41 protein-coding genes (1 of these 41 only partly in view) are annotated in these 57,671 nt (G+C 44.0%); 11 read left to right on the top strand and 30 right to left on the bottom strand.

The window, feature by feature from the left end:
• The first annotated feature begins 134 nt into the window (after positions 1-134).
• Both ACFPIB_RS15105 and ACFPIB_RS15110 read left to right on the top strand, forming a co-directional pair.
• Positions 135-542, top strand: a complete 408-nt coding sequence (locus ACFPIB_RS15105) for a hypothetical protein (protein ID WP_378018301.1) — start codon at positions 135-137, stop codon at positions 540-542.
• Between the two features lie 162 nt (positions 543-704).
• A complete protein-coding gene (locus ACFPIB_RS15110) occupies positions 705-1,031 on the top strand; it encodes a HesB/IscA family protein (protein WP_378018302.1) in 327 nt (108 codons plus the stop codon).
• 487 nt (positions 1,032-1,518) lie between these two features.
• Here ACFPIB_RS15110 and ACFPIB_RS15115 read toward each other — a convergent pair whose 3' ends face one another.
• The 13 genes from ACFPIB_RS15115 to murI all read right to left on the bottom strand — a co-directional run bounded on the left by ACFPIB_RS15115 (position 1,519) and on the right by murI (position 27,249).
• Entirely contained in the window at positions 1,519-4,422 is a 2,904-nt protein-coding gene (locus tag ACFPIB_RS15115) for a T9SS type A sorting domain-containing protein (RefSeq protein ID WP_378018303.1), read from the bottom strand.
• Between the two features lie 150 nt (positions 4,423-4,572).
• On the bottom strand, positions 4,573-10,077 hold the full coding sequence (locus tag ACFPIB_RS15120) for a T9SS type A sorting domain-containing protein (protein WP_378018304.1): 5,505 nt from the start codon (positions 10,075-10,077) through the stop codon (positions 4,573-4,575).
• A 270-nt stretch (positions 10,078-10,347) separates the two neighbouring features.
• Complete coding sequence (locus ACFPIB_RS15125) at positions 10,348-12,726, bottom strand: T9SS type A sorting domain-containing protein (RefSeq protein ID WP_378018305.1); 2,379 nt, start codon at positions 12,724-12,726, stop codon at positions 10,348-10,350.
• Between the two features lie 386 nt (positions 12,727-13,112).
• Entirely contained in the window at positions 13,113-15,008 is a 1,896-nt protein-coding gene (locus ACFPIB_RS15130; RefSeq protein WP_378018306.1) for an amidophosphoribosyltransferase, read from the bottom strand.
• 187 nt (positions 15,009-15,195) lie between these two features.
• A complete protein-coding gene (locus ACFPIB_RS15135) occupies positions 15,196-16,713 on the bottom strand; it encodes an NADH-quinone oxidoreductase subunit N (RefSeq protein ID WP_378018307.1) in 1,518 nt (505 codons plus the stop codon).
• On the bottom strand, positions 16,714-18,420 hold the full coding sequence (locus ACFPIB_RS15140) for a complex I subunit 4 family protein (RefSeq protein ID WP_378018308.1): 1,707 nt from the start codon (positions 18,418-18,420) through the stop codon (positions 16,714-16,716).
• 31 nt (positions 18,421-18,451) lie between these two features.
• Positions 18,452-20,491, bottom strand: a complete 2,040-nt coding sequence (gene nuoL / locus ACFPIB_RS15145; RefSeq protein ID WP_378018309.1) for an NADH-quinone oxidoreductase subunit L — start codon at positions 20,489-20,491, stop codon at positions 18,452-18,454.
• A gap of 226 nt (positions 20,492-20,717) precedes the next feature.
• Positions 20,718-21,029 carry an NADH-quinone oxidoreductase subunit NuoK gene (nuoK, locus tag ACFPIB_RS15150; protein ID WP_378018310.1) on the bottom strand — a complete coding sequence of 104 codons (312 nt, stop codon included), beginning with the start codon at positions 21,027-21,029 and terminating at the stop codon, positions 20,718-20,720.
• The gene (locus tag ACFPIB_RS15155; RefSeq protein ID WP_378018311.1) at positions 21,026-21,550 is read right to left on the bottom strand and encodes an NADH-quinone oxidoreductase subunit J family protein; all 525 of its coding nucleotides are present in this window, start codon (positions 21,548-21,550) and stop codon (positions 21,026-21,028) included. Before ACFPIB_RS15155 ends, nuoK begins: the two co-directional genes overlap by 4 nt.
• Positions 21,547-22,155, bottom strand: coding sequence for a NuoI/complex I 23 kDa subunit family protein (locus ACFPIB_RS15160; protein ID WP_378018312.1), 609 nt, complete (start codon positions 22,153-22,155; stop codon positions 21,547-21,549). The genes ACFPIB_RS15155 and ACFPIB_RS15160 overlap by 4 nt, the downstream gene beginning before the upstream one ends.
• Before the next feature lie 260 nt (positions 22,156-22,415).
• Positions 22,416-23,510: a complex I subunit 1/NuoH family protein gene (locus ACFPIB_RS15165; RefSeq protein ID WP_378018313.1), complete on the bottom strand. Its 1,095-nt coding sequence runs from the start codon at positions 23,508-23,510 to the stop codon at positions 22,416-22,418.
• Positions 23,511-23,656: 146 nt separating this feature from the next.
• Positions 23,657-25,759 carry a M43 family zinc metalloprotease gene (locus ACFPIB_RS15170; RefSeq protein WP_378018314.1) on the bottom strand — a complete coding sequence of 701 codons (2,103 nt, stop codon included), beginning with the start codon at positions 25,757-25,759 and terminating at the stop codon, positions 23,657-23,659.
• A gap of 671 nt (positions 25,760-26,430) precedes the next feature.
• On the bottom strand, positions 26,431-27,249 hold the full coding sequence (murI, locus tag ACFPIB_RS15175; protein WP_378018315.1) for a glutamate racemase: 819 nt from the start codon (positions 27,247-27,249) through the stop codon (positions 26,431-26,433).
• A 506-nt stretch (positions 27,250-27,755) separates the two neighbouring features.
• Between murI and ACFPIB_RS15180 the strand changes: the two genes are divergently transcribed.
• The 3 genes from ACFPIB_RS15180 (at position 27,756) to ACFPIB_RS15190 (ending at position 31,073) form a co-directional block, all read left to right on the top strand.
• The gene (locus tag ACFPIB_RS15180; RefSeq protein WP_378018316.1) at positions 27,756-28,271 is read left to right on the top strand and encodes an RDD family protein; all 516 of its coding nucleotides are present in this window, start codon (positions 27,756-27,758) and stop codon (positions 28,269-28,271) included.
• Between the two features lie 66 nt (positions 28,272-28,337).
• Positions 28,338-30,227 carry an ABC-F family ATP-binding cassette domain-containing protein gene (locus tag ACFPIB_RS15185; protein ID WP_378018317.1) on the top strand — a complete coding sequence of 630 codons (1,890 nt, stop codon included), beginning with the start codon at positions 28,338-28,340 and terminating at the stop codon, positions 30,225-30,227.
• A gap of 18 nt (positions 30,228-30,245) precedes the next feature.
• Positions 30,246-31,073 carry a TonB family protein gene (locus ACFPIB_RS15190; RefSeq protein ID WP_378018318.1) on the top strand — a complete coding sequence of 276 codons (828 nt, stop codon included), beginning with the start codon at positions 30,246-30,248 and terminating at the stop codon, positions 31,071-31,073.
• Between the two features lie 30 nt (positions 31,074-31,103).
• Here ACFPIB_RS15190 and ACFPIB_RS15195 read toward each other — a convergent pair whose 3' ends face one another.
• From ACFPIB_RS15195 to ACFPIB_RS15225, 7 genes are all read right to left on the bottom strand, one after another.
• The gene (locus ACFPIB_RS15195) at positions 31,104-33,353 is read right to left on the bottom strand and encodes a heavy metal translocating P-type ATPase (RefSeq protein WP_378018319.1); all 2,250 of its coding nucleotides are present in this window, start codon (positions 33,351-33,353) and stop codon (positions 31,104-31,106) included.
• A 356-nt stretch (positions 33,354-33,709) separates the two neighbouring features.
• Positions 33,710-34,279: an AraC family transcriptional regulator gene (locus tag ACFPIB_RS15200; RefSeq protein WP_378018320.1), complete on the bottom strand. Its 570-nt coding sequence runs from the start codon at positions 34,277-34,279 to the stop codon at positions 33,710-33,712.
• A 31-nt stretch (positions 34,280-34,310) separates the two neighbouring features.
• Positions 34,311-34,991, bottom strand: a complete 681-nt coding sequence (locus ACFPIB_RS15205) for a hypothetical protein (protein ID WP_378018321.1) — start codon at positions 34,989-34,991, stop codon at positions 34,311-34,313.
• A 101-nt stretch (positions 34,992-35,092) separates the two neighbouring features.
• On the bottom strand, positions 35,093-36,295 hold the full coding sequence (locus ACFPIB_RS15210) for a CaiB/BaiF CoA transferase family protein (protein WP_378018322.1): 1,203 nt from the start codon (positions 36,293-36,295) through the stop codon (positions 35,093-35,095).
• 97 nt (positions 36,296-36,392) lie between these two features.
• A complete protein-coding gene (locus tag ACFPIB_RS15215; RefSeq protein WP_378018323.1) occupies positions 36,393-37,484 on the bottom strand; it encodes a M48 family metallopeptidase in 1,092 nt (363 codons plus the stop codon).
• A gap of 9 nt (positions 37,485-37,493) precedes the next feature.
• On the bottom strand, positions 37,494-38,471 hold the full coding sequence (locus tag ACFPIB_RS15220) for a YjgN family protein (RefSeq protein ID WP_378018324.1): 978 nt from the start codon (positions 38,469-38,471) through the stop codon (positions 37,494-37,496).
• Positions 38,472-38,752: 281 nt separating this feature from the next.
• On the bottom strand, positions 38,753-40,321 hold the full coding sequence (locus ACFPIB_RS15225) for a T9SS type A sorting domain-containing protein (RefSeq protein ID WP_378018325.1): 1,569 nt from the start codon (positions 40,319-40,321) through the stop codon (positions 38,753-38,755).
• Positions 40,322-40,777: 456 nt separating this feature from the next.
• On the opposite strand from ACFPIB_RS15225, the gene ACFPIB_RS15230 reads away from it, so the two are divergent.
• The gene (locus tag ACFPIB_RS15230; RefSeq protein ID WP_378018326.1) at positions 40,778-42,286 is read left to right on the top strand and encodes a DEAD/DEAH box helicase; all 1,509 of its coding nucleotides are present in this window, start codon (positions 40,778-40,780) and stop codon (positions 42,284-42,286) included.
• Between the two features lie 185 nt (positions 42,287-42,471).
• Here ACFPIB_RS15230 and ACFPIB_RS15235 read toward each other — a convergent pair whose 3' ends face one another.
• The 6 genes from ACFPIB_RS15235 to ACFPIB_RS15260 all read right to left on the bottom strand — a co-directional run bounded on the left by ACFPIB_RS15235 (position 42,472) and on the right by ACFPIB_RS15260 (position 47,774).
• On the bottom strand, positions 42,472-43,410 hold the full coding sequence (locus ACFPIB_RS15235; RefSeq protein ID WP_378018327.1) for a 1,4-dihydroxy-2-naphthoate polyprenyltransferase: 939 nt from the start codon (positions 43,408-43,410) through the stop codon (positions 42,472-42,474).
• A 34-nt stretch (positions 43,411-43,444) separates the two neighbouring features.
• Positions 43,445-43,963, bottom strand: a complete 519-nt coding sequence (locus ACFPIB_RS15240; protein WP_378018328.1) for a glutathione peroxidase — start codon at positions 43,961-43,963, stop codon at positions 43,445-43,447.
• Positions 43,964-44,075: 112 nt separating this feature from the next.
• Positions 44,076-44,336, bottom strand: a complete 261-nt coding sequence (locus tag ACFPIB_RS15245) for a hypothetical protein (RefSeq protein WP_378018329.1) — start codon at positions 44,334-44,336, stop codon at positions 44,076-44,078.
• A 90-nt stretch (positions 44,337-44,426) separates the two neighbouring features.
• The gene (locus tag ACFPIB_RS15250; protein ID WP_378018330.1) at positions 44,427-44,621 is read right to left on the bottom strand and encodes a hypothetical protein; all 195 of its coding nucleotides are present in this window, start codon (positions 44,619-44,621) and stop codon (positions 44,427-44,429) included.
• Between the two features lie 110 nt (positions 44,622-44,731).
• Complete coding sequence (argS, locus tag ACFPIB_RS15255; RefSeq protein WP_378018331.1) at positions 44,732-46,522, bottom strand: arginine--tRNA ligase; 1,791 nt, start codon at positions 46,520-46,522, stop codon at positions 44,732-44,734.
• Positions 46,523-46,799: 277 nt separating this feature from the next.
• Positions 46,800-47,774: an arginase gene (locus ACFPIB_RS15260; protein ID WP_378018332.1), complete on the bottom strand. Its 975-nt coding sequence runs from the start codon at positions 47,772-47,774 to the stop codon at positions 46,800-46,802.
• A 639-nt stretch (positions 47,775-48,413) separates the two neighbouring features.
• On the opposite strand from ACFPIB_RS15260, the gene ACFPIB_RS15265 reads away from it, so the two are divergent.
• The 5 genes from ACFPIB_RS15265 to ACFPIB_RS15285 all read left to right on the top strand — a co-directional run bounded on the left by ACFPIB_RS15265 (position 48,414) and on the right by ACFPIB_RS15285 (position 52,074).
• On the top strand, positions 48,414-49,814 hold the full coding sequence (locus ACFPIB_RS15265; protein WP_378018333.1) for a type III PLP-dependent enzyme domain-containing protein: 1,401 nt from the start codon (positions 48,414-48,416) through the stop codon (positions 49,812-49,814).
• Between the two features lie 197 nt (positions 49,815-50,011).
• Positions 50,012-50,947, top strand: a complete 936-nt coding sequence (locus tag ACFPIB_RS15270; RefSeq protein WP_378018334.1) for a toxin-antitoxin system YwqK family antitoxin — start codon at positions 50,012-50,014, stop codon at positions 50,945-50,947.
• A 61-nt stretch (positions 50,948-51,008) separates the two neighbouring features.
• Positions 51,009-51,233 carry a hypothetical protein gene (locus ACFPIB_RS15275; RefSeq protein WP_378018335.1) on the top strand — a complete coding sequence of 75 codons (225 nt, stop codon included), beginning with the start codon at positions 51,009-51,011 and terminating at the stop codon, positions 51,231-51,233.
• The gene (locus ACFPIB_RS15280; RefSeq protein WP_378018336.1) at positions 51,230-51,532 is read left to right on the top strand and encodes a type II toxin-antitoxin system RelE/ParE family toxin; all 303 of its coding nucleotides are present in this window, start codon (positions 51,230-51,232) and stop codon (positions 51,530-51,532) included. Before ACFPIB_RS15275 ends, ACFPIB_RS15280 begins: the two co-directional genes overlap by 4 nt.
• A gap of 104 nt (positions 51,533-51,636) precedes the next feature.
• Positions 51,637-52,074: an SRPBCC domain-containing protein gene (locus ACFPIB_RS15285; RefSeq protein ID WP_378018337.1), complete on the top strand. Its 438-nt coding sequence runs from the start codon at positions 51,637-51,639 to the stop codon at positions 52,072-52,074.
• A gap of 64 nt (positions 52,075-52,138) precedes the next feature.
• Here the strand turns inward: ACFPIB_RS15285 and ACFPIB_RS15290 are convergent, their stop codons facing one another.
• The 4 genes from ACFPIB_RS15290 to ACFPIB_RS15305 form a co-directional block, all read right to left on the bottom strand.
• A complete protein-coding gene (locus ACFPIB_RS15290) occupies positions 52,139-53,542 on the bottom strand; it encodes a hypothetical protein (RefSeq protein WP_378018338.1) in 1,404 nt (467 codons plus the stop codon).
• Between the two features lie 238 nt (positions 53,543-53,780).
• Entirely contained in the window at positions 53,781-54,653 is an 873-nt protein-coding gene (locus ACFPIB_RS15295) for a ribose-phosphate pyrophosphokinase (protein ID WP_378018339.1), read from the bottom strand.
• Positions 54,654-54,791: 138 nt separating this feature from the next.
• Positions 54,792-56,318, bottom strand: a complete 1,527-nt coding sequence (locus ACFPIB_RS15300; RefSeq protein WP_378018340.1) for a thymidine phosphorylase family protein — start codon at positions 56,316-56,318, stop codon at positions 54,792-54,794.
• Between the two features lie 373 nt (positions 56,319-56,691).
• Positions 56,692-57,671 carry the 3' portion of an MBL fold metallo-hydrolase RNA specificity domain-containing protein gene (locus tag ACFPIB_RS15305; RefSeq protein ID WP_378018341.1) on the bottom strand. Its footprint extends 391 nt past the window's final position, so the window shows 980 of its 1,371 coding nt (coding positions 392-1,371); its start codon lies off the right edge, out of view; it ends in the stop codon at positions 56,692-56,694.

Genomic DNA, 57,671 nt, shown 5'->3' on the forward strand with positions numbered 1-57,671 from the left:
TCGGCTCGTTGTAGAAAAGTTTCTACTGGCCGCCGACAAGTTCCTTCGCTATCGCTCAGGATGACAGCATTATTTGATGACATTCCTTTTTTTGTATTCAAAACTGAATTTACAAAACCCTTAAACTTACCGTTATGGAAGTTACCTCCGACGTTCGGGCGGAAATTGTGCGCCTGCAGGACCAGATCATGAACTACCTTGGCATGAACAGTTCTACGCTCTTATTCGAGTACCGCGAACTGGAAGGCCGCACGCGCCTCGATCTGATAACCGTAAACCCGCGCCACAGCCAATCGTTTTTGTTCCATTCGGAAATTGGGTTGAACAAACTGGAAGCGCTGCATAAAATGTGGGATTACGTGCAGAACTACCGCGATAAGGAAAGCAGCTTTACCATTCAATGGATCGCCCGTGGCGAAAAGGAGCTGAACACTTCTTATTTCCGGGCGGCGAATGTGTATAGCGCTTTAGATAAATTGTATTACGGCCGGGATATAAATACTATTACCGTTTTCAGTGTGGTATTGAACCCGACTTCTTAAATTTAGTTTTTATAGTTAAAATGTTTACTTCCAATCCCTTTAAAATGCGCATGGCTGTATTAGCATCGGTTTTTAGCACGATACTGCCAAACGTAAGGAATTAATAAAAGGCGCTTTTTGTTTACTTATCAGACAACGAGCAACGATTAACGAATAACGATCATGATAACCGTTTCCGATAAAGCCAAAGAAAAAGTAGAAAAGCTGAAGAAAGACACTGGCCTGGACGATACGTTCCGCCTGCGCGCTTCCGTAGCCGGTGGCGGCTGCTCAGGCCTCTCCTACCAGCTCGATTTCGACGATGAAGTTCGTCCGATGGACCAGGAATTCGAAGACAAAGGCGTAAAGGTAGTGGTAGATATGAAAAGTTTCCTTTACCTGGCCGGTACTGAACTCGATTTCTCCGACGGCCTGAACGGCAAAGGCTTCTTCTTCAATAACCCCAACGCTTCCCGCACCTGCGGTTGCGGTGACAGTTTTTCCGTGTAAAACCATAGCGTTTTCAGATATTAAAAAGGCTTCCCAAATTTGGGAAGCCTTTTTTTATTGCAGTAGTTTTATTCCGAAAGAATACTCCTGCATGGTTAAGTGTCTTAACCGGAATGGTTTTGCTGTAGTGTTGAGGTCTGATGATAAATATTTAAGCGAAGTAAATTTATTACCATTCGCTCTCTTTTGTAGGCATTTCACAGACGTACATCAGAGCAGCAGTTAGGGCGAAAATACAAGTAGCAACTATCATAAGTTTGTTTATTTAGGTTGTGGCAATGTGCTTTTTAGCATTCTTACGAGCTCTTGAAATTTTAGCTGAAAAGAAGAAGCTGTTTCAGATCGGTCATTAGAATTGTGCTATAAACACCTTTTTCCAATGCAAAAAAAACCGGGAATGCTTTTGAAACTATAGCCTTTATTAAATGGCTTATCACAAAAAAGCCTGCTATTTTAGAGCAGGCTTTTAAGGGGAAAAATCAGTATGTTAGTTGGTTTTAATAAACTTCAAGGCGGGTTGTGCATTACTGGTTTTTAACAAATACGTTCCAGCCGGTAAATGTCCGATCTGCAGTTGCTGTTCGGTCTGACCGGGAAGGACTTTTGTCTGCATAAGCTCCTGCCCCATTAAATTAAAGATCCGGATGTAAGCAATATCTTCGGTTTTCGGCAGCACAACATTGAGGATATTCTGCGCCGGGTTCGGGTAGATTTCTATTGCGTTTAACTGGCCAGCAATTTTTGCTGAAACGATTTTCGAATAGGTGAATTTCCCGTCGAAATCTACCTGCTTTAGGCGATAATATTGTTGCGTGGTACTTGAGTTTTTATCGGTAAACTGATACCGTTTTGCGGCATTGCTGGTTCCCTGACCTGCAACTTCCCCTATCTTGGTAAAGTCTTTCCCATTGCTGCTCCGCTCAATTTCGAAGTGGCTGTTGTTGATCTCTGAAGCAGTTTCCCAGCTTAAAACGATACCGTTTTCCTGTGTTTCCACGAAAAAGTGCACCAACTCTACTGGCAAAGGATTGTTTGCGGAAATTGCTCCAAAAGTAAACGGGCTGAAAGAAGCCTGCGTGGTTCGGGTGGAATAAAGGGCTAAAGGCGGCGCAGTACCAACATTGGCAAGACCTTCATTTTCCCAAACCGTGCTGTTCCTGAAATGCGCAATCCGTAAATCCTGCGGATTTGCCACATAAGCGCTTCGGGCGGCATCGTAGCTCAACGTTACTTTTACTTCCGAAATACCAGATACGCGCTCCAGATCCCAGTATTCCGAATCTGAAATCTGCACCAGTGAATCGCCGGTGGAAGTACCGAACTGATTTTTCGGGTTGGCCTGAAAATATTCTGCAACGTACTGATCGGTTACATTTAAGGGCGCCGATATAGCAACAGGAGCATAAAAACCATTTTTACCAACCGGAAAAATAAATGCATCATCGCCGGTTTTAAACACTTTCCCAGTTACATAACTTACATTCGAAGCGCCGGAAGTAGTGGCATTGTTGGAAAACGTTAGCGAAGCGGCAGTATCTATGTTTATATTTCCTTTGCTGAAAAACAGATTACCATTAATCGTTAAGGGGGTTTTAAGCGTTATTCCAGCCGGATTGTTTATTTCAAGGTTGGCAAAAGTGCCGAGATTAATATTTCCGGAAATTTGCTGCCGGGTGCTGCCATTAAACGTAAGCAAAGAGTTATTTGCAGCGGCCGCCGGAATGTAGTTAAATGCCGCCCCAGAAGCTACGTTAAAGTTGCCCCGGATCTGCAGAGGCAAAGGTGTGTTTCCGCTGGCCAGCGTAATGTTCATATTACCACTACTGATCGTAAAATTATCGATGCGGGTGGTGATAGTGGCGCTGGTACCGAAGTTTATTGCCACATTCCCAACGGCATTCAACTCAAAATCGCCATAGATCCGGCCATCTAATTTGGGGATCGTACCGGTTTGTTCGTGCTTATATAAGCTACCGGTTTCAAAAACTACCTTTGAATTCGGGCTTGCCAAACCAAACGGACTTGCACCATCTTTAGAAAAGTAAGTAGCATTCGTTTTAAATGTTACAATGTTGGCCGTACCGCTGTTACCGAAAGGCTCGCCGGTCAGGTTTTTAGCAATGAACTGGCTACCGTTTTCAAACATTACCGCATTGGCATCAACAGCCAGTAATCTATGAGCCCTGCCCAGATTTATCGCCGTATTCTGGAAAACCATGGTTCCTGAAACGGAAGCAGTTGCGTTCGTTTTTAAACTAATTTCCAATGGATCATTGCTATCAATAATCAGATTTGAGCCGGCTTCTACCAAAAAATCTGTTCCGGTTCCTCCGGCTAAACTAATGGTTTGCGTGGCACCTGTGGCGGCTTTCAGGGTTAAATTTGTATTATTCGTTACTAGTAGCTGGCCAATTTCCTGCGTAGTAATATTACTGAGCATGATATTTCCGCCTGTATTAAAGTTCAGAATATCGATTGCCCGAACACAGTTGCGGGCTGGGGTCCAGTTAGCCGGATTGGAAAAATCGGTTGAATTAGCCCCATTCCAGTTGTAATTCAGGGCAGAAAGTGCAGTGGCGGCGGGAAGATAAAGATTATCGAAATAGGCCGTTACGTTTACCGTTCCGTGGTTATAAGCAGCTCCGGTAAAGTTAAGGGGAATATTGGTATAGGTTTGATCGGAAAAAGTGAGGGCTGCTGTTGAGGTGGTAAGCGGATCAGCGAAAGTTCCGTTATCGTTTCGCACCTGCAAAGTCCAGGTTTTAGAGCAGGGCTCAAAGCTGACCTTCACGCTGTAATATGCCGTTTCAGTGGTTTCGGTGGAAGATATTAACGTGGTAATGTTGGAGTTAGCAGTTAAGCCGTTTTTGAAGCGCACCAGTTTTACGGGATCGGGCGAGTTGGCATTTCCTATGATAATAGCGTAACCGCTGGCATCCGGATCGTTGAAGTTTGTTTTAGATGAACCTAGAACGTAAGCTATTCCATAGGTGGTTGCACCAAAACCTGATGTCCCGCTGCGGTTCTGGCGGAAGTTAAATGCCCAGGTCAGTTCAGCAGAAGCCTGGTTAAAAATAGTTGCATATCGGTTAGAAGCGTCGAAAGAAACCTGTTCGAGGCCGGAGGCACCTACTGCAGCGTTGTTGAAGCTACCCAAAATCAGCATATTATTTTCTATCCGGGCGCGGTAATCGTTAGAGCCGGCGGTTTCGGTTTCCTGCCAAAGGGTATTACCACCACTGGAAGGAATCCCTAAAACTAAACTGTTTGCCCGATTAAAATCATCGAGTTTACCAGTGGCATTCTGAGCTGAAACCGGAAATTTTAAAACAACCGTACAGATCAGGATCGCAATACTTTTCAGAAATAACGTTACTTCAGACCGCTTCATACTTTTAATGTTAAATTAATCAAGCACCAAAGGAATATAAAACTGAAATAGTTCCGAAATCCGTGTCTCTTTTGTTAAAATGTATGGAAGTAAAAGCCCCCCACTATTCGTGACGGGCTTTAGACTTTTAGAGTAAAATACCCTACCGTTTTAGTTTGCCGTTTTTACAACTTTCTTCACAAGCTGAAATTTATCCGATACTACCACAACCTGGTAAGTACCAGCCGGGAAATGGCTTAGCTCAAGATCAAGCGTTTTGGTATTGATTGCCTTCTTCATTAAAACTATCTGGCCTAGAACATTCATTACTTTAACTTCAGCAGCACTCAATTCTGGTAAACTGATCGTCAGCTTTCCTGCAGTCGGGTTTGGATAAAGTCTGATCTCAGGTTTACCAACCTGGTTATTTACCTGCTCGATCTTCGAAAAGGCTACCGTTCCGTCCAGGTCAACTTGTTTCAGGCGGTAGTAAGCAAGGCCGGCTAATGGGTTTTTATCGGCAAAAGCATAGCGTTTTAAGTGCTGGCTGTTGCCTTGCGCTTTTTCTGAACCAATGGTTTCGAATGTACGCGCATCCTGGCTACGCTGGATCTCAAAATGGCTGCTGTTCTTTTCCGAAGCAGTTTCCCAGCTTAAATTGATAGCGTTTTCTGCTGCTTTTGCCTGGAAGCTTAGCAATTCTACTGGCAGTGGGTTGGTACCACCGGTTTTATTGGCAAGCACGAAATCGGAGAAAGAGCTAAAATCTATGGAAGTAATGGTACCGGAAGTTGCATTACCGCTTGCAGTAGCATAAAGATCTTCCGCAACGCCACCGCTGTATTTTACAATAGTTAGCTTGGTCTCATCGGTTACAATATCATCGGCGGCGTAGGTTAGTTTTACATTTGCCGAAACATTTGCAGAACCTGTTTTCGAAATGCTGAAATAGCGGACCTTGGAGATATGGGTTATATCATTCGGTAAAGTAATGTTAGTTGGGTAAGGCGAATCGAATTGTTCAGCTGTATAAATATTTTCTCCAGCACCTTGAGTTACAATATTCAGTTCGATAGGACGTACATTAGTGCCTTTGCCAATTGGGAATTTAAGCAGCTTTGGTTCGGTAACTTTATAGGCTAATGGACCATCTACGTAGCTGGTGGTAGGTTCTGTAGCTGAAACGGTACCAGTGGCAGGGATTGTAACCAAATTAGCCAATGTAGTAGTTAATTTCCCTTGGTTTAAAGTCAGGCTTGAAACTTCAATTGCTTTATTTAAGGTAACTCCATTCGGGTTTTGAATGGTTAAACCTGCTACAGTTGCCGGGATACCGATGCCAGTATTTTGGGGAGTTGTACCATTATAAATATAGTTACTGATACCGAAAGTACGAGGTGTAACCTGAACATTCCCGGTTGAACCACTAGATACAATGCCTGCAGGATCAGTAATTTTTATTGTGCCACCATTAGCTAAAACAAAAGAGCCTGTACCGGTAATATTGTAACCATTAAAATCTAAAATACCGCCATCTTCTATAGTTAGAATAGCACCAGTATTATTTAAAGCTAAATTTCTATTTGCTAATTGTACATGCGCACCATATTTGATATTGTAAACAATATTGGCTGAAGCCAAAGTAGATGCGACATCAAGCTGTTGAACAGATGAACCGTTAAAAGTAACAATTGAACCTGCATCACCACTCATTAAAGTTGTGCCTGCAGCAAGCTTTAAATTACCTAAAAACTTTAACGTTACTGCGGCACTTCCATTGCTTGTTGAATTTAAATTTACAGTACCAGCATTGAATTCAGTGTTACCATTAACTGTAAAGACCGGAGTACCGCTTGCAGAATATACAGTAAAGTTTCCTGAATTCAGATACAGATTACCAACTTCAATATTTGAATTGTTGTTATTACCTGTAACTGTGCTTGCTGTGTTAATAGTTAGATTATTCTGAACAAGTTTTAGATTATTTTGATTACCATTAACCAAGGTAATATTATTTGTTGCTTCAATGGTCAGGTTGCCAAAAGCATAACCTTGCTCATTCAAATCAATATTTGCATCATAGATTCTATTACCTGAAGTCCAGGTCTGTACCACTACATTGGAATTTGGATAGAAATTTTCTGTTCCTTCCCAAATAGCTGAAGTATGTGCAATTCCTGTATTATTTAACACAAAGGTACCGCCATCTTCTACATTCAGGTTTGCGCCGGTTAAGGTTAAACCAGCACTAACCTTTAGCGTTCCTCCATTTTTAACAGATAATTTATTTGTAACTGTTGATGAACCTGTAATAGTAAAGTTAGCTCCACTTAATACAACAATTTTTCCTTGAGTAAAGGAGCCGCTCGAAATATTGTTATTAATGAACACCGTATTAGGCGAAACGTTAGTTGTAGGTGCGCCTGATGAAACCCAGGTTGTTCCATTAAATTTTTCCCAGGTGGCACTGCCAATAGAAGTACCGTTGCTGGTTGAACGATAATCGCCATTAACAATTGCTAAGCTAACAATATTAAACGGATCTGATGTAACGGTAGCGTTGCTCAAACAACCCTGAGCAGTAGCACTGATAGTAACCCCAGTTTGTAAATTGCTGAATTTTGCATTAGAAACGGTAGCGATTCCATTCGTAAAACTATATGTAGCACTGGAAGTAAATCCGGCGACGCTTGCTGTTAACGAAATTGTGCAACTGGCATCTAAATCCGTATTTCCATGTTCATCAGTAGCTATAAATGAAAACGGATTAAGATTTACATTAACTTCTCCATCTACAGGGTGAATATTCCAAGCTAATGTATTTGCTGTAACAGCTAATCGATTATTGCTACCCGTAGTATTGGAAATCAGATTAGAGAAACTGAACATTAAAGAAGATGCATTATTCCCTGCCGGTATAGCTCCTGCGTTGGCAATAGTAAATTTTAACTGACTATTATCCGTTACAGTAGTGGTGAACGTAACTACCAAGGTAAAATCTGCAGAACCATTATCAGGAGCTGAAAGCGTATTAGCACCAATTGTTGGTAAATTTGTAAAATTAATATTGCTTCCAATAGTGTTGGTACTAGCTATTAAAGTAGAACCTTTAAACAAAGCCGCAGCCCGAATGGCACCAGCGTTCTGCACACTACTGAAGGCTAAAGATTCCAACGTGGTTGGTAGAATATCTGCGTCGTTGGCAGCAGAGCCACCATCACGTAAGGTAAAACCAAAAACCGGAACGCCGTCTGTAATAGTATTAATAGTTGAGGCTTGATATTGCTTGTAATTGATATTGGTTGGATATACAAAACCAGCTGTAGCAACTATATCTGAAACATTATTCGGCGTTCCTGTTCCACTTAAATTAATTATGTAAGGGCTTTGAGAATCGTTACTGGTAATAGTAAGTGTTCCTGATATAGTGCCAACTGTTGTTGGCTTTAAACGAACGTTTACGGATATAGTAGAACTTCCAACAGGAACAGTTGTGGCTGGTGTATTGGTAATTTCAAAACCGCTTGTAACTGACGCTACAATATTGGTCAGATCAGCGTTACCAGTATTCCCAATTGTAAATGAAACAGTTGTTCCATTTGCTCCAACAGCTACTGGCGTAGTAAAAGTATAAGCCCCACCATTTGAAATGTTATTGCTTCCCTGTTTAAAAGTCATGATCGGAGCTGCATTGGTAACATTAAAGTTGTTACTCGTTATTGTCCAGTCGTTGGTATAGCCGCGGCTGGCCAAAAGAGTAACTCCGGTACCTGGTGTGGTAAACGTAAGCGAAGAGAATGTTGCAAGGCCGCCTGAAGCAATTACTGAAACCGGCGAAGCAGATAATGTGGCGCCAGAAGCAGCAATTTCTATGGCCGTATTAAATTCCAGATCACGATTATTATTTGCATCAATGGCTTCAACAGAAACTGCCTGAGACATTGCTACATTTGTAAAAACATTTGAAGGCTGCTGTACAAAACGCAGTTTGGTAGCCGTAACGCCAATTTTATTTTTTGTATTGTCGGAGCCAATAGAATACGATGCCAGCTGAGAACTTAAAACAGGGCCTTCAACGGTTGTAGTTGCATTCGTTAATTTAAATGCAAAAACTTTATTGTCGGAATTTGCAGGTAAAGCAGTTTTTAAGCTTAATCTGATACCGATTGTTTTAAAACTACCAATACCATCAGCAACTGAAATTGCGGTAGTTGGAGTAAAGGTAATTGAACCAGCAGCAATAGATACTACTCCTGGAATTACATTCCCATTGCTGATATCCAAAAACTGGGCATCTGCAATAGCAGCTGACCAATCTGACACTGTATTACCAGTATTTGGATTAATTACAAACGATTTATAAATGGTAGGCAGATTATCTGCATCATCAGAAGTTGCATCACCATCTGTTAAATTAAATTGCCAAACCTGGGTTCCATCTGAGTTTGATGTAATTGGGTTGGTGTTAATAATGGAAGAAATAGTTATCGCTTCGGAAGATGAAACAGCTTCAATTTTAGACAAAGAGGAAGCTCCTTGATTTACAGTAATTATCACTTCGGTACTAGTCCCGGTAACAGCGCCACAATTAGATGTGGCTACAGCTATTAAATAAAAAACGCCTGTTCCAGTAAAATCAGCTCCATTTGGAGTATATGATGAATTCGTAGCTCCGCTAATAGGTGTGTAAGTTCCGCCGGAAGCGGTAGCATATTGCCACGAAAAAGTAGAAGCAGCCAACGTGCTTGCCGTAATAGCAGTACCTAAACTATTTGTAGTAATAGTCTGGGCGGTCGAAGAAGATAACGAAGGAATATTTGTAGCAGGAATTTCGCTTATGGTAAATACACCCGATGGATCGCCGTTAATTACCGGATCTGTACTTACCACTCGCATTTTATACCCAGAACCTGAAACGCTAACAGGCATAGTAACGCCAACTGTAGATGAATTACCACTTCCTATATTAATTGGGCTGCTGAAAGAACCGGTTGCATCAGAAAGCTGGATATTAAAAGTATTTCCAGTATTGAAGGTGCCAGTGGTTGTAAATGAAACATTAAAAGAAGAGCCTTGGCAATAAGGTGAGGTTCCGCTTAAAGTTGGGGTTGAGAGAGTAGGACCTGAAGGTAAAGAGGTTACAATAACATCATGAACGTAATTCGCACGAGTTCCATTGTCTACTAATTGTAATACAATATCATTACTATTATCGTTAACTAAGTATTCATATGTACTGACATTTGTATTTTGAAAATTAGACCAAGTTATAAGATCTTGAAAACTTCCATTACCTACTTTTTTTTGAAGTTTCATAGAAGCTCCGCTGGTACTAGATACTCTAAATAGAATTGTTATTTTTTCAATTTTATCTAAACTTGGTAAGGTTATTATTCCATTACTTGCCTGCATTTGAACAAAGCCCGTTGATCCTGGAGTTGATGCTCCACCATTTGGTGTCACAATGCACGATGTTACCGCCCAAGTCTTATTTCCTACAGGAGCTGGATAATTAACGGCTTGGCTATAGTTTCCATAACTTCCTTTTGCAGTCCAACTTTGAAAATTTTCTGTAATCTGCCCCCACCCCACTTCTGGCAGCAAGCATAGAACCAACCCCACTACCCAAACGCTATGCTTCAAGCGGGAAAAACATTTTTGTAGAAACAGATCCATATTCTAATAAGTAATGATTTTTGAAATTTATTTAGAGTTGTAATGACACTAACAAAATACAAAAAAATATTCTAATATTTTTATTCCACAAAAATAATTTTTATTTATATAATATTTATTATCATAACATTAAATAATAATACAAAATCATCAATGGTCGTTCACTATTAATGTTATTCAATATTTAGTATTAAGCAATTCCTAAAAAAAAGCTCATAAAAAAAAGGCATCCGCTTGCGGATGCCTTTTTAAATATTGATCAATCAGAAATTACAGGCTTGCTTTCACAAATTTTTGTATGATACAGCTTTTACCGGCTCCAATTATGACCTGGTAAACACCGTTTGGTAAAGCGCTAACATCAACAGTTTCATACGCAGTAAGCTTACCTGAATTACTATAAACTTCCTGGCCTAAAGCATTTACGATTCGGATCTGATCCATACTGGTTGTAGCAGTTACAGAAAGATTTCCGGTAGTCGGGTTTGGATAAAGTCTGATCTCAGGTTTACCTGCCTGGTTATTTACCTGCTCGATTTTCGAATAAGCTACCGTTCCATCCAGGTCAACTTGTTTCAGGCGGTAGTAAGCAAGGCCAGCTAATGGGTTTTTATCGGCAAAAGCATAGCGTTTTAAGTGCTGGCTGTTGCCTTGCGCTTTTTCTGTACCAATGATTTCGAACGTACGCGCATCCTGGCTACGCTGGATCTCAAAATGGCTGCTGTTCTTTTCAGAAGCAGTTTCCCAGTCTAAATTAGTAGCGTTTTCTGCTGCTTTTGCCTGGAAGCTTAGCAATTCTACCGGCAGCGGGTTGGTACCACCGGTTTTGTTGGCAAGTACGAAATCACTAAACTCGGTAAAAAAGGCAATCATAGAACCGGAAGAAGTTGTTGTACCCATTGAAGGACCAGCTCCAAGATCTACCCAGCTATTACTGGTAGTTGTTTTTGCTATACTCAGCGTATTCAGATCGTTAACCATGTCATCTTCACCAAAATTCATGGTAATTACGCCTTCAATCAGCCCGGTAGCAGGCAACTGGGTTATTCTGAAATATCTTACAGAAGAAATTCTATCGATTCCGGATGGCAACGTTTTACCTGCCGGATAAGTACCTGTAAACTGCTCTACGGTATAAGTTGTAGAGGTAGTATCGAATTGGGAAATTTCAAGCGAAATTGGTCTTAAAACACCATTTTTCCCAACCGGGAAATTCAGTGAAGTGGTTGCTGGAGTAGCAACAGTCATGGTTAAAGGACCATTAATAAAGCTGGTTTTATCGCCCGTAGGCGGAATTAACGTTCCATTGCTGCCAACAGTTAAATTTTTACCGTTCGTATTAATAATTCCATCGGTCAACCGAAGTTCAACATTAACTTTTACTGTTTTCGTAAGAGTAAGGCCGGCATTATTATCGATTGTCAGACCTGCAACCTGACCTGGCAAACCGTTTCCGGTAACCTGCGCAACGGCTCCGTTATAAATATAAGTTGAAGAAGTCCGAAAGAAACGGGAACCGGTAACCTGCACGTTACCACTCGCAGTAGGTGAAGTAGTTAAACCATCCGGAGAAGCCAGGCTAAGTGTACCAATTGCAACATCGAAATCTCCGGCTCCACTAATAATATTGGTACCCATATCTAACTGGCCCAAAACTTTAAAAGTGCGTGATGCCTCTATAGAAACCGGGCTTTTCAAGGATACTATTCCACTGTTAGCAACAGTTACATTCAGGTTTGTAGTGTTCAATGTTCCTGAATTGATCAGTAAATCGCCGGTTCCATTAAAGAAAAGTGTAGCTACAGAAGCACTGTTCGTACTTGTGAGGTCCGCTCCAGAACTAATGTTCAAATTCCCTTTTAAAGTAAGCGAAATCGTGTTTCCGGCAATATTTCCGTTCGTAATGTTTAAAATGCTATTATTCAGCAAATTTAAATCGCCGTTAATTATTAAAGCATAATTAGCATTTCCACTCAGAGTAAGTGCGCGACCATTGGTAGCAGCAACATCAAAATTACCTCTTATTGTACTGGTTAAAGCGCCATTCAAATTAATATCGGTAGCAGCATTAGGCGTATTCCATTTTACATTACCAAAAGACTGACCAAAACCCACTGGAGTACCGGTTGGGGAAGTATAGCCAATGAATTCTAAAGTGGAAGATGGATTCCAGGTTGCTGAAGGTATTGCTCCAAAACTGGTGGTATAATTATGTTGGTATATACCAGTAGTCCCAATAAAAATTTTAGCAGTACCGTTTGGAACAACGAATCCGGCGTTCTTTAAAATACCATTTACAATAAAATCGTTTACTGTACCGGCATCATCAGCTATATCTAAGGTTACTTCACTATTAATAACAAGTGAACCTCCATCATTAATAGTTAGTTGATCTGCTGCCTGATCTGCTGTAACAGTTACAACATGTTGATCCATGATTCGGATAGTACCTGCTGTTGCATCCGGAATATCTGAAATGGCTGAACTTTGCAGGGGTGTAAATGCACCAGAAGTTAAGGCTTTCGCTCTTACTGCCCACGTAGTTGGATCATTCCAGTTACCAGATTTTACAGATATGTAATTATAATCGCCAGGTGAGGCAAAGGCTTGCGATTGCCCTAGGCCCAAGATCACTCCTCCTACAAGCAAGCATTTTTTAAAGCTTGAGGAAAATTTAATTGGTAAAGTTTGCATCATATTAGATTGAAAGTTAATTGCACATTGATTAAAAAATACACGTTAAGTAATTGAATTTAAGCATTAAAGATTCAAAAATTTACGTTTAAATTAATTGTACTATTCAAACATGAATTTACATCAGAAATTTTCAAAAAGTTTAACAAAGCAAAACTACTTAATAAAATACATCTTCTCACAACTTATTAGAACATTATAATACTTTCCCGTTTAATTACTTTTTACCTGCAATTTAATAGTGTTTTTAATTTTGCTAATATTTTACTTAAAGTGCATAAAGCAAAAAAGCAGGACTTTTTAAAGTCCTGCTTTTAATTAGATTTTTTTACTATATATTATTAGTAAGCTCTTCCCTGGTTGTTTTCCATAAAATTAACGAACGCTCTGTTTACCACACGGTTACCACCCGGAGTCGGATAATTTCCGGTGAAATACCAGTCACCGCTGTGGTTCGGGCAAGCCTGGTGTAGGTTCTCAATGGTCTGGTAAATTACCTGCACTTCGGCTTTTACTTCCGGCGCTTTTACAATTTTGCCAATCCGGGCCGAGATCTCATCGGCGGTGAAAGGAGCGAAAAGCGCCTGTACGAAATTCTGTTGGGTAATGGCTTCAGTGCCATCTGCAGCTTTACATCTTTCGTAAACTTCCTGTAGCAATTGCTGCTGGCCGGTTTCTTCCAGTAATTCCAACATTGCCCGGAACGCCACAAACTCTTTTAACCGCGACATATCGATGCCATAGCAATCCGGATAACGGATCTGTGGGGCGCAGGAAACAATGATGATCTTTTTCGGTTCCAGACGGTCCAGCATCCGGATAATACTTTTCTCCAGCGTGGTGCCGCGCACAATAGAATCGTCGATAACCACTACTGTATCCACGCCTTTTTTTACCACTTCGTAAGTAGTATCATAAACGTGGGCAACCAGGTCGTCGCGGCTGTTATCGTCGGTAATAAAGGTGCGGAGTTTTACGTCTTTAATAACCAGTTTTTCTACTCTTGGGCGGAAAGCCAGAATTTCATCGAGTTGCTCCGGAGTTATGCTTTTGTCGTGGCTGGAAGCGATGCGGTGCTCGCGTAAATACTGCTCCATGCCTTTCACCATGCCTAAAAATGAGGTTTCGGCGGTGTTTGGAATGTAAGAGAAAACGGTGTTCGGAAGATCAAAGTTAATGGCTTCCAGAATTTGCTTACACAACAAACGCCCCATATTCTTGCGTTCGGTATAAATTTCCGGATCGTTACCGCGGGAGAAATAAATGCGCTCGAAGCTGCAGGAACGTTTTTCGCGAGCCGGCGTAATTTCCAGCTCCTTCGCTTCACCTTGCTTGTTTACGATTAAAGCGCAGCCCGGTGTAATTTCTTTTATCTGGTTGTATTCAATACCAAAAGCGGTTTTAATAGCTGGTTTTTCCGATGCAATTACTACCACTTCGTCGTCCATGTAATAATACGCAGGACGAATACCCGATGGATCGCGTACTACGAAAGAGGCACCGTAACCCGTTAACCCAGCCATGGCATAACCACCGTCGAAATCTTTACAGGCCCGTTTTAGCACGCGCTGCAGATCCAGGTTTTCCTCGATCAGCCTGGTAATTTCGGTATTAACGTCCGTTTGTTTTTTGAACTGATCGAACATGGCCTGGTTTTCTTCGTCCAGGAAGTGGCCGATCTTTTCGAGCACCGTAATGGTATCTACTTTATGCGTAGGATGCTGGCCAATTTCAACAAGCTTCTGGAAAAGTTCTTCCACGTTCGTCATATTGAAATTACCGGCTACGGCCAAAGAACGGCTGCGCCAGTTATTCTCCCGCACCATCGGGTGACAGTTGTCGATCTTGTTTTCGCCGTGCGTACCATAACGTAAATGGCCCAGGTAAACCTCGCCTAAAAAAGGCATGTTTTGCCGGAGCCATTCCAAATTCGTTACTTTTTCAGGGTGTTCTTTTCTGAGCTTGTTGTAGTGTTCCCCTATTTTGCCAAAAATATCGTTAATGGCCTGGGTTTTAACCGAACGGTCGCGGCTGATGTATTCCGTACCCGGCGCGGCATCGATCTTGATACTGGCAATACCAGCTCCATCCTGGCCGCGGTTATGCTGTTTTTCCATAAGCAGATACAGCTTATTGATGGCATAAAGCGGGGTTCCGTACTTTTCGGCGTAATACGAAAGCGGTTTTCTTAACCGGATCAGGGCAATGCCGCATTCGTGTTTTATGGCGTCACTCATTTATTATTTCGTTGTTCGTTGCTCGTTATTCGTTGTTCGTATCTGAATTTCCGGCGGATATGTCACTTTTTCAGCTTAAAAGCATAGCGTTTTTCCAGGCCGGAAAGATCGTTTCTATTATTTACACCCGACTTTTCGGGCCGGAAACCATAGCGTTTTACGTTTTATAAAAATATTCCTGCCGGCTTTAGTTTCCATTCATTAAACCCTGAATAAAGTCTAAAAGTGCATCAGACCGGAAGAAAAAATAAACTACCGGAATTAACAGCAAAGTTACCAAGAGTTTCGGCGCCAAACCAAACTTTCCGGCGGGCACAACTTCTGTTTTCCGGAAGAACATATAAAACGGTAGCTTCACGTAGTAAAAAAGTGCCACGGCCGTGAAAAGCAAGCCCGAAAGCAACAATATCAGGTACCAGTTTTCTTTGGTTGCCGCATAGTTTTCCCAAAGGCCGGTAAATAAAAACAGCTTGGCTGTAAACCCTGCCGTTGGCGGTAAACCGGTTAAAGAAATTATAAAAACAGTAGCGGAAATACCCAAAAAAGGGAACTCCCGGCCCAAACCACTCAGTGAATTTATGGCGTTGGAGTTCGTAATTTCTTCGGTAGTCTGGATTATTAAAAACAAGCCAAAATTGCTGAAAAGTAAAATGGTGGTATAGAATAAAATGGTTGCGTTCCGGGTTTCGGCGGGAAGTAAAATGGCTGCTAAAAGTAAACCCGCATGCGCTACGGAAGAATAAGCCAGTAATCGTTTCAGGTTGGTTTGCCAAAGCGCGGTGAAATTTCCGGCCAGCATGGTGAAGAACGCAAAACCGGCAATTATTAAGAACAGATTCTGAAAATGCGGGGCTAAAATGGCATGATCCAAAACAGTTACGAACCGGATTAGCACGATTAAAATGGCCGCTTTGGGTGCGGTAGAAAAGAAGGCAACTACCGGCGTGGGCGCACCTTCGTACACATCGGGCGCCCAGAACTGAAACGGAAATGCAGCCAGCTTGAACAGGAATCCGCCAAAGGTTAAAGCCAGCGCCATGGTTAAAATGGGTTTCGGTACGAGGCTTAATTTCTGCCAGAAACTTATATCCGTGAATTGCAGCGACTGGGTAAAGCCGTAGAGAAAAGACATTCCGTAAAGCATGATTCCGGCGGCTACTGCTCCGAAAAGTAAGTATTTAAGCGCAGCTTCGGCTGCCGGTTTTTCTTTGCGCAGCCGTAGCGTTAAGAAATAAGAGGCAATGGAAACGGTTTCGATGGCCAGGAACAGGAAGAGCAGATTTACGGCTTTGGCCATAAAACTCAAACCCAGCACTATTAATACAATGAATGCAAAATATTCGCTGCGGCCGGTTTTTTCCTGCAAGGGTTTATAGAAACTGGAAAGCAATATCGTTAAAATTCCAGCCGCGCTGAAAAGCACTAATCCATAATTTGCCAGACCATCGGCCACCAGCATCTTGCCAAAGGTTTCGGGTAGCGAATTTGTATTGGCAGCAAGCTGAAAAACGATGATCGCAGCCAAACCAGAAGCGGTTAACCAAGGCAAAAACCTGGAAACAATTTCACTTCGGATTAAACCTAAAAGTAAAAGCAACAGGAAAAGTGCCGCCAGAAAACCTTCCGGCGCCAGCACGCCCAGCGAAGCCTGAATTTGTTCCAGTTTCGGAAGCAGGGAATTGGTGAGGTTTTCGGGGAAACGCATTTACGGGAGCAAATTTAACATTTCCGGCAGGTTACTTTTTCCTTCCAAAAGCATAGCGTTTACAAATCTTGCCGCCGCCGGACTGACTTTATCCAACAGCAAATGCGGGAAAATTCCAAAGGCAAAAATGAGCAACGCTAAAGGCACCAGCATCACGTATTCTCTGGCAGTAAGGTCTTTGGCGTTGCTGCCATTTGTCAGGTCAGGCTGGATCCAGAATTTCCCGAAGAACATGCGTTGCAATGCCCATAAATAATAGGCAGCACCCAACAGAATTCCGAAGGCAGCTAAAATTGCAAGCCAGCGGCTCAATAAACCGTTTGCCGAAGCCGAAGTAAACGCGCCTAATAAAACCAGTAATTCGGCAATAAAACCGGATAAACCCGGCAGACCCAGAGAAGCAAAAAAAGCTACGACCACTAAAAAAGTATAAGCCGGCATAGTAGAAGCCAAACCGCGGAAACTGGAAATCTGGCGGTTATGATAACGATCGTAAAGTACGCCAACTATTAAGAAAAGCATGGCCGAAATCAAACCGTGGCTGAAAAGCTGGTAGATCGCGCCGTTCACGCCTTCGGTGGTAAAAGAAGCCAAACCAAGCAACACAAAACCCATGTGCGAAACGGAAGAATAGGCGATCAGTTTTTTCAGGTCGCTCATGGCGAGGGCGCAAAAGGCTCCGTACAGAATAGAAAGCACACCTAAACCGGCAATGAACTGACTGAAATACACGGCAGCTTCCGGGAAAACCGGGAAAGCAATTCTTAGCAAACCATACGCCCCAACTTTTAAAAGCACCGCGGCCAGCATTACCGAAATCGGCGTTGGGGCTTCCACGTGGGCATCGGGCAACCAGGTATGCACCGGAACTACCGGAATTTTAATGGCAAAACCCGCAAACATAACCAGGAAAGCCAATAACCGCGCCGAATATCCCCATATCTCTTTTCCGGAAAGCAAATGCAACATGCTGCCAGGTATGAAATTAGCGTCTTCGGTCATGGCCGGAATGCTAAAGGTATGCACCAGGTTTTCGGAAGCAATTTTGCCGGTTTGCAGCAGGAATTGGGTAGCGTTTGGGTTCGCAGAAAGTCCAGCGCGCGCCGCGGTTGCTACCGGATCTACCACCGAAGTATAAAGGCCGATCATCACGATGAGGATGAGAAGCGAACCGATGAGCGTGTAAATGAAGAATTTAATGGCCGCGTATTCCCGTCTTGGCCCGCCCCAGATGCCGATGAGGAAATACATGGGCAGCAGCATAAATTCGAAGAAAAGGTAGAACAGGAACATATCCAGCGCCAGGAAACAGCCCATTACGCTGGCCAAAAGCAGCAGGTAAAGCGCAAAATAACCTTTCGGATTTTTACTTTCCAGGTTCCAGGAAGATAGCACACCAATTACGCCTACAATTCCAGTAAGCAAAACCATGGCAATGCTCAGACCATCTACGCCCAGGAAATACTGCACCTGGAAATACCCGAATTTCGAAAGCTGCAGGCCAAACCATTCGGCTTTTTCTACGAACTGATAGGCGGTTTCGGTGGGTTTAAAACTGTACCAGGCGAAAAGGCTTAGGCCAAATTCAGCTAAAGCAGCGCCCAGCGTAAGCGATTTGATGATCTTTGGGTAACGCGCAGGAACCGCCAAGATAATAGCGGCGACCAGCAGCGGCACAAAAATCAAAAGACTTAATAGGTAATCCATGTATTTTAAAAGCAGTTTTGCCGCTGTTTCCTTATAAAAACAAAATACTCAGCACCACCAGCATTAAGCCAAGTAGCGCGTAAAGGTAATAACTTTGCAACTGACCGCCCTGCAATTTTCTGCCGAGTTTTCCCAACCAACCGGAGAACCAGGTCAGCAAATGCACAGTGCCATCTACCAAATTTTTATCGAACCAGCCAATAATTTTGGCCCCGACTACGGTTCCCATGCCTAAGAAGTGAAGCAAACCATCTATGACTTTTTTGTCGGTTAAGGCTACCGCTTTTCCGAGTTTCAGGGCGGGCTTTAAAATTGTAAAACGGTATAGTTCGTCGAGGTAAAACTGCCGGAAAGTAAATCTTGCTACCGGGTTTATGGGTTCTTCGGGATACGCACTGGCAACTCTGCCGATCTTCAGTTCCAGATTGCGGTATTTGAACCAGGCAAATGTAATTCCGGCTAACGCTAAAATGGTAGAAAGTATGGCAGTGTATAAATGAATTTCGTGGTTTCCGGCAATTGCTTTCGGAAGCATGTTCGGCAATTGCTTTATTAAATGCTGCGAGCCATATAACCAGCCTGATTCCGCATTAAAAGGATTAACTGCGTAAAAAGTAGCGAGGGAAAGCAAAGCCAATAAAATAACCGGAACCAACATGATGGGCGACGCTTCGTTGCGGATGGAATGACGAAGCGTTTTCGGATCGAGGTTTAGCCTGAATTTTCCAAAAAACACGAAAATCAGCTGGCGCGTCATGTAAAAAGCCGTAAGCCAAACGCTGATAAAACCAATTGCCGGAATGAAGTAGTAAAGCGGATGGTCGTGACTTGCTGCCCAGGCCCAGGTGCTGGAAAGAATGGCATCTTTGGAAAGGAATCCGGAGAAAAACGGCAAGCCCACAATTCCTCCGAAGGCCAGTAAATACGCAAAAAACGTAACCGGCAGAATTTTCTGCAGCCCGCCCATGTTCCTAATATCCTGGCGATCAACTGTTTCGTGGTCGGGCAATTCGTTCAGACCATGGTGCATGGCGTGGATCACAATACCGGCAATTAAAAACAAGGCGGCCTTGAAAAATGCGTGCGTGATCAGGTGAAAAAGAGATGCTTCCGGATTGCCAATTCCAATGCCCATCACCATAAAACCGAGCTGCGAAATGGTAGAATAGGCTAAAATGCGTTTGATATCCGTTTGAAAAAGGGCCGCCAATCCACCACTTAAAGCAGTTAAATTTCCGATAATGGCAATTACCAATAAAGCATCGGGGGTGAAAAACGCGTAACAACGAGCCAGTAAATAAACCCCGGCCGCTACCATGGTGGCGGCGTGAATTAAAGCCGAAACCGGCGTTGGGCCCTGCATAGCATCGGGTAGCCAGACCTGTAACGGAAATTGTGCTGATTTACCTACGCAGCCGCAAAACAAGCCTAAACCTATTAAGGTCAGAAATGCAGAATCGGTAGGATTTTGAAGTGAAAAGGTGCTGTTGAGTTCAGTGAGGTCGAAGGTTTGGAATAAAGAGTAAAGGCCGAATAAACCCAGCAGCAAACCTACATCGCCGAGGCGGTTTATTAAAAAAGCTTTCAGGCTGGCTTGGGAAGCGGCTTTCTTTTCGAACCAGAAACCGATGAGCAGGTACGAAGCAAAACCAACCAATTCCCAACCCATAAAAAGCAGCAGCAGGTTATCGGCCAGAATAATGCTGATCATGGCGGCGGTAAACAAACCGAGGTAAGCAAAATACCGGTTATATTGCTTGTCGCCGTGCATATAGGAAACCGAAAAGATCTGGACCAGCAGCGAGATGAACGTTACCAGCACCAGCATGATGCCGGCCAGGCTATCCAGCAGTATTCCGGCGGTAAAATGCGATGCGCCAGTACTTTCACCCAAGCTGAACCAGTTCCAGCGAAAATGCAGCGGAGGTCCGTTCCAGGTAAAACTGAAAATTCCGAGCGCAAAAACGAAACTTATACTGGCAGTAAGAATGGCAAACCAATCGCCGTAGCGCGGCAATTTCTTTCCGAAGAAAAACAAAACCAGGAAGGAAATAAAAGGAATGAGCAACAAGCCCAACGCCAGTTGCCCGGTTATGCTTTCAGAAATCTGCGATATGGTGACTGCTGCGTTCAGGTTAATTTTTCGTGGTTTTCAGTTGTTTTTGACTTTTTATGGCTAAAACGATAGCGTTTTGATTTTAGAAATTTTCAATAGATCGCCTGCCCTCCCCCTACCCCTCCAAAGGGGGACTTTCTTCTGATTTCTAAATTGTAATTTTTAATTTCTAAGTTAAAGGCTATCCTTTCAGTGTATTTAATTCGTCCACATTACTGGTTTTGAAAAGCTGGTACACCCTGAGAATAATAGCTAAAGCAACGGCAGCTTCGGCGGCGGCAACTACCATTACAAACAAGGCAAAAAGCTGGCCTTCGGAAATTTCGGGATCGTAGCGGCTGAAAGCGATCAGGTTTAAGTTGGCGGCGTTGAATATCAGTTCAACACCCATTAAAACCACCACCGCGTGCCGCTTACTGAAAACAGCCAGCAAACCGAGGCAGAATAAAATGGCGCCGAGCGCTAAAATATGTTCTAAGGGAATCTGGTTCATTTTGTTTTGGAGCCTGCACTGATGTAAGCCGCGCCTACCAAAGCAGCCAAAAGTATGAGCGAAGCTACTTCAAAAGGCAACGCAAAAGTAGTCATAAACTCGATACCGATGCTGTAAATGCTGGTTTTCTGGGTCACTAAAACTGGCTGCGTTTTTTCGAGCCCGGGCAATGCCGTAAGCTTACTGTTGAAGATCAGAAAAAGCATACCTGCTAACACCGAACCAGCTAGTAAACTGCTTTTAATTTTATTCCGGGAAGGAGAAGTTTCGGAAGCATCGCTTTTTCTTAAACTCAGCATGAGGCCGAAAAGAATGAGAATTAGAATTCCCCCCACGTAGATCATAAGTTGCGCAATGGCTGCTAAATCGGCGAAAAGGCAAACGTAAATGGCCGCCAAAGAAAGCAAACAGATGAGCAAGGAAAAAGCAGCGTAGAGTACGTTCCTGGTAAGCACCATAAAAAAGCCGGAAACTGCTGCCAATGCCGCAAAAACGTAGAAAATAACCGAAACCGGGATCATGCCTGGCTCCCTCCTTTCGCAGCTAATTTGGTTTTGGCTTCCGCCTTAGCTTTCGCAATTTCAGCTTGCTGCTTTTCCAATAGTTCGCGTTTTTCCTGTGCTTGCTCCGGCGTAAGATCGGTGTAATGGTAGATCATATTTTTGATATCCACTTCCGCGAAATCATATACGTTGGTCATCGTCAGGCAATCGGTGGGGCAAACGGTGGTGCAAAGGCCGCAGTAGCAGCATTTGGCCATGTCAATATCGAAGACTGGGGCGTACAGGCGTTTTTTGGTTCCGTCGGAAGTAATGCCAATTTCTTCGGTGGCTTTTACACTTTCAATAGTAATGCAGTTTACCGGACAGACTTTAGCACACAGGTCGCAGACAATGCAATCGTCAATTTCGTTGTGGAGGCGGTAACGGCCTTTGTCGGGCACTGGTAAACTTTCCTGCGGATAATTCAGCGTTACCAGGCCTTCGGGCTGAAAAAAATAATCTTTATGATTGATAGCAACGGGCTGGCGGCGGTTCCAGGCTTTGGAAAAATGACGCAGCGTGAGGTTAAAGCCTTGCAGAAGGCCTTTCACGTTTTGCCACCAGGTATTTGTTTGCTTTCCCATTTTACCCCACCCCACCCTCCCCTAATTCAGGGGAGGGCTTTTTCGGGTTTGTATTTTATTTTTTGCCTTTCGACTTTTTAGGCCTGAAAGGATAGCGTTTTACTTTTTTACTGGTTTTTGATACCGTTTTTTCACCTCGTATAATGTCCGTGAAATCTCATAAAGACATTATTAAAAATGTGGCCTCATAAGTTTCCTCGACCTTGCTCGGAATGCCAGATAAATTCTATAATTCTAAATTCAATCAATTCATCATTCCATTACCCCACCATCCACAAGCGCCAGAAAGCGGCAATAATTACCAGACCTAAGGCAACCGGCGTAAGGATTTTCCAGCAAAGATACATTAATTGGTCTACGCGCAAACGCGGGTAGGTCCAACGGATGGCTACCTGGATAAATAAGAGTACGGAAGTTTTAGCTAGTAGCCAGAAAAGCCCCCAGAGGTGGCCGGAAATCTTGCCGGGTTGGCCGGTGGTCCAGTCGGCAAGTTTTACAGAACCAATGTTGGGCAAAACGGTATTCCAGGAACCTAAAAAAAGGACTACGGCTACAACGCAAACCAACAACATCATAGCGTATTCGGCTAAGAACAAGGCTGCAAAACGGAAACCAGAATATTCGGTGTGAAAACCGGCTACGAGTTCCGATTCTGCTTCAGGAATGTCGAATGGGGCGCGATTCGATTCGGCTAAACTTGCAATGAAATATATGATGAAAGCAATTATCAGAAACGGCGCGCGGAAAACATTCCAGGTAGTAAAGCCGCCGATTCCGGTGGTATTGATGCCTAAGCCTTTAATTCCGAAAAGATAATTATCTGTTCCGGTTTGAGTTGCTAAAATGCCTTGCTGGAAACTTATTTCCTGCAGGTCTAAACTCTGGGAGATCATAACCACGCACAAAACTGCCAGCCCGGCCGGAATTTCGTAGGAAACGATTTGAGCTACGGACCGCATGGCGCCTAAAACCGCGAATTTATTATTCGAGCCCCAACCCGCCATTAACAGTCCAATTACATCCAAAGACAAAATAGCCAGCAGATAAAAAACGCCCAATGAAGTTCCGGAAGGGATGAAAGCGGGCGTTAACGGAATAACCGCGAACCCAGCCAGCACTGCAGCAAAAATTATTACCGGAGCATATTTGAAGAGGAATTTATCTGCAGCAGCCGGAACGATATCTTCTTTTTGCAGCAGTTTTACCACATCCAGCAAAGATTGCAGGCTGCCGTAAGGGCCGGCTTCCATGGGGCCGAGACGGTCTTGCATGAATGCGGCAATTTTGCGCTCGGCGTAAGCCAGCACTACCACCATGCTCAATACCAAAACCAGACAAAGCAACAAAGCCAGCATTTCCGGGCATTTATGTTATTACCGCGGCAAAGGTACGGTTATGAAAGGAATTATCAGTGAATACTCAAAAAATCAGAAAAAGTCGTAGCTTCATTTAAAAAGCATGTCGGGAATTTGCATTTAATCAGAAATAATTTCTCTGAAATCTATTCTTTTACAAGCTTTATCCGATCTACTACATTTCCTGAGATAACCTCCAACATATAAAGCCCGGCCGGATAGTTCGCTATTGAAAAGCGGGCGTTTTGCGGCGCAGATTGAAGCTGATAAATCAGACGGCCGTTGGTATCATAAACCCGCAATTGAATCTGATCGGTGATCGGGCTATTGGTTTTAACTTCGAACTCGCCTTTACCGGGGTTTGGATATGGCGTAAAAGCGATCTTTTCTTTTGTAAATTCTACAAAACGGATAATACTGAATTCCGAATGGCCATCGAAGTCAACCTGCTTCAGGCGGTAATAATTATTGCCCGGCAGTGGTTGTGAATCGGTAAATGCATACGCTTGAGTTATTGCTGAATTTCCGGAGCCATTTACCTTCCCTATTGCCTGCCATTCTTTAGAATCAGTGGAGCGTTCAATTTCGAAATAATGGTTGTTGCGTTCCTGGGCAGTTTGCCATTTTAGCAAAACCTGATTCTGCACTTTTGCGGCCGTAAAAGATGCTAAACTAACCGGAAGCGGACTTATTAGAGTAACGGTATATTCTTCTATCTGGCCGTATTGGGGCAGGTAACAAGGCCCGGTTATTTGGTTTGCGGCAAAGTCGCTGATGATCCGCAAACGGAGAGCCGTGTTGGAAGAGTTTCCGGTGGGGGGTGCAAATGTACCGCTATGGGTTTTGGCATTGCTGGAATTAAGAATCAATTCGCCGGCTTCCGTGAAGCTTCCATTATTATTATAATCGAGGTAAACATGCACGTTCTCATTATTTGCTGGTCCGGTAGTAACAGAAATCGAGGAAGCATTATTGTCTTCCAACCCGAAATGCTGGTTGCAGCTATGATCTACCAATAAAGCATTATCTCCTACGGTGCCATCAGATTTAACCATACTGCTGCCAATCTCAACGCTATAGATGCCAATGCCAAAATTATTACTTACCACTGTACCGGAAGGCGTACAGGTTGCGGCTAAAGGCGTGCTTAAAGTTCCGGCTGAAAGACTTTGTGAATTCAGTAAACCAGGCCGAAGCTGGGTAATTGCGGCTCTCACGCGGTCTTTCTGATCCTGCGTAAATTCGGATCTGCAGGTTTCAATATTATAGTCCATATAATTTTTATAGACATTCCCAATGGGGGCATTTGTACAGGAATTAATTGCTCCGGCAGGACAAGACCAATTGTAAGCACTACTGGAGCGTTTATGTGGTTCAGTATCAGCAACACAATCGCCCTGGCCGGAACCGCAACCGTTGGTAACAGGCGGGCAGGAAGTACCTCCATTGTCGCCTTCGAAAGTATGATAAAGGTTGAAAGCATGACCTAATTCGTGGGCCAGGGTATGGCCACGACTCATACCATTTGATACAGTTCCGACGGTACCAAAAGCGCGGTTTAAGATTACAATTCCATCTAAATTGGCTGGCGCTCCCGGCAAATAAGCATAGCCTGCAATACCGCCTCCATTATCAATATCGTTTACAACCCAGATATTATAATAATCTGAATTGGGCCATCTGCTCAGGTTTTTAATGGCCAGATCTTCCGCGCCGGCAGTTTGTAATTTCACGCCCTTGCTTGCATAGTTGGGGACGCCGCTACCATTCACGCGCACAATACCGTTAGTAGGGTTGCAATTGGGATCGCGGGTTGCGAGCTGAAATTCAACTTCCATGTCTACTCCGCCGCCTGCGCCATAAGTGCCGGCCTTTTTGCGATAAATGTCATTAAGAGCAACAATGGCGCTGTTTACCTGCGCATCAGAAATATTATTGCCGGTACCAACTGCTTCACCAATATGAATGATATGAACGACCACCGGAATTATCAATATCTGTCCGTTGGCTTGGTTGGTGCGGGCGAGAGCATTGGTTTTCTGAGCAGCTTGCATCAGGTTTTCATTCAACTCGATCCGTTTGCGGAATTCCTGGCTGGTGCGCAGTAAATTATCGTGCAAAACAGCGGCTCCACAATCTCCCGGGTTTTGGTTGCCGGTTACATTTTGTACAATATTCTGAGCGAAGATTTCGGAAGCTATTATCTGCAACAGGCAGAACAAGATGATGGATTGTTTAACGTTTCTCATAACGACCGTGCTTACAGAAGATGTGATGAAAAAATGTAACCGCCGCAGATGAAATTCTTCCTCTCAGATTACAAATTATTATCTATAAACTTCCATAAATAGCTTTAGGTTACGAAAAACAAGAGCTAAATTATTGATTTTTAATTGTTTAACTTTTATTTTCTATATATAAAACCTTAGTATATTTACAGTATATATTTGTTTTATTCTAACAAATCATAAATAATGCGTACGTAGTTACAGACTCATCCGGGAAAATTACACTTTCAAAAAAAGTTAGTCCGTATTAATACTGTTAGAAAAGATTTGAAAATTTTTTGCTCTTTTTCTTAAATAATGTCGTTTCGATTTAGCGTCATGAGCAATTTCGTCAGAATTCATGCTTTGGGTTCCAGCATAGCTCTTCCGAGATTCTATATATTCAGCCAAATTATTATTCCATGATGCTGAATTTTGCTATGAGTTGGAACAATTTGAAAGTGGATTTATGCGTGCGATATTCAATAGAATTTTGAGAAAATAATAAAACATTTTAGATAGCATATAATTTAAAATTGCTCCAAAAAAATAAGCCCGGGTATAAATACCCGGGCTTATTTTTATCTGTAATGCAGAACAATTATTTAAAAGTTTCTGCGCTGACTTTTTATGCCTGAAACCATAGCGTTTTTTTATTCCCATAAAGGGTAATGTTCCAGCTGCACAGCTTTTTCGAAAAATATGCGCGTCGATTCTTCAAACGATTGGGTAAAATCGGAAACGTAAAATTTATGTTCGCCGGGGCGTTTTGGAGCTGCCAGATGGTTTTGGTGCAGGAAGTTTTTCACGTAGTGCGCCACCAGCTCGGAAGTATCCAACACATCAACTTTGCCCTGGTAGAAACTTTCAATTTGCTTCTTGATGAGCGGATAGTGGGTGCAGCCCAGAATCAGTGCTTCAATGTTTTGCAGATGCGGATCCGTCAAATAGGTGCTGATCACGCTTTCGGAAATGGTGTTGTTGAAAAAACCTTCCTCAATCATAGCTGCCAGCAACGGCGTTGCCAGCGAGTTGAGCGTAATATTTTTATCCAGAGCATCTACTTTCTTTTTATAAACATTGGAATTTACGGTTTGCTTGGTTCCGATAAGGCCGATGGTTTTATTCCCGTAATTTTCGCCGATATATTGTACCGTTGGGTCTATTACGTTCAGCACTTTTGCTTTACTGCCTACGTATTCTTTTACCAGTTCATAGGCCGCCGCCGATGCAGAGTTACAGGCAATTAAAATTATTTTGCATTGCTGGCGGATCAACAGATCGCAGATCTTCACGGAATAAGCCTGGATGGCAGCCGTAGATTTATCGCCGTAAGGGAGGTGTGCGGTATCGCCGAAATAAATGAGCTGTTCGCGAGGCAGAATTTTGGTAATGGCGTGCGCAACCGTAAGACCGCCAATGCCGCTATCGAAAATTCCGATGGGTAAATTTTTCAGTTCCGTTTCTGGCATATTGTAAAATCTGAAGGCGAAATTAACCTGCTTTTTCGGGATTGAAAACGCCGGAACAAGATATTTTATTCATTCCGGCAACTTCTTACTTTTTACCCCGAAAAACCTAGCGTTTTTTTTAAATATTTATGAAGCAAGAACAATAAACTTATAATAAACAAAATTAATATATAGACAGGCTTTCGGTTTTGGTACTATTTTTCAGCTGCAATTATTGACCTCATTTTTCAGTTTTTTTTTGCAGTGGCTATCAAAATTATGAACCCAATTATGTAAAACGCTAAAACTCACCTTTAATATATGCGTTTTCACGGAAAATTATTTTCAGCAATAATACTTTTTCCCGGCGGCATCGTTTAAAGAATTATATTCCCGCACCGAAGCAGCTTAAAATAATACAAAATATAGACATAGTTTATTATTCTGATTTCTACTTCTACCACCCTAACCTAACGCACTCACAAACTGAAAAACGATGAGCAGAAAACAAATAAATACCCAATCTCATGGCAGCTATTCCTTACAACAAACACGCAGTCATCCGGCGATCGGCCGCTTATGGAAGTCTTGAATGTCGGTTTGCCGCCTATTTAATTGATACTTGCCTTTTTTTATTTGTGCAGGGCTTAACTTTATATTTTATTCTCGGTTATCCTTTTCCCCCAGACCTTGCTTCTGACTTTCTCCTGCCCCATCTCTCCATTTTTATTTCCGATCTGGATTACCTGAGCAAGTTTATTTACGCAAATCTATATTTTTTGATAATTCATTGGCTGTACTACGCCCTAATGGAATCTTCGGTGCGGCAGGGAACGCTGGGTAAAATTGCCATGCAAATAAGAGTTACAGACCTTGACGGGCATCGCATTTCCTTCTGGCAGGCCACGTTACGTTACATAGGCAAATTTTTATCGGTTGGTTTATTTTTCGGTGGTTTCCTGGTTGCACTTTTTAATCACCGGCACCAAACGCTGCACGATATTATTGCCGGTTGCGTGGTGCGGGTTGCTAAACATCTTTAATCGACTTTTTAGCGCCGAAACCATAGCGTTTTCTTTTGCAAAAACATAAATGCGTACCTTTGCGGCATGAATTATCTTTCGGCAGAAAACATCTCGAAATCTTACAGCGACCGCTGGTTGTTCAAAGATCTGAATTTTGGTATTAATCGCGGGCAGCGCATTGGCTTGGTGGGCGTAAACGGTACCGGCAAAAGTACGTTATTGCGCATTTTAGCCGGCGAAATTGTGCCCGATTCCGGTTCGGTGAGCACGCGCAACGGCATTCTGGTAGGTTATTTAAGCCAGAACCCCGTTTTTTTAGATGAAGAAGCCAGCGTGCAGGATGCCCTTTTTGCCGGCACGAACGAAACCCTGGATGCCATCCGGGAATACGAAGCGGTAATGGAAAACCCGGACGTGGATCACGACGTGCTGCAACGCGCCATGGACCGCATGACCGATCTGAATGCATGGGATTATGAACAAAAAGTAAAGCAAATTCTGGGCAAACTCGGCATTCACGACCTACACAAACAAATAAAACACCTTTCCGGCGGACAGCGCAAACGCGTGGCCATGGCCCGTATGCTGATAACCGAACCTGACCTCATTATTCTGGATGAGCCTACCAACCACTTGGACCTGGACACCATTGAGTGGCTGGAAAACCTGCTTTCTACGCAAAACCAAACGCTTTTAATGGTTACCCACGACCGGTATTTCCTGGATAAAGTAGCTACCGAAATTGCGGAATTGGACCAGGGACAGGTTTATTCTTACAAAGGCAACTACGCTTACTTTTTAGAGAAAAAAGCCGAACGCGAAGAAATGGCCGGCGCTGAAGTGGATAAAGCCCGCAACCTGATGCGCAAGGAACTCGAATGGATGCGTCGTCAGCCGAAAGCGCGGGGTACGAAATCGAAAAGCCGGATAGATGCCTTTTATGAAACGAAGGAAAAAGCGGCTGGTAAAGCTTCCGGACCGGGTTTAGACCTTTCGGTAAAAACCACGCGCCAGGGCAATAAAGTGCTGGAAGTTAAACACATTTCTAAATCTTTCGGCGGACGTAAACTGATCGACGATTTTTCTTACGTGTTCAAAAAGCAGGATCGCATTGGTATCATCGGGCCGAACGGCATGGGGAAATCTACCTTCCTGAACATGCTTACCGGCGCACTTACTCCTGATTCCGGCGAAATTGAAAAAGGCGAAACGACCGTTTTTGGCTATTACACCCAGACCGAACTCACTTTTAAGGAAGACCAGCGCGTAATTGATATTGTAAAGGAAGTGGCCGAAGTGGTAGAAACCGCCAAAGGCGAAGTGATCTCGGCCTCGCAGTTCCTGCAGCATTTCCAGTTCGCGCCTTCGCAGCAATATACCATGGTAGGCAAACTGAGCGGTGGCGAAAAACGGCGTTTGCAGTTGCTGCGCGTACTTATTAAAAACCCGAACTTCCTGATCCTGGATGAGCCAACCAACGACCTGGATATCATTACGCTGAATATTCTGGAAGATTTCCTGCTGAATTTCGGCGGCTGTCTGCTCATCGTTTCGCACGACCGGTATTTCATGGATCAGTTGATCGATCATGCTTTTGTGTTCGAAGGCAACGGTAAGATCCGCAACTTCCCGGGCAATTATACGGATTACCGCGAATGGCTGAAAGAACAGGAGAAATCAGACAAAACGGTAGTAATTCCTGAGGAAAAACCCAAAGCTGCCCCAGCGGCCGCGCCCAAAGCCGAACCGCTTACCCAAAAACGCAAACCTTCTTTCAAAGAAAAGCAGGAATACGAGCAGCTGGAAAAGGAAATCGACGAACTGGAAACCAAACGCGACCAACTGACCGGCGAACTGAACAGCGGTGGTTTAGACCACACGCAACTGGCCGCCACCGCCGCCGAGATCGAGAAAATTGGTAAGCAAATTGACCAGAAAAGTGAGCGCTGGCTGGAACTGGCGGATTTGATGTAGTTTTACAAGAAAATATAAATGAGATTTTTATTTTTTGTTTTATGCTGTGCGCTGGTCTTAAACGCGAAGGCACAAGAGTTGAAAAAAGTCGTTGATTACAACTCTCAGCAGCGCATTAGAGAAGAATTTTACGTTCTGAAAGCAAACGAAAAGATAAAGCACGGCGAATACAAGCAGATTACCACCGCGTATAAAACGGTAGTAGAAAAGGGCTTTTATAAAAATAACTTAAAAGACAGTACCTGGACCTATTACTTCCCCGGAACAGAACATATCTTAGCCCAGGGAAATTATCTAAACGATCAGAAATCAGGGATTTGGCACGAGTGTGCGTTTGCTGATAATACAATCTTTTTAAGTGAAAAAGGACTGTATAAAAATGGAGAACGGGCAGGATCGTGGCAATTTTTTAACGCTGAAGGCGAGGTAATAAAAGTTTATGACTACAGTCTGAACAAAATTTATTATGAAAAACCGCTGCCTGACTCGCTGGAATTTGATGTGTTCGTAAATAATACTTGGGAGAAACGAAAACTAGACAGCGCTCCAAGCCTGATTCCGGATAAATTTGGTAATGAATTGATCAGTAAGGCTTTTATAAATAATATCAGCTATCCAATGGATGCCGCAAGAGCGGGGGCTGAAGGTACGGTAGTAATCGCATTTTCTGTGAACGAAGAAGGAAACGCTACTGATTTCTATGTCAAAACTAAATTATACCCCAGTTTAGATGCAGAAGCGCTAAGGGTTACGAAACTCATGCCCCGAAAATTTCAACCAGGAATACTGAACGGTAGGGCGGTAACCACGAGAATAATTCTCCCGATAAAATTTTCAATACAATAAAAAAAAAGCCCGGTATAAGCGGGCTTTTTTTTACAACTTCACCGTTCTTAACCGTAAACTATTTGTAACCACCGAAACGGAACTCAGCGCCATGGCGGCTCCGGCGATCATTGGGTCGAGGAGGAATCCGTAGGTGGGGTAAAGCACGCCAGCGGCAATGGGAATTCCGATCACGTTGTAGATGAAGGCCCAGAATAGGTTTTGCCGTATGGTGCGGACCGTGGCGCGGGAAAGTTTAATGGCTTTCGGAATATGGTTCAAGTCGGAGTGCATGAGCGTGAGTTGGGCAACTTCCATGGCAATGTCGGTGCCTTTGCCCATGGCAATGCTTACGTCGGCGCGGGCCAGCGCTTCCGAATCGTTGATGCCATCGCCAACCATGCCTACGATCTTACCTTTCCGCTGCAGTTCCTGCACAAAATTTCCTTTATCTGCAGGCATTACCCCGGCTTTGAAATGGGAAATACCAACTTGTTCCGACACAGCTCTGGCGGTGGCTTCGTTATCGCCGGTTAGCATGTAAATTTCCAGGCCCAGGTTTTTGAGTTCGGAAAAGGCGGTTACGGAAGTATCTTTGATGGCATCGGCAACGGCAATTACGGCTACGGTCTGCACATTTTCGGCGAAAAACAGTACCGTTTTGGCTTCGGCTTCTAATTTTAAAGCGATTTTTTCCAGTTCGGCATCAGTCAGGATCAGGTTTTCGTTCAGCAGTTTTTTATTGCCGATCAGGTAACTTTTGCCGTTCACGTTACCTTTTACGCCGCGACCGGTTATACTCTGGAAATTCTCCACCGGCACTGCAGGCACATTTTCAGCTTTCAGGCTATTTACCACCGCCGTGGCCAATGGGTGTTCCGAAGCTGCTTCTAAGGAAAGTAAAACCGATTTCAATTGACTGACATCCGCAATTTTAGCGTTCCATTTTATATCGGTAAGTTCGGGTTTGCCTTTGGTGATGGTGCCGGTTTTGTCCAGGATCAGCGCATTCATTTTGTAGGCATTTTCCAGGCTTTCAGCATCTTTTATCAGAATCCCGTTTTCGGCGCCTTTCCCTACGCCTACCATAATGGCGGTTGGTGTGGCAAGACCCAGCGCGCAAGGACAGGCAATAATAAGCACCGAAACGAAGGCCAGAAGCGCATGACTCAGCTCCGAAGTTCCTCCGAAGATCATCCAGACCACAAAACTCAACAGCGCAATACCAATGACTACGGGCACAAAAATGCCGGCAATTTTATCGGTGAGTTGCTGCACAGGCGGTTTGGAATTCTGGGCGTGCTGCACCGATTTGATGATCTGCGCCAGCACGGTGGCCCCTCCTACTTTCCGGGCTTCTATCTGCAAACTGCCTTTCTGGTTTAAGGTGCCGGCAAAAACCGCCGCGCCCGCCGTTTTTGAAACCGGAAGCGGCTCGCCGGTCAGCATGCTTTCGTCCAGAAAAGATTCGCCCTGCACCACTTTACCGTCAACCGGAATTTTCTCACCCGGCCTGATCAGCAAAATATCGCCCATAAGCACTTCTTCAATTTTTATCTCGGTTTCCGTACCGTTTTCCAGACGCTTTACCGTTTTGGGCTGCAGCCCCATCAGTTTTTTAAGCGCCGCCGAAGTCTTGGATTTAGCCCGTTCTTCCAGCAATTTTCCCAGCAAAATAAACCCGACGATCACCGCAGCCGCTTCAAAATAAATGGGCGCATCCAAACCCCGGCTCTCGAAATATTGTGGATAAATAGTATTGAAAGCGCTGAAAATAAAGGCAATGCCGGTACTCAAAGCCACCAGCGTATCCATGTTCGCTTTGCCGTGTCTGGCTTGAGCAAAAGCGCGTTTAAAGAACGGCCAGCCAAAACCGAAAACCACCGGCAAGGTCAACAGCAACTCGATCCATTTTAAGGTTGGCGAAGGATGGTGAAAACTCATACCCAAAACCGCCACCGGAACTGCTAAAAGCAAAGCGCCGATTGTCCGTTTTTTAAGCGTAGCATAATCTTTTATGCGTTGCTTTTCCAGCGCTTCCACGTCGGCTTCGGAAGGCTCAATGAGCAGATCGTAGCCAATGCTTTGGATAACCTTCTGCATTTTTTCCGGCGTAATTTCCTGCGGGTAGTACGTAACCGTAGCATTCATGGAGGCAAAGTTTACCTGCGCCTTTTCTACGCCCGGCTGGCTTTGCAACATGCTTTCCACGCTCGCCGAACAGCCTGCACAGGTCATGCCGGTTACCGGGAAAGTGGTTTCTATTATATCGGTATCAGGAGTTTTATCGATGGTTTCCATAGCGTTTTTATACGGTGGTGAACGGTACAAAAGTAATGGCTATTGCTACGGAAAGCGTTATAGAATTGTGAGTTTGAATTATAGAATTAGTGAATGAAAGAAAAATGCTTTTTCGGATTTATTTATCCGAAAACTACCTGTAGCGGATTTATCAATCCGCGTTTTTGAGCGTATGAGCAGCAAACGTGGGTCAATAGACCCGCCACAGGCTACTTCCGGATTTATAAATCCGGAAGAGCTGCTAATGAATTTTGAGAGTGCTACTTTTTGAATTTTCAGGGTTTTGAGACAAAAAAAGATACGGTTTTATAAAAAATAACTCTGATTGCCACGGTTTTAACCCGTGGCAATCAGAGTTATTTCCCCACCTCATCCAGCGGTTTTCTATTATGCGCCTTCAGTTTTTTAAAAGCCGTTGGCGTGAAACCGGTAACTTGTTTGAACTGGCTGGAAAGGTGCGCTACGGAACTGTAACCGAGTTTGTAGGCCATTTCGCTGAGGCTCAATTCGTCGTAAACCAGCCATTCCTTTACTTTTTCGATCTTCTGCAGAATGATGTAGCGCTCGATAGTTACGTTTTCGGAAGAGGAAAAAAGCTGGCTTAGGTAGTGGTAATCTTTGTCTAGATGCTCGGCGATCAGGTCGGAATAATTCTGCAGGCGGGATTCGGGTTCCTGAATAAGCTGGATGATGTAGTTTTTGATCTGCTCTACCTGCCGCGCTTTTTTGTCTTCAAGCAACTCAAAACCGGCTTCAGCCAATACATTTTTAATTTGTTCACGGTCTGCGTTTCCGGTTACGGTGGCTTCGCCGAGCGCAATTTCGTTTACCTCCAAACCCAGCTTTTCCAGCTCATCTTTTACCACGCGCACGCAACGTTGGCAAACCATATTTTTAATGGCTAAATGGTGCTGTTCTTCGGGCATAAAAACGGTAGGGTTTCGGGGTAAAAAAGTATTAATCGTGGTAGTGGCTGGCTTCGTAGCTGAAGTTAAAACCGACCTTTTGGTTGCGACTTATCTGTTGATTATCAAGCTTTTGTTTCACCGTTATGGTCCGCATATCATCTATATTACGGGCCATAAGATCGTTATTTACGGCCGCAATTATGGCGCTTTCCACCATCAGTAATATGGCTTCTTCGTTTAAAACATTACGGGCAATATCCTGGTACCGCAAATTGAGCTGATCTACTCCCTCGAGGTAAAAATGATTCTCGATATTGATCAGTAACCGGCCTAACAAATATCCCGGATCGTTCATACGACCATATTTTATTGAATCGGCCATGAAGTTGTAAGCCATGATATGCCCGAAGAACCGACGTTTGAAATCAGCTTCCACGTATTCGGTTTTCATCAGATCGTAGTCTTCAGGGAAGGTAACCACGTTGGAATGCATCACAAAAACGAGCAGGTCGCCGGAAATTTTTATGTGGAATTCAAACTCGCTTACGTCGCGGTATTCGATCAGAACGGAAGAATCGAGGGAAGTTACGCGATCGCTGAGCTTTTTTACCAGATCGATGGAAATTTTACGGAACTGATCGAAGGCTTGCTTTGTGTTCCGGTAAATGGCTTGTTTAGCCGACGATTTCTGTCTGAGACCTTCAAAAATGGCGTCGAGTCTGTCCTCCATAAGCTGCTTTTAGAATTTGAAAATTTAAAGTTAAGGAATGCTGACTAAAACATACCCTATTCCGGAGAAATTGGTTTTTAAAAATTTTGCACTGCAAAGTGTTATTGAATTATTCCTTCGGCTTCCAGTTTTTGCAAGGTTTCCTGATCAAGGCCGGCGAGTTTCTGCAGTACTTCCCGGGTATGCTGGGCGTAATGCGGGGGCGGCAACAAATGATCATTCATAGGTTTTTCGAGCTTAAACGCTACCGTTTTTAAACCTGAAAGTCCATTTTCTGCATAATCTGTCTTGAATTGTAACGCTTTGGCTGCATCTCCGGAAAGAGCTTCGGAAACAGACCGGACGGCTCCGGCCGGCACAAAACGCTTTTCCAATTCGGTGAGTAAATATTCCAGCTTAAAACCCGCGATCAGCATTTTTAATTTTTCGTTGAGCACCAGCCGGTTTTTTACGCGCGCACTGTTTTTACTGAATAAAATGTCTTCCGCAATTTCCGGTTGGCCCAAAACCAGGCATAAATTCCGGAACTGCCGGTCATCTCCGATGGCTAAAATAAGTTGTTTCTGATCTTCGGTGGTAAAAATGGTGCCATAAGGAACGATATTCGGATGTTCGGAGCCGGCGCGTTGCGGCTCAAAACCGGCTACCAAGTAGTTGGTACCCTGATTGGCCAGTGAAGTTAATGCCGCATCGAGCAAAGACATCTGCACCAGCTGGCCTTTCCCGGTTTTTTCGCGCATATATAAAGCCGTAAGCAAACCTTCTTTTAACTGGTGCGCGGCAAAAAGATCGACAAACGCAACCGGCATTTTGGTAGGTAATCCATCGGGTTCGCCGTTCAGGTACATCAGCCCGCTTTCCGCCTGGATCACGGCATCGTATCCGGCTCTTGGGTTTTGGGTGCCGTAACCGGTAATGTGGCCGTAAAGCAGTTTTGGGTTGATTTCGGATAGCGTTTTATAATCTACCCGCAATTTTTCGGCGTCTCCGGGTTTGTAGCTGGCAATTACGATGTCAGCCTGCGCCGTAAGTTTATGTAGAATTTGCAGCCCGGCTGTTTTTTTCAGGTCTAAAGCTACCGATCTTTTGCCCCAGTTAGCGCAGGAAAAATAGGCTGAAATATCGGTTTCCGGATTTTCGGAGCGGGCTTTCCATTTGCGGGTTACATCGCCTTGCGTGCCGGTATTCTCTATTTTTATAACGGTAGCGCCGAGTTCAGCAAAAAATTGCCCTACGCTCGGACCAGCCAGTACGCTGGCAAGTTCGAGCACTACAAGTCCGGAAAAAGGTTGTTCAGCTTGCATAGAATAAGAAAAACCAACCGTTACGGATTGGTTTTCATAAGTGATTTAAAACACAAAAACGGTAGGGCAAATTACGTAAAAACTCGCCACGTGGCATTTATTCTACCGACTTTCCTTTCAGTTTTTGCCAGTAATATTGCAGCGAATCGTTTGGTTGTACCTGAAATTTCCGGCTGGCAATTTCGGTTTTCAGGTAATCGATGCGGGAATCGAGAACCGGGTGCGTGCTTAAAAATTCCGGCAGATCTAAATTCCCTTTCTGGTCTTTCAAAGCACTGAAAAGCCCTACCATACCGTTCGGATCGATGCGTTTTTGTTCCAGCAATTTTAGTCCCGTCATATCGGCTTCTTTTTCCAGTTCCCGGTTATATTCCAGCGATTTCAGACTGTTGGCGTTTTCAGCTACCACCACCATAATGCCATTCACATCGCCAAAAAGCAGGGAAACCAGGAAGTAACTTGACAGATTCCGAAACAACGCTTTCAGCGAATGGCGATGCTGCAAATGGGCATTTTCGTGGGCCATCAGGCCGGCAAATTCCTCGTAACTATCGGTAAGGTGAATGATCGGTTCGTAAACCACAATGTGCCCACCAGGAACTGCAAATGCATTCGCCTGAGAATTTTTCACGACAGTAACGCTTACTTTTCCGTTTTGCGGACTGGCGTGCAGCAGGTTAAAAAAACGCTGGGCATAAATAGTTTTGACGGAATCTTTTTCTTCCGCTTCGAGCATGCCATCGATCAGGGCCTGGCCTAATTTTACTTCGGCGCTTACCGGTAAATTTTCGGCTACAATTTCTGCGGTTTTAGGAATAAGCCAGAAATATGCTCCGGCAACCAGCAACACAAAAACCGCCAGCACACTTAAAAGCGGCAACGGATCTCCGGAAATCAAAGAACCATAGCGCGAACCTGCAAAAACAGCTTTCGGGTATTTTTCCTTTAATGCGCCGAAAAAGGCCGGATCTTTCACTTCCAGATATTCAGGCGGCGAAGCGGCATATTGCAGTTCTACCAGTTCGTCATCGTTAAAATCGTTGCGTCCAATCAGGTTTATATCCCAGATCCGCAGGAAATCCGCATCAGTCGGGGAAGTAAGTTGAAATTCTGTGGGCAAAAATGTTACCGAAACGGGCAGGCCCGCACTGGTTTTTCCGTTAAAATATAAGCCTTGAAATTCGGCCATAAGCTGCAATTATACCAGGTCAAGATTCAGAATATCGGAAACGTCTTCCATAGTAGCATCAATGCCATCGGTTTGGGCTTGTTCCAGATTTTCGAGGTCTAAATTACAGAACAATTCGCAGTTATTAATCACGTAACGCATGGTACGAACGGTAACCAACGGCGTGCCTAAACCCAAAGTAAAGATCACGATCAGGATGTTTCCGGCCAGAAGTTTAAAATAACCGGCACCATTCACGTTGGCTTCCAGGCGCGAATAATTACCATTCTGCTCAATTAAAATATTGTTGAAATAGAAGCGGTGCAATTCAGCCATGTACCCGAACAAGTAAATTCCCAGCGTGAACATGCTCAGGAAATAACCTTTCAGGTGGATCATGAACAATTCGCTGCCTTCGCCATCGAACTCAAAACGAATATTTCCGATGCGGATATTGCCTACAATTTTCTTCCGCAGCGCTACAGCAAACCAGGAAGAATAAATACCCAAAGTAATAATAGACAAAAACATACCTTTTATGCAGGTAACGTAAATCTCTTTCAGGCTGGCGGTGAAGGCAAAATGGATACCGCGCCAGGAAGTGCGGGAAAGGCGGTAGCGCATGGAACCGTAAATAGCTACCGGAATTAAGGCGGCCAAACCAAAATAAAAGAAGAACATACCGCCTAAAATCAGGCCTTTAGAACCAGAAAAGACGCAAGCCATGAGTACGCCATAGAGCACCGCAAACACCAGCATGGCTTTTATAAATCCTTTGAACATTTCTTTTCCGGTACCATGAAATTTAAAGCGGCTGCCGGCAAATTCGGTTTTCTGGTACAGGTATTTCAGTTTTTCGGCTTTGGCCCAGGGATAATAAACGCCGAAGGTAACCACGGTTAATACCCAGTTTGGTAACTGAATACCGAATAATTCGGAGCTTTTGCCTTTAAACTCAAAGGTTTGCGGCACTTCTGCCGCCGGAGAAGGCTGGTAAATTTCTTCCATAAATTGAGTGGGGATGATTGTTTTTAGATTGCTTGATTTTCAAAGATAAAAACTAATTGTAACAAAGCAAATCCAGCCATTGCTATAAACACCATTTACTTTCTTTGCCTCAAAACCTACCATTTCACCAGCAAAGCACTTTTTAGCCGAAAAACATACCGTTTTTATTATCAGATTCACCACCACTTTTTCTACCTGAAATCCTAGCGTTTTTAAAAACAAAAAACCACCGGCCAGAAGCCGGTGGTTTTCCCAGTATGATTACTACTTAACTACTTTACTTATTTAATGATCAGTTTCTGAACGCTTACTTTGTCGCCGGCTTTCAGGTTTACCAGGTATAAACCAGGTCTCATGCCTAAGCTGCGGCCGTCTACGTTTATTTCGGTGGCGTTGGTTATTTGTCTGCTGTGCAGTACGCGGCCACTCATATCCAGAATTTGCAGTGTTGCATTTGTTGGCTCAGTGGTTCTTACATTGAATACACCGTCGGTAGATGGGTTCGGATAAACTGTGATGCCTGCATCTTTTCCTTTAGCTGTTACAGCGATTACTTTGCTGAATTCAAACTTGCCGTCGAAATCTACCTGGCGTAATCTGTAGTAATTCAGGCCGTTGGCAGCATTTTTATCGAGGAAGTTATATTTCAGTACGTTGCTGCTATTGCCGTTACCTTTCACGGTGCCAACAGTTTCGAAAGAACGGCCATCGTTGCTGCGTTGTACTTCAAAACGATCGTTATTTTTCTCAGCGGCAGTAGACCAGTTCAGGGAAATTCCTTCGGCAGTGGTAGTGCCCGAGAAACCGATCAGTTCTACCGGTAGCGGGTTAATATTGCCGCAATCTTCGTTTACAAACACATATTCTGTATCGGTTGCGGTTCCGCAGTTATTGGTTACTGTTACGGTTACATCGCCTGGTTCAAAGCCTACATAAACGGTAATACTGTTAGTGCCTTGTCCAGAATCGATGGTCCAATCGGCGGGAACGTTCCAGGTATAGGTGGCGTTGTTTTGCGCTGGGGTAGTGAAGGTATAAGGTTCATCATTGAAAGCACAAACGGTATCTGGTCCGGCAATTTCAGCTACTACGTTGCAAACCGGTGGCGTACCGCAGTTGGTGTTCACATCTACATCTATAGCATCGGAAGCGGTAGTGTTGCAGTAGCCTTTGTAGCCTCCTACGCCGTTGCCGTTGTTGCCATTTCCGCTGTTACCGTTAGAAGCAAATGTTGTGGTTACACTAACTTTGCCGTCAGTTGCACCAGGAGTTACGGTTAAAGTCTTGGTACCTTGTCCGCTTACAATTGTCCAGCCGGCTGGTACAGTCCAGGTATAAGTAAAGTTACCTTTCACCTGGCCATTACCGTTACCATTTCCGCGGCCTAAAGAATCCGCTACAGTTGCATTATACGTTTGGTTTACATTTACACAAACAGAATCAGGTCCATCTACATCAACAATAAAGCCTTTGCTTGGTTTTACAGGGAGGGTTGCTACTTTGGTGCCGCAGATCGGGTCATTCACTTTCACTTTCATGGTACCGCTTTTAGTACCGACTCTTACAGTTACGCAGTTGGTGCCTTGCCCGGAAACAATTTCCCAGCCGGTTGGCGGGTTGCCGGCGTGGGCTCTTGGCACATCCCATTCAAAAGAAGTATAGCCCCGGCTGTTATCGATGCAATAGGTTTCTAAAGAACCTGGACAAGGATGTTGATTTCCGGTTATTGGTCTTGGTTGCGAGGTATTACAAGGGCTGTTGGTTTTTGCTGCCTGCTGCGCATTTGCGTCAGGGTTAAGAAAAAGCAGCGACAAGAAAAGGAATACGGAAGTAAGTAAGTTAGTTTTCATAGCTCGGAATAGTTAAATTTTCTTCATATTTTCAGTTAAATTTTCGAAATCATTTTCGGTAATTTCTTATATGGGGTTTTAACGCCCCGAGCTATCATCAGTTGCACTAAGCAATGTTTACAAATTTAAAATCCTTTAATATTATTTAAATAATACAATTTATACACTCATTTACCAGCTTTAAACACCTATTCACCTCATTTTTTACAACTATATACAACTACCTATATTTAACTTATCCAAGACTATTAAATTTCAGGCAAGCATTTCATAGCTGATAAAAAAGTTTTAAACTGTTTTCTACTTAAAATATCGACTGATATTAAGTACAATTTTAAAGAGTTTTATCATACCTATTTTCATGCGGAATATAATGCTGTTATTGCCCGTTTTTTTTATGTACTTTTACTCAGCGCTTTCATAGCGTTTTTTGTATTTAAAATTGAACTGACTTTTATGAGTGAAATGGATACCGTTTCTTTCGATACCTTTGACCTGCACGACGATCTTTTAAATGGCATCAACGCCATGGGCTTTAGAAATGCCACGCCCGTGCAGCAGCAAGCCATTCCGGCTATTCTGGAACAAAAAGACCTGATCGCCTGCGCCCAGACCGGAACCGGCAAAACAGGCGCGTATTTAATTCCGCTTTTAGACCGCATTTCCCACGCCGGCCACGACCATACCAGCACGTTAATTTTAGTACCTACCCGCGAACTTGCCAAGCAGATCGACGATCAGGTTGAAGGTCTCTCCTATTTCGTTTCGGCTACCAGCATTGCCATTTACGGCGGCAGCAAAGGCGATAACTGGGACCAACAGAAACGTGCTCTAACGACAGGTGCCGATATTATTATTGCCACGCCTGGTCGCCTTATTGCGCACATGAACATGGGCTACGTAAAGTTCGACCAACTCAATTATCTGGTGCTTGACGAAGCCGATAAAATGCTGGACATGGGCTTTATGGACGACATTATGCGCATTGTGAACGAACTGCCGAAGAACCGCCAGACGCTACTTTTCTCCGCCACCATGCCGCCAAAGATCCGCACGCTGGCCAAAAACATTCTGAACGAACCGGTAGAGATCAGCCTTGCAGTCTCCAAGCCCGCCGAAAACATCGACCAACGCTTCTACTTCACTTACGACAGCCAGAAACTACCTCTGCTGGAAAGCCTGATCAACGGATTGGAAGTTTCGAGCATGATCGTATTCACTTCCCGGAAATCAAATGTAAATTCTATTGTGCGCTCGCTACAGAAACTTGGTTTTACCGCTGAAGGAATTCAATCTGACATTGAGCAGGACGAACGCGAAAAAGTACTTTTAGGCTTCCGGAATAAGAAATACCAGATCCTGGTGGCTACCGATATTATGTCGCGCGGCATCGATATCGATAATATTTCGCACGTAGTGAATTTCGATATGCCGCAGGACGCTGAAGATTACATTCACCGCATCGGCCGCACCGCCCGCGCTGCCGCTACCGGCACCGCGCTAACGTTCGTGAATGAAAAGGACATGTACAAGATCCCGCGCATCGAACGTCTGATCGAGAAAGAAGTACCAAAATTCGACCTGCCCGATTTTTTAGGCAAAGGCCCGGAATATAACCCGAACGCCAAACCGGAAAAACGCGGCGGCCGCGATAAAAAAGGCGGCAAAGGCCGCAACGGCGATCGCAAAGAAAACCGCAGCTCCAAACCACAAGGTGAGCGCAAACCCGCTGCAAAAGCGGAAGGCCAACCAACTGAAACCGGAGAAAACACTATAGTTTCAAGCCTAAAAAGTGCCGAGAACAAAAACCGTAACCGTGATAGGAACCGCGACCGCGACCGCAAACCTAAAGCTGAAGTAGACAATAACCGCCCGATCAAGGCCTTTGTACCGAAACGCGAATCGAAAACGCAGCATGCTGCTGAAGGAAAAGCTTCCTCGGAGAATACGCCTACAGCTGAATAAAACGGTATAGTTTTGAGCTAAAAAAGTAAAGCCCTGCAATTTTGCAGGGCTTTTTGTTTGAACACGATTTTTAGGATTTAAGGGATTGGCAGGAATTTTATATTTCGGCAGAAAAAACGCTATGCTTTCAAGCATAAAAAGTCATATAATGGCTCCTGGCGCAAGTGTTAAGCCAGCAAAAAAAATTACAACAAGCTAATCGCTAACCCAATCCCAAAAAGTAACACAAACAGCAACGTAGAAAGCGAAAGCTGTTTTAGATAAGGATCAAGTTCGGCTGGTTGCTGCTTTTTAGAAACATGAATGCCATTGTAAATAAAGAACGGAAAGCTCAGCACGAACAGAAACTGCCACGGACCGAAGAAACGCCAGAAGACAAAACCAACCGCACAGGCCATTCCGGCAATTAACAAGAACCAATGGTAAACCCGGGCTTTGCGCGCACCTAACCTCACCGGAACGGAATTCTTACCGGCCAGTTTATCCGAAACAATGTCGCGTATGTTGTTTACGTTGAGCACGCCGGTGGCAAAGAAACCGCAGGCGGCGGCTGGTAACAGGTGGCTCGGGCTGAACTCCTGGCTTTGCAGAAAAACGGTACCCATAACGCCCAGCAAACCAAAGAACAGGAACACCGAAATATCGCCTAAACCGGCATAACCGTAAGGTTTCGGGCCATTGGTGTAGGTAATGGCAGCCCAAATTGCGGCTAAACCCAAGGCCAGAAAAAGCAGGAACAAGTAAATTCCTTCACTGCCAAAACTAACCCAAAGCAAGCCCAACCCACTCACCAGCGACAGCAAACTAAAAACCCCAATCCCGGCTTTCATCTGCTTTTTGGAAATATGGCCGGCCTGCACAGCACGTTTCGGACCTTTCCGTTCAGCGTGGTCGGCACCGTGTACGGAATCGCCGTAATCGTTGGCCAGGTTGGAAAGAATCTGCAAAAAAAGCGTGGTTAAAATGCACAAACCCAGCACTTCCGGCCGGAAAGAAATTTGCGTGGCCGCCAGAAAACCGCCCATAAAAATGCTGCTCAACGAAAGCGGCAAAGTGCGCAAACGAAACGCCGAAACCCAGGCTTTCACTTTTCCCGGCGCTTCGGCGTTCATATTCGTATTCATTTGAAAATCGGTAGGCAAAACGAAGGAAAAAGTATTATTGGTGAATGGCTGTCAGCATTTCGTTGCTCATGGGCGTAACTTTGGAATTGAAAAACGCCTGCACTTTGCCGTTCTCATCGATCAGGTATTTGCAGAAATTCCAGTTCGGTTTTTCGTCGGTTACGCCATTCAGTTCTTTGCTGGAAAGGAACTGGTAAAGCGGGTGCATATCGTCGCCGGCCACCGAAATTTTCTCCATTACCGGAAACGTTACGCCGTAATTCTTTTCGCAGAACGCCGCAATTTCCTGGTTCGAACCGGGTTCCTGTCCGCCGAAATTATTGGCCGGAAAACCAAGCACCACTACTTTATCGCCGTGCTTATCGTAAAGCTCCTGCAGCTCTTTGTATTGCGGCGTGTACCCGCATTCCGAAGCTGTGTTCACGATCAGCATTTTGCGACCTTTGTAATTGCTGAGCACAATATCTTCACCCTGCAAAGTCTTGAATTCGAAATCGTAAACCGAATGAGCCGGGTTTTGTGCCTGCTCAAAAGTACCTTCCATTTGTGACATAGTTTTTGATGCTTTGGGTGTTTCTTTCTGCTGACAAGCAATTGCTGTCAGCAATAAAAAACCGATTAAAATTTTCTTCATTTTGAGGTAACTGAATTTCGGAGGAAAGGTTTTATGAAACTTGATTAAACAACTTGAATTCAACATCCATCGGAATTTGGCCTGAATACGATTGCCTTACTTTAATTTGATAATTAAGGTAAGTTTCATATTCATTTACTCTACTCCAAGCTTGAGTTAATTTCTCAATTTTCTTATCCTTTTGAAGTTTATCTTGAATAATATTATCAATTGGAATATGAAAGAATCTGTAGTTTCTAGAAATATTGGGCACTCTATTCTCACCAAAAGCAAATAAATATTTTAGTGACATATTTATCCATTTCTGAGCTTGACCAACCGAAAATCCGAAGCCTAATTCTTCACTATAAATATTGATAAGTTTCTCACATTGAATTTTATGCTACGCATCAAAATCAGCTTGAGTTGAAAATTCTGTATTTAAGAGTTCTTCAATAATTGTCCGAATTAGATTTTTAAATTTTGAATAACTATCTGCTTTTTTCTTTTCTGCTAAACCAGTTTGTGTTCGGTTGAAATCACGATAAGCTCGGTTAATAGCCGCATCTATAAAATCAACTTTGGTAATGAAATACAACCGGATCCAAAATTCTTCAAAATCGGATTTTTCTAAAACTGATTTAATAAAAACGCTATCCTTTTCACCTCAAAAAGTGCGGACAGGTCAAGCCCTGTCCCTACTAAAAATTACATGCGGTCCGGAACCTGAATTCCCAGCAAGCCCATCGCTTTTTTAATGGTTTTAGCAACTTGCTCCGACAAGGCAATTCTAAAGCTGCGTGCCTTTTGATCAGTTTCCTGGAAAATGGAAACTTCGGTGTAGAAACGGTTGTAGGCTTTGGCTAATTCGTAGGCGTATTGCGCGATGATGCTTGGAGCGAACAAATTAGCGGCTTCCTGCACGGTCTTTTCGTAGTAGCTCAGCAGTACAATTACCTCGGTTTCGGTTTCGTGCAAAGAAGGCAAATTGGCGAACGCAGCAGCATCGAAAGCAATGTCCATTTCGGCGGCTTTGCGCAGAATGGCGGCAATACGCGCGTGCGTGTACTGTATAAACGGACCGGTATTTCCCTGGAATTCAATAGATTCTGCCGGATTGAAAAGCATCCGTTTTTTCGGGTCCACTTTCAGCAGGAAATACTTGAGCGCGCCCATCGCCAGTTTGTGGTACAGTTCCTGCGCTTCCATATCAGAGAAACCTTCTATCTTGCCCAGTTCATCGGTTTTCTGGCGCGCCGTTTCGATCATTTCTTCCACCAGTTCGTCGGCATCTACCACGGTTCCTTCCCGGCTTTTCATTTTACCGCTTGGCAGGTCTACCATGCCGTAGCTTAAATGGAAAATGCCGTCGGCGTAGGGTTTGCCTAGTTTTTTCAGGATAGCTTTAAGCACCTGCATGTGGTAGTTCTGCTCATCAGCAATCACGTAAACCGAGGTATCGTAGTTAAATTCCTGGTATTTCAGCTCGGCGGTGCCTAAGTCCTGGGTAATGTAAACCGAAGTGCCGTCGGCGCGCAAAACGAGTTTTTCATCGAGGCCTTCTTCTTTCAGATCGACCCAAACAGAGCCATTCTCTTTTTTGAAGAATACACCTTTTTCCAGGCCTTCATCTACTCGTTCTTTGCCTAATAAGTAGGTTTCCGATTCGTAGAAATATTTATGAAAATCGACGCCGATGTTTTTATAGGTTTCGTCGAAACCCTGGTAAACCCAGGCGTTCATCTGCTTCCACAAAGCCATCACTTCTTCGTCGCCCTGCTCCCATTTTTTGAGCATTTCCTGGGCTTCTTTCATGAGCGGCGCTTCTTTTTTGGCAGTTTCCACGTCCATGCCGTTTTTCACGAGCTCGTCAATTTCCTGCTTGTAGGCTTTATCGAACATCACGTAGTAACGGCCGGCTAAATGGTCGCCTTTAATACCTGCTTGCTCCGGCGTTTCTTCGTTGCCGAAAAGCTGATAAGCCAGCATACTTTTGCAGATGTGAATGCCACGGTCGTTGATCAGGTTTACTTTAGTAACGTGGTTGCCCGCCGCTTCCAGAATTTCCGAAACCGAGTAACCCAGAAAATTATTGCGCAAATGGCCTAAGTGCAGCGGCTTGTTCGTGTTGGGAGAAGAATATTCTACCACGATCTTTTTACCGGTATCGGACAGTTTTTCGTCTGAACTTCCTACCATTTTGCGGAACAAATCCACCCACACGTTCTCGGCAATTTCCAGGTTCAGGAAACCTTTAACCACGTTAAAGCCCGAAACTTCTTTCGCGTTTTCCTTCAGATATTCCCCCAAAGCCTGACCGATCTGCTCCGGACCTTTGCCCGCCTGTTTCGTGAACGGGAAGGTTACAAACGTGAACGTGCCGGCAAATTCCTTGCGGGTTTCCTGCAACACAATAGTAGCCGGATCGATCTGAATGGAAAAGGTCTTATTTAAAGCGTCGGCAATGGCCGTGCGGATATTTTGTTCTAATTGTTTCATTTCGGAAACGGTAGGTAAAATGGAGTTAAAAGTGCAAAGTTAAGAGTTATGAGTTATTTTCTGACTTAAAAAAAGACAAAGCCGAAAGAACCTATGAAACCGTTTCAAAATACGGCCTTATAAGTTCCCTCGGCTTCGCCCGGGATGACGATTTTTTATCATTCCGACGTCAGGAGAGATCTCCGGAGAAAGGTAGTAAAGCCAGAATAAAAGCAACTACTATACTGACGGGATCTCTCCTATCCTCGAGATGACTGCAAATAATAACGAGATAATATTAAGCAGAAACCTTCTCTACTTTACCCAAGCGTTCAACTAAGGAATTCGTAGTTGCTTCCAGAATTTCGAAAGCGTTTTCGGCCATGGTGTTTTCGGTATCTAACGTTGGGTTGATTTCCACCATTTCGAAGCAGCAAACGCGCGGGTCTTTTACCAGACAGGCGCATAATTCTTTGGCTTGTTCTACGGTTAAACCTGTTTCTACCGGCGTGCCAGTGCCTTTAGAGAATTTAGAATCGAGGCTGTCTACGTCAAAGGAAATATAGATCAGGTCGCAGTCTTTGAGACGGGCCAGGGCTTCGTTGGCAATGTTCTCGGCGCCTTTCTGGTTGAATTCGTCGAAATGGTAATTCTTGATGTTATGTTTTTTCATCAGGTAATCTTCCGGCACTTCGTAGGACCGCACCATAATGTAGATCAGATCATCGTAAGAGAATTTCGGGCCTTCAACACCTACCTTTTTTACGGAACGCCAGAAGAATCTGCTTTCAGGATCCAGGTCGTTTATTTTGCAATCTTTATTGTCTTCGTTCAGGGCAATTGCCAGGCTCATGCCGTGCATGTTGCCGGAAGGCGTGGTATATGGCGAATGGATATCGGAATGGGCATCGATCCAGATCACGCCAAGGCGCTTATCGGGGTGGGCTGCTTTAATACCGGCAATGGTTCCTGCGGCGTTGGAATGGTCGGCGGCTAAAACCAGCGGGAACATATTGAACTCAAATGTCTGCGCAATGGTGGAACTGATAGACTTGAGCGTAACGAGAATGGAATCAATGTGCTTGGCAAACGGGAAAAGATTTTTGTCGAACAGCACATGATTATCGTTCGGCACTTCGATGGAGTTGAACCGTTTAAAATAATCGGAACCTGCATCCAGGCAGGCAATTTTCAGGGCATCGATCCCCAGACTTGCGCCGCGCGTTCCGGCGCCTAATTCAGATTTTACTTCAATAATTTTTACATTCTTCATAAAAGGATTAATGGTCCGTTTGCAAATATGCGAAAATAAAGGGAGTTAAACCACCGGAAAACCGCTAACAGTTTATTTCCATCCGTTAGAGGAAATTTGTTTTCAACCACCCCCGAGCACTCTGGTTCAGGCGGGGAGCTTTACCCCAGCCCTGCCCTGCCCTAAAAACAGGGGAGGGAGTTTTCTTATCTTCTATTTGATTTTTTCTGCTTAAAAGCATAGCGTTTCTATCAGCAATGCGTGCGGAAAGGTCAAGCCCTGTCCCTACAAATGCTGCGGGTAAAAGCTCCCCTCCTTTTCAAGGAGGGGTTCGGGGTGGTTATTTCACTCTATCAGATTAAATTCCGCACTTGTTCAAATAAACTTTCTGCTAAAAAAGTCCTCCCCCTACCCCTCCAAAGGTGGACTTTTCCGCAAGAAACCACTCCAAAAACGCCATGCTTTCATTCCCAAAAAGTCAAAACTAAAGCCCAATTCCATTGCCGTCTGCTTCAGCCGACGTTGTTAAACTCCCTCCCCTGTTTTTAGGGCAGTGCCGGAGTGGGATAAATTCCCCGAAACGATAATAATTTTAACTCGTTTTAGAATACTATTTCCTACTTTTGAACCGCAAATTTTTGCCTTAACCAAACCCAGTAAATGGATAAATACATAGATCTGATCAATCAGACGTTCGATTTCCCGACGGAGGAGTTCCGGGTGGAGAATAACGAGCTTTTTTTCAATGAGATCCCCATGATGGAGATCGTGAAGGAATACGGCACGCCGTTGCGCCTCACGTATCTGCCCAAGATCAGTTCCCAGATCCAGAAAGCCAAGCTGCTCTTTAAGGAAAGCATGGAAAAACTGAATTACCAGGGAAGCTATACCTATTGCTACTGCACCAAATCGTCGCACTTTAGTTTTGTGCTGGAAGAGGCCCTGAAGAATAATATTCACATCGAAACATCTTCTTCGTTTGATATTCCGATCATTAGGGCGCTGTACGAAAAAGGCAAAGTAGACAAGAATATTTTTGTGGTTTGCAACGGCTACAAACGCGAGCTTTACCGCAACTACATTACCGAGTTAATTAACGACGGTTTCAGAAACGTAACGCCGGTGCTGGACCATCTGGAAGAGATTGACCATTACATCGAACACGTTACCGAACCTTGTCAGTTAGGAATTCGCGTAGCTTCCGATGAAGAACCGAAATTCCAGTTCTATACCTCGCGGTTGGGCGTGAACTACAACGATGTACTGAAGCTGTATAAAAAGAAGATAAAAGACAACCCGAAGTTCCAGCTGAAAATGCTGCATTACTTCATCAACACGGGTATTAAAGACACGTCGTATTACTGGTCGGAATTAAGCCGCTTTGTGCACAAATACTGCGAGCTGAAAAAGATCTGCCCGGAGCTGGATACGATCGATATTGGCGGCGGTTTCCCGATCAAAACCTCCATCCAGTTCGATTACAACTACCGCTACATGATCGAGGAAATTCTGCGCACCATCCAGCGGATCTGCAAGGAAGAAGAAGTGCCGGAACCAAACATTTTCACCGAATTCGGGATCTATACCGTTGGCGAAAGCGGCGCGCACGTTTACTCCATTCTGGATACCAAACTGCAGAACGACAAGGAGCTTTGGTACATGATCGACGGCTCGTTTATTACCAACCTGCCGGACACCTGGGCCCTGAACCAGCGCTACATTTTAATGGCCATCAACCAGTGGGATAAACCGTACCAGCGCCTCAACCTGGGCGGTCTCACCTGCGACAGCCAGGACTATTACAACTCCGAAATGCACTCGTTCCAGGTGTTCCTGCCGAAGCTGAAAAAAGACGAACCAGAGCCGCTCTACATCGGTTTCTTCCACACGGGCGCCTACCAGGAAAGCTTAAGTGGCTACGGCGGCATCAAGCACTGCCTCATCCCGTCACCGAAACACGTGATCATCGACCGCGAAGAAGACGGGACTTTGAAAACGTGGCTGTTTGCGGAGGAGCAGACCCAGGAATCGATGTTGAAGATCTTGGGGTATACGAAGTAGGCAAAACTGTCATCCTGAACGAGAGTGAAGGATCTTGTTGGCTGGTTGGTACTGAAGTTTATTTGGAAACGCTATACTTTATGTCTGGAAAAGTATAGCGTTTTTTGTTTGTGGGGATTAAATCACGTATTTATTGTTAGATTAAAACCAGCTTAATTCTGTAATTTTGCAGCTTATTAAATGGGAAGCAATTTCAAATGAAGCAAATTATTATACTGTTTTCAATATTCTTTATTTCTATACAATTATATGGACAGGAGACAATTTTTTTCGTTCAAAAAAAACCAAACGGCCAAATAGAAGAGTTTTACGTTCTAAAAAGCGATAAAAACACAAAGCATGGTACTTATGTGAAATATCGAATGGCTTTTGGCAACGTAATTATTCTCGAATCTGGTAATTTTAATAATGGCCAGAAACATGGCGATTGGCAAAGCTTTTATGACTCCAATAAGTACAAAAACAGTTTAAAAGAAAGAGGAACCTATTTTAATGGATCGAGAAATGGGTTATGGTCTACTTTTTACATGGATACTACTTCAAATTTTACTGGTATTGAAAAATATGGTAAAAAGAAAACCGCTGATTCTCTAGCTGTTAATATTGAACAAAAAGCGCTTAAAATTAAACAAGCAGGAATTTTCATCAAGGATAAAAGAGTAGGCGAATGGGTTACTTATAATTTCAATGGTGAACTAATTCAAAAATATAACTTCAATACAATAGAGCTTTTTTATGATAGAGAAATAAAAGATTCATTAGAATACAATAAAACTCGAAAAGCCACATTTCTTGGCGGAAAGAAATTTTTGATAGATTATTTAAATGAGAACATTACCAGAGGGCTTCCTCTTCTAAACCGGAATAATATTCATTTTAAAGTTTCTTTCACGATTGATGAAAATGGAAAAATAACAGACCTTAAAGTTATTGATTCAAATTTATTGGATAAAACGAACAGTAACTTACTAAGTGTTTTTTATAATTTAGATTCAAGTTGGATTGTTGCCCTAGATAATGGGAACAAAGTCAAATATACTTACCAAGCTGAATGGAAGGTTTCTAAAGAAAAAACTACGCATATGGCATACCACTACAAAGATTGGAAAGTAGCTTTTACCTTATCTGATTAATCTTAATTCATTCTCAACAAAGCTATTATAGTTTCGTTATTTTTGTATAAAGTCGCATCTTATGAATATTCAAGCTGAAAAACTGGAGTTAATGAAATTGTTGCTAAATACCGAAAACCCAAAAGTTATTCAGGCAATTAAACGCGTCTTTCAGAAAGAAAAATCAGCTGATTTTTGGCACGAACTAACGCCAGAACAACAGCAGGAAATAAACGAAGCCACAGACGAAATTAACCGCGGCGAAACCACCGATTATGATACGTTTATGGCCAAACATAGACGATGAGCAGAAAAGTAATTCTCTCCAAACGGGCGGAAAAGAAATTAGAACAACTCTTCAGTTACCTCACCGAAAACTGGTCCGAAAAAGTAAAAGCCGATTTCGTAGAAAAGCTCGACAAAATCATCGAAACAATCAGAATTCAACCCGAAAGCTTTCAGGAATCTGAGCAGCAAAAAGGTTTGCACCGGTGCGTAATTACGAAACAAACCACTCTCTTTTACCGCTTCAATTCAAAGCAAATTCAAATCGTTACCATCTTCGACACAAGGCAAAACCCAGCCAAATTGAAGAAAGACTTATAAATTCAACTGTCAAAACGCTACACTTTCCCACCCAAAAAGTATAGCGTTTTTTTATTCCTCCCAAAAATTTCCGAACTTAAGGCTTTACCAAAACCTGCAAAACTATGAAAAACCTAAACTTCAGCATTCAAATCAACGCCCCGAAAGAAAAAGTCTGGGAAACCCTTTGGAACGATGCCACCTACCGTGAATGGACCCATGTTTTCAGCCCCGGTTCCCACGCCGTAACCGATTGGCAGGAAGGCAGCAAAGTGCAGTTTCTGGGCGGCGAAGGCAACAGCGGCATGTACAGCCAGATCCACAAAATGGTGCCCAACCAGGTAATGGAGATCAAACACATCGGCGAAGTAAAAGACGGCGTAGAACAACCCGCTGATCCGGAAACAAGCTGGTACGGCGCCATGGAAAACTACTACCTTACCGAAGGTAACGGCCAAACCGAACTAAAAGTAACCCTCGATACTGAAGAAAGCCACACTGACTATTTTCAGGAAGCTTTCCCGAAAGCGCTGGCGATAGTAAAGGAAATTGCGGAGCGTTAAGGCACTTTAGCTCATAAAAAAGCTAGCGTCAAAACTCATTCAGCAAGGCTGGTAATGGGATTTATCACACCCCGATCAGTCTTGCCCCAAACTCTAAGTTAGCCTGGGTGCTGGTAGAAATTGCAAAACATGCGAGCAGGAAAATAATGTAAATCGCCAGGTATTTTAGTTTTGCGTGTAAACTGAAATACTGTGGTTTCCAATCTGCCGGCCACCCGAAACAAACCAGCGCATATATAAGCAAATGTATAGCCAGCAAAAACCGGCATTCCATTGCCGTTGGAATGGCAATAAAACAGGGTAGTAATATAATGCATAAAACGCCGGCGGCAGGCCAATTCATGCGCTCTATTTTTCTGAACAGCAGAACCGTTAATGCTAAAAAAATTACGGTGTAGTTTAAAAGAACTACTGCCCAGTGAAATTTCCTGAAATTAACAACGTAGGGAGTCGGATACTGGATATCGAGCCCGTTAAAAAGATGCCGCACATAAAGGGCGCAGAAATCGACCGGGTATTTCTTTACCAAATTCAGGTATGCGCCAAACGACTCTATTTCCGTAAGTTTTTCCGCTGATAAAATTGCTAAGCCCGCCGGGTCTGTGAAGAATACTTTGGCGTCCGGGTACCCATCCCCAATATTGGTTTCGTATTTCTGGATCTTCAGGCCCCATTCCAGTTGGGCGAGGTATAGATTCCGTCCCTGATATTTTGTCTGCATAAACGGACTATGTACTCCCAAATGCTGCTGATTGATAAGGAACTGCGGCAATGAAACCAGGCAAAACCCGATCAGAAACGGAAGAAAATGTTTTTGCAAAGAACGAATCCCGTTTCTTCCGCCCGATAAAACCACCAGGCCCAGCATTACCGGCACAACGATTAAATAAACCGGCCTGCCATTAACAGCTGCTCCCAAAAGAAACCCTGCCAGAATAAATTTTAAAAATGACGGCCTTTCAAGGATCAGCAACAAGCTAAAACCCAGGATCAGGGCCGTAGGAAAATCGCTTAAGGGGTAGATAAAATAATGCGACCAAAAGGCCAAACCAATCATGGCTACTAAAAACCGGCGGGCCCAATGCAAGCGTCCGCTATTAGAAACAACTTCCCAAAGCCGGGGCATGACGTAGCCAAAAAGCATAGCACCGGTTAAAGCCCCAATGAGCCGTACATAAATTACCGGCGACAACCCAAGATACATTTCCAGGTAATGCCCTGGTAAATAAAAAAGCGGCAGAAAATACCCCCGGGTTTCGTGGAAATAGTGGACCAGCGAAAACCGGCCATCCTTAAAAAAGAGTTCGCCAAACTCCCAGTATTGTTTGGCATCATAAAAAAAACCCGCGTGCTTTACCGGAAATAAATAGAAAAAAAAAGTAAGGAAGATCAGGAAAATGGAAACTGAATAACTGGTTAAAATGTGGAAAATTAAAGCAATAGGTTTACCCTGAATTAATATCTTCATCCTTTCAGTATCCGCTCGTTTTCTTGAATAGTATCATAAAGGTATCATTTCGCTGCAACATGTTCATGATGAAGCGAAAGAATATCGCTGCTTTAATCACGTCAAGGCTACTTTAATCTAATACCGGCAGTTTATTGAACGCAAAGTCAGAAGTCTAAAAAAGCATTTTAATTTCAGAACAAGTTATCTAGTTTCAACCGGAAACGCTATACTTCCCCACCCAAAAAGTATAGCGTTTTTATTTCAAAGCTTCAGCAATCAATTCACTCAGATCTATCCTATTGCTACGGTGCGGAATGGTGTTGCAGGTTATAATTTCCACACCGGTTTCTTTCAAAGCATCATAAGCATTTCCGGCGAAAATAGCGTGCACCCCGATACAAGTTGCAGGTTTCATACCAGCATTTTTTAAATGGTTTACCGTTTCGATCATGGTGTGGGCTGTGGAAATAATATCGTCTACCAGTACCGGGGTGGGGTCTTTAAACTGCGCCACCTGCGGAACAGAAACCTGCACATTATCATCGCCACGACGAACTTTTTCAAGCACTAAAAACGGCGCCTCCGCTTGCTTCGCCACTTCCGAAACCCACTGTTCACTTTCGCTGTCGGGTCCAATAAGAACCGGTTTGGCAATGTGATTTTTAATATAATTCGCAATTAAACCCGAAGCGTGCAAAACGTTGCACGGAATGGTATAAATGTCGCGCATGGTTTTCCAGCGGTGCAAATGCGGATCGATGGTGATCAGTTCGTCTACCAAACCAGAAAGCAGTTCGGCGAAGCATTTACTCGTTACAACTTCGCCCGGATGAAAAGCTTTGTCCTGCCGCATGTAAGCCAGATACGGCGCTACCAACGTAATTTTTACAGCATGTAAATTCCGTAATTCTTTCGCCAGGAAATAAAGCGGCAGCAGTTTTTTATCGGGTTGGTGAAGCGTGCAAACCATTACAATTTCCTTCCCCGCTACTTCAGACTTTAGCTGCACCAGGCTTTCGCCGTCCGGGAATTTGTGCACCAGCAGTTCACCTTTTTCAGCGCCGGTCAGTTTTACCAGGTTTTCGGATAGCGTTTCGTTTCCGGGAAGGGCAAAGATGAGCTTTTTCATTTGAATGGTTGAATTTGAAAATTGAAAAACTTAAATTCCACTTTATTGCGTCATCACGAGCACAATTGAGCGCGGGATGACCGTCAAAACAAAATCCTGCCCATCCTTAAATCCTTAAAATCGTGTTCAGACAATCCTTCAGCCGATCACAAGCACTTCGTTCAGATTACTTAAGAATTCCTTGGCATATTCTAATTCCCCTTCGGCTTCGGCGTAAAGCGTAAAAAGCACATCGCCAACCTGTATTTCCCGGCCCAGCGGCGACAAAAACAGCATGCCGGCACCTTTGGCTTTGGGCGCACCGGCCAGTTTGGCAATGCGGGCCAATTTGCGGTTGTCTATTTCCAATACTTTACCGAAAACAGTTGAAAGTACCTCGAAAGTAAATTTACCAACTACCGGCTCCCGGAAACCGCCTTGTGCTTTGCAGATCCTGAGAAATTTCTGGTAGGCCTCGCCGCTTAAAAGTATTTCTGAAGCCCTGACTTTTCCCTGCCCCTGCCCTACCGTTCCGGAAATTTCCAGCATTTCGGCAGCCAGCATCACAGCCCTTTCCCGCAGATCTTCCGGCGCATTTTCTTCGTTTCGCAACACGGCCAGCACATCCAGGGCTTCCAGCGCCGGGCCAATCCCGCGCCCCACCGGCTGACTGCCATCGGTAAGTACCACTTTCAGTTTCAGGTTGATGGCAGCTGCCACGGCTTCCATTTTTTGCCGGATGACTTCCGCCTCTTCCGCCGACCGCACTTTAGCCGTTTTGCCCACCGGAATATCGATCACCACGTGCGTGGCGCCGGCCGCTACTTTTTTAGAAAGCACCGAAGCGATCATTTGCCCTTCGCTGTCTACATCCAGCGCTTTTTCTACGGTTATCAGCAAGTCATCGGCGGGACTTAAATGCACGCCGCCGCCCCAGGCCATGCAGCCATTTTCTTTCTGCACCACATATTGCAGTTCCTCCAGCGTAAGATTCGCATTCGTAAACGTAGAGATCACATCGGCGGTGCCGGCGGGCGAAGTGATGGCTTTGGAAGAAGTTTTGGGAATGGTAAGTCCGGCGGCGGCCAGAATACTGACTACAATGGGCGTGGTGCGGTTGCCCGGCAGACCACCTACGCAATGTTTATCGGGTACCATATCTTTGTTCCAGTTCAGGCGTTTCCCACTGAAGATCATGGCTTTGGTAAGACCGGTAATTTCCGGTATGGTTAGATTATTCGCGGAACAGGCGGTAATAAAAGCAGCTACCTCGATGTTGGAATAACGGCCTTTTACAATATCGTGAATGATCTGCTGATAAGCTTCTTCGGCGAGTTCGTTGCCATACATTTTACTGCGCACCAAACCCAGCGAATTTACCGGGTCCAAGTGATCGATGCGGACCAGGTCGCCGTTCTGCACGTTCAGCCGCTTCATAGCGATCTGCGAAAGTCCGGCTTCGTTATGATGGATTAATTCAGAATAAACCACGTTCAGCGTAGCCACAATTTCCACTTCCCGAAACGAAACCACCACCCGCGTAAGCGCCTTAAACCCTTCCGATTTGCAAACCTCGCAATCGGCCCGCAAATAGATCACGTTTTCCAGGTACGTATCGATGCCGATGGCGTGAACTTTTAAAATGTTGGCCGGCCAGGAAGTATGATCGGGATTTATGAAGTCCATTTTATGAGTTTTCAGGTGAAAAAGGATAGCGTTTTTCGCGAAAAAAGTGGTGTCGTTTCAGTCTGTTTTTACTTTCCCCTTGAGGGGATCATAGGGGTGTTAATACGTTATTTGATAAAAATCAGCAGAAGTAATCCTCCCCTACCCCCTCCAAAGGGGGACTTGACCAAATAACGTAAATAACTTTCGGGGGTATAAATTCCCTGTTCACTATGATCTATGGCTCATAGTCCACTATACTGTTGTTTCGGGTTTCTGCTAAATTTTTAAGAATCTGCGCCGGTTTGTGCGCCACAGACCGGGGTGAACTGTTTCCAGGAATTGTAGATACCCGAGGTATCACGTCTTTACGTTATTGCTTCGTTTCCAAAAATCACAAATAAACCTCTTCATATAATTCCGGAATTCTTACATAATAGCCTTTTTCAGTTTCCAGTTTGGTGCGGAAGGCGTCGGCGGCGGTAGGTTCTCCGTGTACGATGAAGGTTTTGCGGGGCTTTTCTTTTAACTCGCTAAGCCAGTTGAGTAAACCGTGCTGGTCAGCATGGGCGGAAAGGCCGTTTATTTGCTCGATGTGCGCTTTTACCAGGTAATATTGACCTTCAATTTTAATATCCGGCGCGCCTTCCAGCAGTTGGCGGCCGCGCGTACCTTCGGCCTGGTAACCAACCATTAAAATCGTGGCGCGGTTATCGGAAAGGTAATGTTTCAGATATTGTAAAACACGGCCGCCGGTGGCCATGCCGCTGCCGGCAATCACAATTTTCGGGTTCCGGTCCTGCACCATTTTCATGCTGTCCTGGTATTTCTCCAGAATTTTAATATCCTTCAGCATTTCCACAGCTTGCGCAGAAGTAAGTTTGTGCCAATCAGTATTCTGCGCGAAAACGGAAAGTACATTCGCTCCCATCGGGCTATCCATGTAAATGGGCAAATGCGGAATGGCGTTTTTTTCTCGAAGCTGCCTGAACAGGTACATCAGAATTTGCGTGCGCTCCACCGCGAAGCTCGGAATAATGATGGTGCCCTGCCGTTTAGCCGCTTTGTTAATCAGTTTGGCCAGATTTTCTTCGGCATTTTTGGGGTGCAGGCGGTCTCCGTACGTAGATTCTATAAATACATAATCGGCACGTTCGGGTTTCTGCGGCGGAAATAAAAGCAGGTCATCGTCGCGGCCAATATCGCCGCTGAAAACCAGCATTTTCTCCCCGATCTGCAACTCAATGAACGTAGCGCCAATAATATGACTGTTATAGCGGAAACGCACTTTTATTTCCGGCGAAATTTCATGCCACTGATCCAGCAGTTTTTCCGTGAAAAAAGGTACCGTTTTAGCAACATCTTCCAGGTCGT

Origin of the sequence: Adhaeribacter terreus, assembly GCF_042657365.1 — a bacterium.
GTDB classification, from domain to species: domain Bacteria; phylum Bacteroidota; class Bacteroidia; order Cytophagales; family Hymenobacteraceae; genus Adhaeribacter_A; species Adhaeribacter_A terreus.

Bases quoted from the DNA above. Each gene is read 5' to 3' on its own strand.
- ACFPIB_RS15105 (WP_378018301.1), top strand. From the start codon at position 135: ATGGAAGTTACCTCCGACGTTCGGGCGGAAATTGTGCGCCTGCAGGAC.
- ACFPIB_RS15110 (WP_378018302.1), top strand. From the start codon at position 705: ATGATAACCGTTTCCGATAAAGCCAAAGAAAAAGTAGAAAAGCTGAAG.
- ACFPIB_RS15115 (WP_378018303.1), bottom strand. From the start codon at position 4,422: ATGAAGCGGTCTGAAGTAACGTTATTTCTGAAAAGTATTGCGATCCTG.
- ACFPIB_RS15120 (WP_378018304.1), bottom strand. From the start codon at position 10,077: ATGGATCTGTTTCTACAAAAATGTTTTTCCCGCTTGAAGCATAGCGTT.
- ACFPIB_RS15130 (WP_378018306.1), bottom strand. From the start codon at position 15,008: ATGAGTGACGCCATAAAACACGAATGCGGCATTGCCCTGATCCGGTTA.
- ACFPIB_RS15135 (WP_378018307.1), bottom strand. From the start codon at position 16,713: ATGCGTTTCCCCGAAAACCTCACCAATTCCCTGCTTCCGAAACTGGAA.
- ACFPIB_RS15140 (WP_378018308.1), bottom strand. From the start codon at position 18,420: ATGGATTACCTATTAAGTCTTTTGATTTTTGTGCCGCTGCTGGTCGCC.
- nuoK (WP_378018310.1), bottom strand. From the start codon at position 21,029: ATGAACCAGATTCCCTTAGAACATATTTTAGCGCTCGGCGCCATTTTA.
- ACFPIB_RS15155 (WP_378018311.1), bottom strand. From the start codon at position 21,550: ATGATCCCGGTTTCGGTTATTTTCTACGTTTTTGCGGCATTGGCAGCA.
- ACFPIB_RS15160 (WP_378018312.1), bottom strand. From the start codon at position 22,155: ATGGGAAAGCAAACAAATACCTGGTGGCAAAACGTGAAAGGCCTTCTG.
- ACFPIB_RS15165 (WP_378018313.1), bottom strand. From the start codon at position 23,510: ATGCTGGCTTTGTTGCTTTGTCTGGTTTTGGTATTGAGCATGGTGGTA.
- ACFPIB_RS15170 (WP_378018314.1), bottom strand. From the start codon at position 25,759: ATGAGAAACGTTAAACAATCCATCATCTTGTTCTGCCTGTTGCAGATA.
- murI (WP_378018315.1), bottom strand. From the start codon at position 27,249: ATGCCAGAAACGGAACTGAAAAATTTACCCATCGGAATTTTCGATAGC.
- ACFPIB_RS15180 (WP_378018316.1), top strand. From the start codon at position 27,756: ATGGCAGCTATTCCTTACAACAAACACGCAGTCATCCGGCGATCGGCC.
- ACFPIB_RS15185 (WP_378018317.1), top strand. From the start codon at position 28,338: ATGAATTATCTTTCGGCAGAAAACATCTCGAAATCTTACAGCGACCGC.
- ACFPIB_RS15190 (WP_378018318.1), top strand. From the start codon at position 30,246: ATGAGATTTTTATTTTTTGTTTTATGCTGTGCGCTGGTCTTAAACGCG.
- ACFPIB_RS15195 (WP_378018319.1), bottom strand. From the start codon at position 33,353: ATGGAAACCATCGATAAAACTCCTGATACCGATATAATAGAAACCACT.
- ACFPIB_RS15200 (WP_378018320.1), bottom strand. From the start codon at position 34,279: ATGCCCGAAGAACAGCACCATTTAGCCATTAAAAATATGGTTTGCCAA.
- ACFPIB_RS15205 (WP_378018321.1), bottom strand. From the start codon at position 34,991: ATGGAGGACAGACTCGACGCCATTTTTGAAGGTCTCAGACAGAAATCG.
- ACFPIB_RS15210 (WP_378018322.1), bottom strand. From the start codon at position 36,295: ATGCAAGCTGAACAACCTTTTTCCGGACTTGTAGTGCTCGAACTTGCC.
- ACFPIB_RS15215 (WP_378018323.1), bottom strand. From the start codon at position 37,484: ATGGCCGAATTTCAAGGCTTATATTTTAACGGAAAAACCAGTGCGGGC.
- ACFPIB_RS15220 (WP_378018324.1), bottom strand. From the start codon at position 38,471: ATGGAAGAAATTTACCAGCCTTCTCCGGCGGCAGAAGTGCCGCAAACC.
- ACFPIB_RS15225 (WP_378018325.1), bottom strand. From the start codon at position 40,321: ATGAAAACTAACTTACTTACTTCCGTATTCCTTTTCTTGTCGCTGCTT.
- ACFPIB_RS15230 (WP_378018326.1), top strand. From the start codon at position 40,778: ATGAGTGAAATGGATACCGTTTCTTTCGATACCTTTGACCTGCACGAC.
- ACFPIB_RS15235 (WP_378018327.1), bottom strand. From the start codon at position 43,410: ATGAATACGAATATGAACGCCGAAGCGCCGGGAAAAGTGAAAGCCTGG.
- ACFPIB_RS15240 (WP_378018328.1), bottom strand. From the start codon at position 43,963: ATGTCACAAATGGAAGGTACTTTTGAGCAGGCACAAAACCCGGCTCAT.
- ACFPIB_RS15245 (WP_378018329.1), bottom strand. From the start codon at position 44,336: ATGTCACTAAAATATTTATTTGCTTTTGGTGAGAATAGAGTGCCCAAT.
- argS (WP_378018331.1), bottom strand. From the start codon at position 46,522: ATGAAACAATTAGAACAAAATATCCGCACGGCCATTGCCGACGCTTTA.
- ACFPIB_RS15260 (WP_378018332.1), bottom strand. From the start codon at position 47,774: ATGAAGAATGTAAAAATTATTGAAGTAAAATCTGAATTAGGCGCCGGA.
- ACFPIB_RS15265 (WP_378018333.1), top strand. From the start codon at position 48,414: ATGGATAAATACATAGATCTGATCAATCAGACGTTCGATTTCCCGACG.
- ACFPIB_RS15270 (WP_378018334.1), top strand. From the start codon at position 50,012: ATGAAGCAAATTATTATACTGTTTTCAATATTCTTTATTTCTATACAA.
- ACFPIB_RS15275 (WP_378018335.1), top strand. From the start codon at position 51,009: ATGAATATTCAAGCTGAAAAACTGGAGTTAATGAAATTGTTGCTAAAT.
- ACFPIB_RS15280 (WP_378018336.1), top strand. From the start codon at position 51,230: ATGAGCAGAAAAGTAATTCTCTCCAAACGGGCGGAAAAGAAATTAGAA.
- ACFPIB_RS15285 (WP_378018337.1), top strand. From the start codon at position 51,637: ATGAAAAACCTAAACTTCAGCATTCAAATCAACGCCCCGAAAGAAAAA.
- ACFPIB_RS15290 (WP_378018338.1), bottom strand. From the start codon at position 53,542: ATGAAGATATTAATTCAGGGTAAACCTATTGCTTTAATTTTCCACATT.
- ACFPIB_RS15295 (WP_378018339.1), bottom strand. From the start codon at position 54,653: ATGAAAAAGCTCATCTTTGCCCTTCCCGGAAACGAAACGCTATCCGAA.
- ACFPIB_RS15300 (WP_378018340.1), bottom strand. From the start codon at position 56,318: ATGGACTTCATAAATCCCGATCATACTTCCTGGCCGGCCAACATTTTA.